The 57671-nt window shown below is 53.4% G+C and carries 59 protein-coding genes and 1 riboswitch (1 of these 60 running past the window's edge); of the genes, 2 read left to right on the forward strand and 57 right to left on the reverse strand.

Annotated features, from left to right (window positions below; all coding sequences use genetic code 11):
• Positions 1-239 precede the first annotated feature (239 nt).
• The 36 genes from lysS to pth form a co-directional block, all read right to left on the reverse strand.
• Positions 240-1760, reverse strand: coding sequence for a lysine--tRNA ligase (lysS, locus tag EH198_RS21960; RefSeq protein ID WP_124697664.1), 1521 nt, complete (start codon positions 1758-1760; stop codon positions 240-242).
• A 192-nt stretch (positions 1761-1952) separates the two neighbouring features.
• A complete protein-coding gene (greA, locus tag EH198_RS21965) occupies positions 1953-2432 on the reverse strand; it encodes a transcription elongation factor GreA (protein WP_124697665.1) in 480 nt (159 codons plus the stop codon).
• A gap of 199 nt (positions 2433-2631) precedes the next feature.
• Positions 2632-3654: a tRNA dihydrouridine synthase DusB gene (dusB, locus tag EH198_RS21970; protein ID WP_124697666.1), complete on the reverse strand. Its 1023-nt coding sequence runs from the start codon at positions 3652-3654 to the stop codon at positions 2632-2634.
• Between the two features lie 14 nt (positions 3655-3668).
• Entirely contained in the window at positions 3669-3881 is a 213-nt protein-coding gene (locus EH198_RS21975) for a helix-turn-helix domain-containing protein (protein WP_025332621.1), read from the reverse strand.
• Positions 3833-4381 (reverse strand): 2-amino-4-hydroxy-6-hydroxymethyldihydropteridine diphosphokinase, encoded by a 549-nt coding sequence (gene folK, locus EH198_RS21980; RefSeq protein WP_124697667.1) that lies wholly within the window; start codon positions 4379-4381, stop codon positions 3833-3835. The genes EH198_RS21975 and folK overlap by 49 nt, the downstream gene beginning before the upstream one ends.
• A 10-nt stretch (positions 4382-4391) precedes the next feature.
• Positions 4392-4754, reverse strand: a complete 363-nt coding sequence (gene folB / locus EH198_RS21985) for a dihydroneopterin aldolase (protein ID WP_124697668.1) — start codon at positions 4752-4754, stop codon at positions 4392-4394.
• 23 nt (positions 4755-4777) lie between these two features.
• Positions 4778-5620 carry a dihydropteroate synthase gene (gene folP / locus EH198_RS21990; RefSeq protein WP_124697669.1) on the reverse strand — a complete coding sequence of 281 codons (843 nt, stop codon included), beginning with the start codon at positions 5618-5620 and terminating at the stop codon, positions 4778-4780.
• Positions 5620-6498, reverse strand: coding sequence for an aminotransferase class IV (locus EH198_RS21995; RefSeq protein ID WP_124697670.1), 879 nt, complete (start codon positions 6496-6498; stop codon positions 5620-5622). Before EH198_RS21995 ends, folP begins: the two co-directional genes overlap by 1 nt.
• Positions 6495-7076, reverse strand: coding sequence for an aminodeoxychorismate/anthranilate synthase component II (pabA, locus tag EH198_RS22000; protein WP_124697671.1), 582 nt, complete (start codon positions 7074-7076; stop codon positions 6495-6497). Before pabA ends, EH198_RS21995 begins: the two co-directional genes overlap by 4 nt.
• Positions 7073-8767 (reverse strand): anthranilate synthase component I family protein, encoded by a 1695-nt coding sequence (locus tag EH198_RS22005; protein ID WP_246014501.1) that lies wholly within the window; start codon positions 8765-8767, stop codon positions 7073-7075. Before EH198_RS22005 ends, pabA begins: the two co-directional genes overlap by 4 nt.
• A gap of 290 nt (positions 8768-9057) precedes the next feature.
• Positions 9058-9996, reverse strand: a complete 939-nt coding sequence (gene cysK / locus EH198_RS22010; RefSeq protein WP_124697673.1) for a cysteine synthase A — start codon at positions 9994-9996, stop codon at positions 9058-9060.
• 240 nt (positions 9997-10236) lie between these two features.
• A complete protein-coding gene (locus EH198_RS22015) occupies positions 10237-11172 on the reverse strand; it encodes a peptidyl-prolyl cis-trans isomerase (protein ID WP_124697674.1) in 936 nt (311 codons plus the stop codon).
• A 12-nt stretch (positions 11173-11184) separates the two neighbouring features.
• The gene (hslO, locus tag EH198_RS22020) at positions 11185-12066 is read right to left on the reverse strand and encodes an Hsp33 family molecular chaperone HslO (protein WP_124697675.1); all 882 of its coding nucleotides are present in this window, start codon (positions 12064-12066) and stop codon (positions 11185-11187) included.
• Positions 12067-12101: 35 nt separating this feature from the next.
• Positions 12102-12869, reverse strand: coding sequence for a type III pantothenate kinase (locus EH198_RS22025; RefSeq protein WP_124697676.1), 768 nt, complete (start codon positions 12867-12869; stop codon positions 12102-12104).
• Positions 12866-13741: a carboxylating nicotinate-nucleotide diphosphorylase gene (gene nadC, locus EH198_RS22030; RefSeq protein WP_124697677.1), complete on the reverse strand. Its 876-nt coding sequence runs from the start codon at positions 13739-13741 to the stop codon at positions 12866-12868. Before nadC ends, EH198_RS22025 begins: the two co-directional genes overlap by 4 nt.
• Complete coding sequence (nadB, locus tag EH198_RS22035; RefSeq protein ID WP_124697678.1) at positions 13731-15347, reverse strand: L-aspartate oxidase; 1617 nt, start codon at positions 15345-15347, stop codon at positions 13731-13733. The genes nadC and nadB overlap by 11 nt, the downstream gene beginning before the upstream one ends.
• A gap of 40 nt (positions 15348-15387) precedes the next feature.
• Positions 15388-16326 carry a quinolinate synthase NadA gene (nadA, locus tag EH198_RS22040; RefSeq protein WP_124697679.1) on the reverse strand — a complete coding sequence of 313 codons (939 nt, stop codon included), beginning with the start codon at positions 16324-16326 and terminating at the stop codon, positions 15388-15390.
• A 317-nt stretch (positions 16327-16643) separates the two neighbouring features.
• The gene (ftsH, locus tag EH198_RS22045; protein ID WP_124697680.1) at positions 16644-18689 is read right to left on the reverse strand and encodes an ATP-dependent zinc metalloprotease FtsH; all 2046 of its coding nucleotides are present in this window, start codon (positions 18687-18689) and stop codon (positions 16644-16646) included.
• A gap of 109 nt (positions 18690-18798) precedes the next feature.
• Positions 18799-19338, reverse strand: coding sequence for a hypoxanthine phosphoribosyltransferase (gene hpt, locus EH198_RS22050; RefSeq protein WP_124697681.1), 540 nt, complete (start codon positions 19336-19338; stop codon positions 18799-18801).
• Positions 19339-19396: 58 nt separating this feature from the next.
• Positions 19397-20821, reverse strand: a complete 1425-nt coding sequence (tilS, locus tag EH198_RS22055; protein ID WP_124697682.1) for a tRNA lysidine(34) synthetase TilS — start codon at positions 20819-20821, stop codon at positions 19397-19399.
• 89 nt (positions 20822-20910) lie between these two features.
• Positions 20911-21846 (reverse strand): protein kinase domain-containing protein, encoded by a 936-nt coding sequence (locus EH198_RS22060; protein ID WP_185703018.1) that lies wholly within the window; start codon positions 21844-21846, stop codon positions 20911-20913.
• Positions 21836-22576, reverse strand: a complete 741-nt coding sequence (locus tag EH198_RS22065) for a vWA domain-containing protein (RefSeq protein WP_124697684.1) — start codon at positions 22574-22576, stop codon at positions 21836-21838. The genes EH198_RS22060 and EH198_RS22065 overlap by 11 nt, the downstream gene beginning before the upstream one ends.
• Before the next feature lie 115 nt (positions 22577-22691).
• Positions 22692-25199 carry a stage II sporulation protein E gene (gene spoIIE / locus EH198_RS22070; protein WP_124697685.1) on the reverse strand — a complete coding sequence of 836 codons (2508 nt, stop codon included), beginning with the start codon at positions 25197-25199 and terminating at the stop codon, positions 22692-22694.
• Between the two features lie 569 nt (positions 25200-25768).
• Complete coding sequence (locus tag EH198_RS22075; protein WP_124697686.1) at positions 25769-26263, reverse strand: S1 domain-containing RNA-binding protein; 495 nt, start codon at positions 26261-26263, stop codon at positions 25769-25771.
• Positions 26264-26394: 131 nt separating this feature from the next.
• Entirely contained in the window at positions 26395-26724 is a 330-nt protein-coding gene (locus EH198_RS22080) for an FtsB family cell division protein (RefSeq protein WP_124697687.1), read from the reverse strand.
• A 24-nt stretch (positions 26725-26748) separates the two neighbouring features.
• Positions 26749-27312, reverse strand: a complete 564-nt coding sequence (gene yabQ, locus EH198_RS22085) for a spore cortex biosynthesis protein YabQ (RefSeq protein ID WP_124697688.1) — start codon at positions 27310-27312, stop codon at positions 26749-26751.
• A complete protein-coding gene (gene yabP, locus EH198_RS22090) occupies positions 27309-27593 on the reverse strand; it encodes a sporulation protein YabP (protein WP_124697689.1) in 285 nt (94 codons plus the stop codon). The genes yabQ and yabP overlap by 4 nt, the downstream gene beginning before the upstream one ends.
• Positions 27594-27793: 200 nt before the next feature.
• Positions 27794-28072 (reverse strand): RNA-binding S4 domain-containing protein, encoded by a 279-nt coding sequence (locus EH198_RS22095; RefSeq protein WP_025693281.1) that lies wholly within the window; start codon positions 28070-28072, stop codon positions 27794-27796.
• Positions 28072-28344 carry an HU family DNA-binding protein gene (locus EH198_RS22100; RefSeq protein WP_124697690.1) on the reverse strand — a complete coding sequence of 91 codons (273 nt, stop codon included), beginning with the start codon at positions 28342-28344 and terminating at the stop codon, positions 28072-28074. Before EH198_RS22100 ends, EH198_RS22095 begins: the two co-directional genes overlap by 1 nt.
• A gap of 165 nt (positions 28345-28509) precedes the next feature.
• Positions 28510-30012, reverse strand: coding sequence for a bifunctional methyltransferase/pyrophosphohydrolase YabN (gene yabN / locus EH198_RS22105; protein ID WP_124697691.1), 1503 nt, complete (start codon positions 30010-30012; stop codon positions 28510-28512).
• A 120-nt stretch (positions 30013-30132) separates the two neighbouring features.
• A complete protein-coding gene (locus EH198_RS22110; protein WP_124697692.1) occupies positions 30133-31812 on the reverse strand; it encodes a putative polysaccharide biosynthesis protein in 1680 nt (559 codons plus the stop codon).
• Positions 31813-31946: 134 nt separating this feature from the next.
• Entirely contained in the window at positions 31947-32489 is a 543-nt protein-coding gene (spoVT, locus tag EH198_RS22115) for a stage V sporulation protein T (protein WP_124697693.1), read from the reverse strand.
• Between the two features lie 256 nt (positions 32490-32745).
• Positions 32746-33777: a peptidylprolyl isomerase gene (locus EH198_RS22120; protein ID WP_124697694.1), complete on the reverse strand. Its 1032-nt coding sequence runs from the start codon at positions 33775-33777 to the stop codon at positions 32746-32748.
• On the reverse strand, positions 33764-37288 hold the full coding sequence (gene mfd, locus EH198_RS22125) for a transcription-repair coupling factor (protein WP_124697695.1): 3525 nt from the start codon (positions 37286-37288) through the stop codon (positions 33764-33766). The genes EH198_RS22120 and mfd overlap by 14 nt, the downstream gene beginning before the upstream one ends.
• Positions 37289-37537: 249 nt before the next feature.
• The gene (fin, locus tag EH198_RS22130; protein ID WP_124697696.1) at positions 37538-37768 is read right to left on the reverse strand and encodes an anti-sigma-F factor Fin; all 231 of its coding nucleotides are present in this window, start codon (positions 37766-37768) and stop codon (positions 37538-37540) included.
• Between the two features lie 132 nt (positions 37769-37900).
• On the reverse strand, positions 37901-38461 hold the full coding sequence (pth, locus tag EH198_RS22135; RefSeq protein ID WP_124697697.1) for an aminoacyl-tRNA hydrolase: 561 nt from the start codon (positions 38459-38461) through the stop codon (positions 37901-37903).
• A gap of 84 nt (positions 38462-38545) precedes the next feature.
• Between pth and EH198_RS22140 the strand changes: the two genes are divergently transcribed.
• Positions 38546-38746 (forward strand): hypothetical protein, encoded by a 201-nt coding sequence (locus EH198_RS22140; RefSeq protein ID WP_124697698.1) that lies wholly within the window; start codon positions 38546-38548, stop codon positions 38744-38746.
• 80 nt (positions 38747-38826) lie between these two features.
• Here the strand turns inward: EH198_RS22140 and EH198_RS22145 are convergent, their stop codons facing one another.
• The 13 genes from EH198_RS22145 to EH198_RS22205 all read right to left on the reverse strand — a co-directional run bounded on the left by EH198_RS22145 (position 38827) and on the right by EH198_RS22205 (position 51182).
• Entirely contained in the window at positions 38827-39780 is a 954-nt protein-coding gene (locus EH198_RS22145) for a ribose-phosphate diphosphokinase (protein ID WP_124697699.1), read from the reverse strand.
• A 90-nt stretch (positions 39781-39870) separates the two neighbouring features.
• The gene (gene glmU, locus EH198_RS22150; protein ID WP_124697700.1) at positions 39871-41271 is read right to left on the reverse strand and encodes a bifunctional UDP-N-acetylglucosamine diphosphorylase/glucosamine-1-phosphate N-acetyltransferase GlmU; all 1401 of its coding nucleotides are present in this window, start codon (positions 41269-41271) and stop codon (positions 39871-39873) included.
• Between the two features lie 169 nt (positions 41272-41440).
• Positions 41441-41725, reverse strand: a complete 285-nt coding sequence (gene spoVG / locus EH198_RS22155) for a septation regulator SpoVG (RefSeq protein ID WP_025332586.1) — start codon at positions 41723-41725, stop codon at positions 41441-41443.
• Between the two features lie 187 nt (positions 41726-41912).
• Positions 41913-42740 carry a pur operon repressor gene (purR, locus tag EH198_RS22160; protein WP_124697701.1) on the reverse strand — a complete coding sequence of 276 codons (828 nt, stop codon included), beginning with the start codon at positions 42738-42740 and terminating at the stop codon, positions 41913-41915.
• Between the two features lie 94 nt (positions 42741-42834).
• Complete coding sequence (gene ispE, locus EH198_RS22165; protein ID WP_124697702.1) at positions 42835-43689, reverse strand: 4-(cytidine 5'-diphospho)-2-C-methyl-D-erythritol kinase; 855 nt, start codon at positions 43687-43689, stop codon at positions 42835-42837.
• 182 nt (positions 43690-43871) lie between these two features.
• A complete protein-coding gene (locus EH198_RS22170; RefSeq protein WP_124697703.1) occupies positions 43872-44048 on the reverse strand; it encodes a small, acid-soluble spore protein, alpha/beta type in 177 nt (58 codons plus the stop codon).
• Between the two features lie 168 nt (positions 44049-44216).
• On the reverse strand, positions 44217-44492 hold the full coding sequence (gene veg, locus EH198_RS22175; RefSeq protein ID WP_124697704.1) for a biofilm formation stimulator Veg: 276 nt from the start codon (positions 44490-44492) through the stop codon (positions 44217-44219).
• A 151-nt stretch (positions 44493-44643) separates the two neighbouring features.
• Positions 44644-45543 carry a sporulation peptidase YabG gene (gene yabG / locus EH198_RS22180; RefSeq protein ID WP_124697705.1) on the reverse strand — a complete coding sequence of 300 codons (900 nt, stop codon included), beginning with the start codon at positions 45541-45543 and terminating at the stop codon, positions 44644-44646.
• Between the two features lie 93 nt (positions 45544-45636).
• The gene (gene rsmA, locus EH198_RS22185; protein WP_124697706.1) at positions 45637-46521 is read right to left on the reverse strand and encodes a 16S rRNA (adenine(1518)-N(6)/adenine(1519)-N(6))-dimethyltransferase RsmA; all 885 of its coding nucleotides are present in this window, start codon (positions 46519-46521) and stop codon (positions 45637-45639) included.
• On the reverse strand, positions 46518-47069 hold the full coding sequence (rnmV, locus tag EH198_RS22190; protein ID WP_124697707.1) for a ribonuclease M5: 552 nt from the start codon (positions 47067-47069) through the stop codon (positions 46518-46520). The genes rsmA and rnmV overlap by 4 nt, the downstream gene beginning before the upstream one ends.
• Before the next feature lie 158 nt (positions 47070-47227).
• Positions 47228-48385 carry a resuscitation-promoting factor gene (locus EH198_RS22195; protein ID WP_124697708.1) on the reverse strand — a complete coding sequence of 386 codons (1158 nt, stop codon included), beginning with the start codon at positions 48383-48385 and terminating at the stop codon, positions 47228-47230.
• 278 nt (positions 48386-48663) lie between these two features.
• Positions 48664-48899: riboswitch (cyclic di-AMP (ydaO/yuaA leader) on the reverse strand.
• Positions 48900-49100: 201 nt separating this feature from the next.
• Entirely contained in the window at positions 49101-49868 is a 768-nt protein-coding gene (locus tag EH198_RS22200) for a TatD family hydrolase (RefSeq protein WP_124697709.1), read from the reverse strand.
• Between the two features lie 27 nt (positions 49869-49895).
• Complete coding sequence (locus tag EH198_RS22205; protein ID WP_124697710.1) at positions 49896-51182, reverse strand: HD domain-containing protein; 1287 nt, start codon at positions 51180-51182, stop codon at positions 49896-49898.
• Between the two features lie 310 nt (positions 51183-51492).
• On the opposite strand from EH198_RS22205, the gene EH198_RS22210 reads away from it, so the two are divergent.
• Positions 51493-51747 carry an AbrB/MazE/SpoVT family DNA-binding domain-containing protein gene (locus EH198_RS22210; RefSeq protein ID WP_124697711.1) on the forward strand — a complete coding sequence of 85 codons (255 nt, stop codon included), beginning with the start codon at positions 51493-51495 and terminating at the stop codon, positions 51745-51747.
• 426 nt (positions 51748-52173) lie between these two features.
• On the opposite strand, the gene rsmI is transcribed toward EH198_RS22210, so the two are convergent.
• The 8 genes from rsmI to tmk form a co-directional block, all read right to left on the reverse strand.
• Positions 52174-53073, reverse strand: coding sequence for a 16S rRNA (cytidine(1402)-2'-O)-methyltransferase (gene rsmI, locus EH198_RS22215; protein ID WP_124697712.1), 900 nt, complete (start codon positions 53071-53073; stop codon positions 52174-52176).
• Positions 53070-53837, reverse strand: a complete 768-nt coding sequence (locus EH198_RS22220) for a tRNA1(Val) (adenine(37)-N6)-methyltransferase (RefSeq protein ID WP_124697713.1) — start codon at positions 53835-53837, stop codon at positions 53070-53072. Before EH198_RS22220 ends, rsmI begins: the two co-directional genes overlap by 4 nt.
• A 101-nt stretch (positions 53838-53938) precedes the next feature.
• Positions 53939-54307, reverse strand: a complete 369-nt coding sequence (gene yabA, locus EH198_RS22225; RefSeq protein WP_124697714.1) for a DNA replication initiation control protein YabA — start codon at positions 54305-54307, stop codon at positions 53939-53941.
• A gap of 29 nt (positions 54308-54336) precedes the next feature.
• On the reverse strand, positions 54337-55137 hold the full coding sequence (locus EH198_RS22230; protein ID WP_124697723.1) for a PSP1 domain-containing protein: 801 nt from the start codon (positions 55135-55137) through the stop codon (positions 54337-54339).
• A gap of 235 nt (positions 55138-55372) precedes the next feature.
• Positions 55373-56347 (reverse strand): DNA polymerase III subunit delta', encoded by a 975-nt coding sequence (gene holB, locus EH198_RS22235; protein ID WP_124697715.1) that lies wholly within the window; start codon positions 56345-56347, stop codon positions 55373-55375.
• 17 nt (positions 56348-56364) lie between these two features.
• Entirely contained in the window at positions 56365-56808 is a 444-nt protein-coding gene (locus tag EH198_RS22240; RefSeq protein WP_124697716.1) for a YaaR family protein, read from the reverse strand.
• Between the two features lie 103 nt (positions 56809-56911).
• Positions 56912-57241, reverse strand: a complete 330-nt coding sequence (locus EH198_RS22245; RefSeq protein ID WP_124697717.1) for a cyclic-di-AMP receptor — start codon at positions 57239-57241, stop codon at positions 56912-56914.
• A gap of 153 nt (positions 57242-57394) precedes the next feature.
• On the reverse strand, positions 57395-57671 hold the end of the coding sequence (gene tmk, locus EH198_RS22250) for a dTMP kinase (protein WP_124697718.1). The gene runs 365 nt beyond the window's last position; only the last 277 of its 642 coding nucleotides appear in the window; the start codon falls outside the window, past its right edge; it ends in the stop codon at positions 57395-57397.

Here is a 57671-nt window from a genome sequence, read left to right on the forward strand (position 1 = left end):
CGCCTCTCAACTTCTCGTCAGCAGCAACTTTTATAATATATCATATCGGTCCGTTTAATGCAAGCTCTTTTTTTATTTCTTTTTGAAGCAGAACTCGTATTTCTTGGCCGGAATTAGAATATACCATATCTATTTAGAGATTGCAATAGTTTTATAGAATAAAATCAATAACCCAGGAAAGCCGGACACTTCGCCGCTTCCCTGGGTTATTAGTCTTCTATATAGATAGAACTCGTTCCTTATTCTCCTGCACGGTTGCGCATATGCGGGAACAGCAGCACATCACGAATGGATGCCGAGTCGGTCAGCAGCATAACGAGACGGTCGACGCCGATCCCAAGGCCGCCTGTCGGAGGCATGCCATATTCAAGCGCACGAATAAAGTCGTCATCCATCTCATGCGCTTCATCGTTGCCCTGCTCCTTCTCCTGAAGCTGAGCTTCAAACCGCTGGCGCTGGTCAATCGGGTCGTTCAGTTCGCTAAATGCATTAGCATGCTCGCGCGCTACGATGAACAGCTCGAAACGGTCGGTAAACCGCGGATCATGATCATTCTTTTTGGCGAGCGGCGAAATTTCGACAGGATGACCCGTTACAAACGTAGGCTGAATCAGCGTTTCTTCGACAAATTGCTCAAAGAAAGCATTAAGAATATGGCCGAAGGTCATATGCTTTTCTACCGGTACGCGATGCTCCTTGGCAAGCCGATGGGCTTCTTCGTCGGTCATATGCACACCAAAATCCACACCGGTTACTTCCTTAACTGCATCCACCATCGATACGCGGCGCCATTCAGGGGTCAAGTCGACCTCATGACCTTGGTAGTTGATTTTTTGCGTGCCCAGCACTTCCTGGGCGATATGCGCGATCAAACTCTCGGTCAGGCGCATGATATCCGTGTAATCTGCATAAGCCTCATAGAGCTCGATCATGGTGAACTCTGGATTGTGGCGGGTGGAAATGCCCTCGTTGCGATAGACGCGGCCGATTTCATATACCTTTTCCAGACCGCCGACGATGAGCCGCTTCAAATGCAGCTCGATAGCGATCCGCATGTACAGCTCCATTTCCAGCGTATTGTGGAAAGTAATGAATGGACGGGCGGCCGCGCCGCCTGCAATGGCATGAAGGGTAGGCGTCTCCACCTCCAGATAACCGAGCGAATCCAGGTAACGGCGCATGGACTGAATAATCCGTGAACGGGCGATAAAGGTCTGCTGAACCTCAGGGTTGATGATCAAATCGACATAACGCTGGCGGTAGCGCAGCTCGACGTCTTTGAGGCCGTTGTATTTATCCGGAAGCGGAAGCAGTGATTTAGTCAGCACTTCAAGCTCGCTCACCTTGATTGTGGTCTCTCCGGTCTTTGTCTTAAAGACGGTGCCGGTCACGCCGATAATATCTCCGAGATCAAGCACGCCAAATGCCGCATATTGGACTTCCGGCACGCTGTCCTGACGGACGTAAATTTGAATTTTACCGCTAAGATCCTGAATGTGGGCAAAGCTGGCTTTACCCATTGTCCGTTTGGCCATAATCCGACCTGCGACGCTTACATGAACGGCCTGCTCGTCCAGCTCTTCATGGGTCATTCCATCATATTTGGCTACAATATTTCCGGCATTATGCGAACGCTGGTACTTTTTGCCGAACGGATCGATCCCAAGTCCCCGAAGCTCGTCCAATTTGGCACGGCGAATCTGCAGCAGTTCGCTTAGCTCGCTCTCCGTACCCGCCTGGTTGCTGATTTCTTCACTCATTGCGTGTCATCCCTTCAAAAACAGATTTGAACCTTGTGTCGACCGTTCCTTTAGAACCCTAATCTTTCTTATATCCTGAAAAAAGCTTCCCTAAGGAAGCTTATCCAAACGGTTTCCCGTCTGCGTCAGTCCGGTATAATCAACCATCGCCGGCTGCGCAGTCGAGTGCGATCGGACGTTTAGGTCCGAAATTTATTTCATCTTAATATCAATGATTTTATATTGAATAACGCCTGCGGGCACGTTGACATCGACGACAGCGCCCTTTTTCTTCCCAATAATGGCTTTGCCAACCGGACTTTCATTGGAAATTTTGTTGTTAAGCGGATCGGATTCGGCAGAGCCGACGATCGTGTACTCCATGACATCCCCGAATTCCATGTCCTCTACGGAAACCGTTACTCCAACGCTGACGACCTCGGTGTTGATATCATCGCTGTTGATGATGCGGGCGTTGCGAAGCATTTTCTCCAAGGTAATGATGCGGCCTTCGATAAAAGCCTGTTCGTTCTTGGCATCTTCATACTCCGAGTTTTCGCTTATATCTCCATATCCGATAGCTACTTTAATCCGCTCGGCTACTTCGCGGCGCTTAACGGATTTGAGGTTCTCCAATTCCTCTTCCAGACGCTTGAGTCCGTCCGGGGTAAGGATGACTTCTTTATCGCTCATCTTAACCGATTCTCCTGTCGTATACATTTATTGAAAACACCATAACTATATGCGAATCCGAAGGGATGAGAACCCTCCGCTGCCTTGCACTATTTGAAACGGCGAATTTATACTGTGAAATTATATGGGAACCGTTACAAAATGTCAATGACAGCCTTCGTATCGTCCGGCGCATCCAAATAAAGCACGACAGCAGGCGTTATACCGCAGAAACGGACGCTTCAGCGCCTTCTACATCGCCCGATTCTTCTTCCGAAACCTTGTCGACAAAATCGCTTAAAATCCGCGCCATTTCGTCCCGTTTCGTTTCTTCCATAATAACATCCTTTACGCGGGCCGCGCCCTTCAGACCTTTCAAATACCAGGCCAGATGCTTGCGCATTTCGCGCACAGCCACCGCTTCGCCTTTCAGCGCGACCAGCCGGTCCATATGCAAAATGGCGACCTCGATCTTCTCTTTCGGGGATGGATCGGGCAGCAGCTCTCCGGTGCTTAGATACTGGACCGTGCGGTACAGCATCCACGGATTGCCGAGCGCGCCTCGACCGATCATCACTCCGTCGCAGCCGGTCTGATCCAGCATGGCTTTGGCATCCTGCGGCGTCTGCACATCGCCGTTGCCGATTACCGGAATAGACACAGCTTCCTTGGCCTGACGGATATAGCTCCAATCCGCATGTCCGGTGTACAGCTGCTCGCGCGTCCGTCCGTGCACGCTGATCGCCTGGCCTCCCGCCCGTTCCACCGCGCGCGCGTTGTCCACGACGTAAATATGCTCGCTGTCCCAGCCGATCCGCATTTTGACGGTCACCGGCTTATCGACAGCATCGACAACCGCGGAGACCATTTCATAAATCTTGTTCGGCTCAAGGAGCCAACGGGCGCCAGCATCGCATTTTGTTACCTTCGGCACGGGGCAGCCCATATTGATATCGATAATATCGGCGTTCGTTTCTTTATCGACTACCTTTGCCGCTTCTACAAGCGACTCGCGGTCCCCGCCAAAAATCTGCAAGCTCAGCGGTTTCTCGCGTTCGTCGACAAACAGCATTTCGCGTGTCCGCTTGTTGCCGTGCACAATCGCCTTGTCGCTGACCATTTCCGCGCAGACCAGGCCGGTTCCGAACTCTTTGGCGATCAGCCGGAAAGCCGGATTGCAGACGCCGGCCATAGGCGCGAGCACAACCTGGTTTTTCATTTCGATGTTGCCGATTTTAAGCATGCTATTCACTTCCTTTATATTGAGGATGAGTCGGTCAATTCCTTGACCCCGACCTCCAAAACTATCGCAATTTTATCTAAAATTTGATCTTCCAAACGTCGGTTTCCCCGCTCTACCGCTCCAAGCACAGCGAGCGAAATGCCGGCGCGGTCCGCCAGCTCCTGTTGAGTATAGCCCTTTAGCTTGCGGAATGCCCGAATCCGCCTTCCCACCCGCTTGTTGTCCACAACTTGATTCCTTCCCTTCCGTCTAACTTGCCCAGCGCGTCCGTTACTTTTTCCAAGAGCCCGGACGGTTCATCCTGCGGCACGATATCGCGGAGCGGAAAAAGCACGAATGCGCGTTCCAGCATACGGGGGTGCGGCAGAGTCAAATGCGGAGTATTCATAGTCTGTCCATCCATCCACAGCAAATCCAAATCCGCCGTCCGCGGACCGTTCTGTATCTCCCTCACCCGGCCCAGTTGATTCTCAATCTCCAGCATCACATCCAGCAGTATTTCAGGCATCAGCGACGTGCGAACGGCTGCCGCCATATTCAAAAAATTCGGCTGATCCAAATAACCGACAGGCTCGGTCTCGTATACGCCGGAACAGCGCATAACCTGAATATCTGCATGGGCATTAAGGAGGGTAAGCGCCTCTTTTAGACTTTTTTCGCGGTCTCCCAAATTGGCCCCTAAAGCAATATAAGCCTCTGACTGCTCAGAGGGGGAATGATTACTCATGAATCGGTTCTCACTTTCTCGTTCTGTACAGTTCCACGGTCACTCCCTGGAAATGAACGTCGAACGGCGGATGCGGCTTGGTCACCTTGACCGTTACCGCGTTGATAATAGTATAAGTGTCAAGTAAGGCAGATGCAATACGTTCTCCCAAAGCTTCAATTAACTTATAGGACTCCATTTCGACAATATTTTTAACCAAAGCATGCGCTTCAGCGTAGTTTACCGTCTGCTGGAGGTCATCGCTCAGTCCCGCTCCGCTTAAGTCCATTTCAAACTCCAAATCAATATAATAGCGCTGGCCCAGCTTGCGCTCCTCTTCAAAAACGCCATGGTAGCCATAATATTCCATGCGGTGAAGCTTCATTTTGTCCATTTTTCGGTGCCGCCTTTCGTTATTTATTGACCGGAGTAAGCAATGGCGTCGCACATCGTTACGGTCCGTTTGATCAGCCGCACATCGTGAACGCGTACAATTTGACAGCCCTGCGCGATGCCAAAAGCCACGGTTGCCGCAGTACCTTCGACCACATCGTCTACCGGCAGGTCAAGCGCCGTACGGATAAACCGTTTGCGCGACGTGGCAAGCAGCACGGGATAGCCGAGCTCGGCCAAAGAGTCAAGCGACATCATCGCCCGTAAATTTTCATGATAATCCTTGGCAAAGCCGATGCCGGGATCGAGGATGATTTTCTCCGCCTGGACTCCCGCCTGTAAAGCCAAATCGATGCTTTCACGCAGGTCTGCAATCATGTCGGCCTGTAAATCGGTATAATTCCGGTCGTGACGGTTATGCATCAAAATGATCGGACAGCCGGCTTCGGCGGCGACCTGTGCCATGAGAGGGTCGGCTTTGCCCCCCCAGATGTCGTTGATGATATGCGCTCCAGCGGCAATCGCCTGCTTCGCCACCTCCGCTTTATAGGTGTCGATCGATAGCGGAATTTGCGGCGCAGCGCGGTGAATTGCCTCAATAACGGGAAGGATTCGCGACAGCTCCTCGTCAGCGCTCACCGGTTCATGTCCGGGACGCGTCGATTCGCCGCCGATGTCGATAATGTCAGCGCCTTCCTCCGCCATCTGAAGCGCATGGCGGACGGCCGTTTCGGGCTTGTCCCAAAGTCCGCCGTCCGAAAAAGAATCCGGCGTGACATTCAGGATTCCCATGACCAAAGTCCGCGTTCCCAAAGCAAGTTCCGTCGGGCCGCAATTATATTTTCGCGAATAAAGTGTAGGCTTCATTACTCTCCGCCCGCTTTCTGTCGATATTTCTTGAGAAGCAAGGAAGTGATAGGACCAGCAGTCCCGCTTCCGACTGCCCTCCGTTCACTCTCTTTCCAAATAATGGTTACCGGTACGATCTCTTGAATCGAATTGGTCAAAAAAACTTCGTCCGCCGTACTCAGCATTTCCCATGGATACAATCCGGTTTCAACCTCTAGGCCTTCGCTCCGCGCAAGCGCCATCACCATTTCCCGGGTAATTCCCGGGAGTATGCCCGTAGACTCATCCGGTGTGAACAAACGGCCCTCTTTCACAAAAAACACATTGCTGACGATGCCCTCCGCCACTTCTCCGCGCTCGGTTAACATTAGGCCTTCGGCGCCGCGGGCCGCGGACGTGTAGAGTGACAGCTCTCTTTTGGCTAAAATATTATTCATATAATGCAGCGACTTGAAGCGCACCTTGCCTTCCGGCGTATTCCGGCGCAGCTTGAGCAGCTGCAGCTCTTTGCCGTTCGTATCCAGCTCGGCGGGGCGCTGCGGCAGCGCCTTGGCGAACAGCACCTGATTCGGATGCATATAGTCTCCCATAGGAAGACCCAAAGCATCCTCGCCGGCAGTTATAGTAAAACGGACATAAGCTTCTTGCAGCCCGTTCCGTTTCATGAGCTTCCTGGCCCAGTCCGTCAGGGCGGCAGTGTCGGGCTCATAAGGAATGCCGAGCTGGCGGCAGCCTTCCGCCATACGTTGCAGGTGCCGCTCCAGCAAAAAAGGTCTACCGCCGTATGTCCGAAACGTCTCGAACAGGCCGATGCCGTACAAAAAGCCGTGATCCCTGACGGAAACCACGGCATCCGCGGCGTCGACGACGCCGCCATTAACTCCTATATAGTTCATACCGTCTTTCCGGCTTTTCGCTTCAGGAAATTGCGCAGCATCGTATGGCCGTGATCGGTAATAATCGACTCCGGATGGAACTGCACGCCCTCAATCGGATACTCCTTATGGCGAAGTCCCATAATCTCGCCTTCCGCTGTTTCGGCCGTAATTTCCAAACAGTCGGGAAGGCTCTCGCGCTCCACAAGCAGAGAATGATACCGGGTCGCGGTAAACGGCGATTCCAATCCCTCGAAGACAGAGCCTCCTTTATGATGGATCGGCGAGGTTTTGCCATGCATCAGACGCTCCGCGCGAATGACATTGCCGCCGAATGCCTGTCCGATCGCCTGATGGCCGAGGCAAACGCCGAAGATCGGGATTACTCCTTTAAAATGGTCAATCAGTTCGAGACTGATGCCCGCCTCATTCGGTGTACACGGTCCCGGAGAGATCAGAATATGATCCGGGGCCATCTTTTCAATCTCTTCGATGCTGATTTCATCGTTGCGGCGCACCTCGACCTTCTCGCCCAGCTCTCCCAAATACTGCACGAGATTATACGTAAAAGAGTCATAGTTGTCGATAACCAGTATCATCTTTCTTTCGCTCCCTCCGCGCCGCCGCCCATCCGCTTCTCCCATGCCGCCTCGCTGCACAGGACCGCCTTGACGATGGCTTTGGCTTTATTGTGGCATTCCCGGTATTCGCGGTAAGGATCGGAATCGATCACAATGCCCGCGCCCGTCTGAATATAACCTGTTCCGTCCTTTACGACAAGCGTTCGTATAATAATATTTAATTCCATATTGCCGCCGTAGTCAATCCAGCCTATTGAACCCGTATATGGACCGCGCCGGACCGGCTCCAGTTCCTCGATAATCTCCATCGTCCTTACCTTCGGCGCTCCCGTAATCGTTCCGCCCGGAAACATCGCCGCGATGGTATCGTAAGCGTCCTTGCCTTCAGCGATCCTCCCATTGACCTGGGAGACCAAATGCATGACATGCGAGTATCGCTCCACGGTCATCAGCTCAGGTACGTGAACCGAGCCATACGCAGAGACGCGGCCGATGTCGTTGCGCTCCAGATCGACGAGCATAATATGCTCGGCCGTCTCTTTGACGCTCCCGCGCAGCTCCGCCTCCATGGCGGCGTCCTCCGCGGGAGTCAGGCCCCTGCGCCGGGTGCCGGCGATTGGCCGCGCGCTCACCTTGTCCCCGTGCAGCTTGACGAGCAGCTCCGGCGAAGCGCTGGACAGCGCGAAGCCGGGCGAGCGCAGCAGCCCCATGTACGGGGACGGGTTGAGCCTGCGCAGCCACTCGTACACCTCCTCCGGCGAGGAGTTCAGCTTCGCTTCCTGCCGAAGCGAAAGGTTCACCTGGAATACATCGCCCTGGCGGATGTATTCCTGGATATCCAGCACAGCCTGCTGGAACTTCTCCCTGGTGAAGGCCGAGGACATCCCCGGCCATTCGCCGGATTCGGCCTCTGCGGGGATATCCGGAACATGCGGATTTTCCACATCGGCTTCTCGAGCAGCCTCAGCCGCGTCGCATATTTCCCGCCACTGCCTTAGCATTCCCTCTGCTTTGTCCAGCGACTCTTCGTAAAGCGCCTTGAGTCCTTCAACGGACACGGCTCCCGAGGGAGGATTCGCGGAAGGAGTCTCCCCCTCATAAGCCTCGTTCCATGGAGTTTCTTGTCCAATGCGATCCTCTGAAGGGATTAAGGTGTGTACCGCGCAGTACAACTGATCCTCCTCATGGTCGTAAATCCATATCTCATCCAGCCGCATCCAGAGATAATCGGAAAATCCAGGGTTATCCTCCGAAGCGGCAGGCAGACGCTCCAGCGAGCGGACCACATCATACGACAGAAAGCCGACGCAGCCCCCCGCAAATGGCGGAAGGATGGAATTATCCGGACGGGGAGCGGTAAAAGGCGCCATCCATCGGCGCAGCACCTCTAGCGGCGCACCCTCAAGCACCCCGGTTTCTACTTCGGGCGAGCTGCCCGCTCCCGAATCACAGCCGCCAGTGATCCGCAGCACCTCGGCGCGCTCCCCTTTGCCTGTCAGCACAGACGAAGGGCGCAATCCGAGATACGTATAGCGTCCTCCCTTTCCGCTTTCCAATACTACGGAATAAGGCGTTGCGATTTCCCATGCTTTTTTCCAAGAGCGGGGCAGTCCGCCCGGTCCATGCTGCGATCGTATGATCAGAGGCAGGGTATTCCAGCCTTCGCCGGACCACTGCTCCCATTCCTTCCATCCCGCAACGATCTCCAAGTTCATCCTCCTAAACGCTCAATAGCTATTTGCCTGTCAGTATACTGTATTTTCGCCAATTTTGAAAAGCCTAACCGCAAGGGCCGCTTATTTTTGCCGGGTAAGAATGGCTGTAGAGTTCATAATACGGAATAAGCTAGAACCGATAGGCCCAATACCAAACGGCAAGCCCAGAGCTAAAGCGCGAAGCTTATGCTTTTCCAAAATAAAGAAGAACCTTCAACGACCGCTCACAGGCGGAAGTCAAAGGCTCTTTGCGCATTACTTTAAATTATCGATAAAAAAATCAATTAAGCTTCGTAGTTGTACAGCGGCGTGCTGAGGTAACGTTCGCCGTTACTAGGAACAATCGCAACGACGCGTTTGCCGGCGCCCAGTTCTTTGGCGATTTTGATCGCTGCGAAAATGGCGGCTCCCGAAGAGATACCGGACAGAATGCCCTCTTCCTTCGCTACACGGCGCGCCGTTTCAAAAGCTTCATCATTTTCTACATGAATGATTTCATCGTAAACATTTTGGTTCAGAATTTCAGGAATAAAGTTGGCTCCGATACCCTGAATTTTATGAGGACCCGGTTTGCCGCCCGCAAGAATTGGCGAAGCCGCAGGCTCTACCGCATAGATCTTAATGTCCTGATATTTCTCCTTCAGCACTTCGCCGGCGCCGGTGATCGTTCCGCCTGTACCGATACCCGCAATAAAGGCGTCCAGAGATCCGCCGATCGAATCGATCGCTTCTACGATTTCCGGTCCCGTCGTTTCGCGGTGAATCTTCACGTTGGCCGGATTCTTGAACTGCTCGGCAACAAAGTAGCTAGGATTCTCGGCCAGAATGGCTTCGGCTTTCTTGACCGCGCCGTTCATGCCTTCCGATCCCGGAGTCAGAACCAATTCCGCGCCATAAGCGCGAAGCAGGTTGCGACGCTCCAAGCTCATCGTCTCAGGCATAACGATAATAGCTTTGTATCCTTTAGCCGCAGCTACCATTGCCAGACCGATACCCGTATTGCCGCTGGTCGCTTCCAAAATCGTATCTCCCGGTTTCAGGCGGCCTTCCTTTTCGGCTTCTTCCACAATGCTGACTGCAATCCGGTCCTTAACGCTGGAACCCGGATTCTGGTATTCGAGCTTCACATAAACTTCCGCTGCGCCTTCCGGCACAATCCGGTTCAAGCGTACAAGCGGAGTTCCTCCAATAAGCTCGGTTACATTGTTGACCACTTTAGACATGAGCAAAAACCTCCTAAGAATGATTAATAAGATAAAAGAATGCGTAACTTGTGACATAAGTCTTCAGCATTTGCCCCTTGGGTCATCAACGGCCGCCCTTCGTTTAACATTGGTCATGCCGGGTCTGCCCCCGAAAGTATAGAAAACGCCGCGCGCCAAGCCCCACGCTGTACGGCGGATGATGTAGGTCCGCCGTCCTAATCCGACTAAATCAGTAGGTTTTACGTTAATCTCATCTTATCAATCTTGAAGTCCCTTGTCAACATCTATTGCTACTCCATATTTGGCGCGCAAATCATCCTCGACCTGCTGCAGCGGCGGAGCCTTCTCCAAGGCAAGCTCCTTGCGGACCTGATCCCTGATTTCCCGGTCGTCCGGCATCTGCGGAACGGTTACTTTGTCCGTTTGGATCACGGCATAACCGCCCTCAATCTGAAACGGACCGGCAACATCTCCGGGATTTAGCCCTGCCGCTGTCTTGAGCAGTTCCTGCGGCCAAAAAGGATCGTCTTCCTCCACCATGCCGACCCGGCCTCCGTGAAGTCTGCTGTCCTCGTCAATAGAAATCTCTTTTGCCAAATCCGCAAAATCTTCCCCGGCTTCCAACCGGTCCAAGGCCCGCTCCGCTTCAATATAGGAACTAACCTTGATGATCGACAGCCCGATCTCCTTGACGGGCCGGAACCGGTCCGGATTCTGCTGCAAATACTCATCGATTTCCCCGTCGCTAATTACAATTCCGGCCGTTGCCACCGCCTGCAGCCTGAGTCTGTATGCGGTTTCTTCCCGGACTTCCTCCTTGGACATGCCAAGCTCCGATTCCATCTGCGCATAATACTGCTCCTCCGAACCGTATCCGGAAGCCGCCGACTTCAGTTCCCGGTCGACTTCCTGATCGGAGATGGATATCCCGAGCTTCTTGGCCTCGGCCCCCACCGCAATCCGGTTAAGCATCGCGAGCAGCACTTCGTCGCCATGTCTCTTTTGAAGCTCATCTTGCCACTGCCGCTGCGTAACGGATTGGCCCGCCACCTTCGCTATTCTTTTTCCGCCTTCATCGTCCCCGTCCGTTCCTTGTTCCTTCCGCCATTCCCATATGAGAAGGACGGCAAGAAGTAGGATGAACCCGGCCAGAACGAGAACGGCCTTGCGCAGAGCGCATTCCTGTCTCGTCATCCCCACACGATCCTATTTCGCTTGATTGAGAATTTCCTGCAGTTCGGTCTTGTTGAAAGAGTAGGCTTCATTACAGAAGTGGCATACCACTTCGGCCTTGCCGTCATCCTCGATGATCTGCTCCAGTTCATATCTGCCCAGGCTTACCAGGGTCTGCTCCACCCGCTCGCGGGAGCAATGACATTTAAACGTGATCGCCATTTCGTCCAGCACTTCCGTATCGGGCAAAATTTGGCGCAGCATTTCCTCCGGTTCCATTCCCTGATCCAGCAGTGCCGTGACCGAAGGGGTCGAACTTAATTTTTTTTCGATTTCCGTAATCTCCTCATCGCTCAAGCCCGGCAGAAGCTGAATAATAAAACCGCCCGCCACCTTGACGCTGTTGTCCGCTTCGACCAGCACGCCGAGCCCGACCGCGGAATTCGTCTGCTCCGACACGGCAAAGTAATACGTGAAATCGTCGCCAAGCTCGCCGGAAACAATCGGCACACTGCCGCGGTAAGGCTCTTTCAGGCCGAGATCCTTAATCACATGGATAAAGCCCTCGGTTCCAACTGCTCCCGCCACGTCCAGCTTGCCAAGACTGTTGCTTGGCAGATGAACATGAGGATTCTGGACATATCCGCGAACTTCCCCTTCCGCATTTGCCTCTGCGACAATTTGCCCGATCGGACCGTTTCCTTTGACCTGTATATTGATCATTTCCCTGCCCTTGAGCATGGCTCCCATCATGGCGGCTGCGGTAACCGTGCGTCCGAGTGCTGCCGTTGCCGTCGGATACGTATCATGTCTGCGCTGCAGCTCTGCTGTAAGTTCTGTCGTACGAACCGCAAAAGCCCGTACCCTGCCCTCCAGTGCCGTTCCCCGAACCAACCGGTCCTTTTTATTCTGCATGGGTGCCTAGCCCTCCTGTTCTCAATTCAATCGAGTTATTGATTGCGAGCGTAAATGATGCGCAGTCCTTCCAGCGTAAGCATCGAATTGACCTCGTCAATGCACTCCGTCTCGCCCGCAATCAGCGGCGCCAGTCCGCCTGTCGCGATAACCTTCAGTTCGGGAGCGTTCATCTCGGACTTGATTCGCCTTACAATCCCTTCAACCTGTCCGGCATAGCCGAAAATAATACCGGCCTGCATCGCATGCACGGTATTCCGGCCGATGACTTTCTTGGGCTTCTCCAACTCGATTCTGGGGAGCTTGGATGCTCTCTGATATAACGCCTCGGTAGATATACCGATGCCCGGCACGATGGCACCTCCAAGATAATTGGCGCTGCCGTCGATACAGTCGAACGTCGTGGCGGTTCCGAAGTCGACAACGACGAGCGGACATTGATAGCGCTCAATGGCGGCCACGGCGTTCACAATCCGGTCCGCGCCGACTTCCCGGGGGTTCTCATAACGCAGATTGAGCCCGGTCTTGATTCCGGGCCCCACTACCAGCGGCTCTTTGCCGATATATTTCACGCACATCTCCACGATCACGTGCACCAGCGGAGGAACGACGGAAGAAATGATCACACCTTCCACATTTTTCACAGAAAGACCCGACATGTTAAACAAGTTGTAAATCAAAATCCCGTATTCATCCGCGGTCGATTGACGCGCCGTGCTGAGCCGGAAATGGTGCAGGAGTTCCCGCTGCCGGTAAACCCCAAGCACAATATTCGTATTGCCGATATCCACGGCCAGCATCATGATAAAGCGCCCTCCTTCTTCGCATTTAGATCCAGACTGATATCCAAACTGGAAAAAGAATAGGTGAGCCGTCCGACGGAAATCACATCAACGCCTGTTTCGGCGATACCGCGAACCGTTTCCAGCGACACATTGCCCGAGGCTTCCGTCTTCACATGCGGCGCCTTCGTCTTAATTCTGCGCACGGCCTCTGTCATTAATGCAAGGGACATATTATCCAGCATAATAATATCCGCGCCTGCGGCCAGCGCTTCCTCTACCTGTTCCAGGCTTTCGGCCTCAACTTCAATTGTCATCGTATGCGGAATATTAGCACGGGCTCTGCTGACGGCCTTCTGAATGCCGCCGGCCCCCTTGATATGGTTATCTTTAATCATTACGGCATCGTATAAGCCGAACCGGTGATTGGCGCCGCCGCCGATGCGTACGGCGTATTTCTCCAGAATCCGGTGTCCCGGCGTTGTCTTGCGCGTGTCGACCAGCCTCGCCGGCAGCCCTTCGAGCGCCTGCACAAACGAAGCCGTCCGCGTAGCCACACCCGAGAGCCGCTGCATCAAATTCAGAGCAAGCCGCTCTCCGGTCAAAATCGCATGAGTGCTGCCCTCGACCTCCGCGAGCACGGTTCCTTTTGCCACCCGTTCTCCTTCCTTCACCAGTGCAGTGAAGGACAGGTTTGGGTCAACAACCTCGAATACCAGCTCCGCGACTGGAATGCCGCATACCACGCCTTCTTCTTTTGCATGAATAATACCCTTGGACTGATGTCCGGGCGCAATCGTCGTCAGCGTCGTCACATCTCCGGAGCCAACATCTTCTTTTAGCCAATTCTTGATCGATTGCACCAGTTGTTCATTGTAACCGTTAAACATCATCGCTTGTCTCCTCCACTATGCCCAGTTCGCGAATCTGGAGCAAATGCTTACGCCAATACTCATCATCCCGCTGCGGAAAATCTTCCCGGTAATGAGCCCCCCTGCTTTCCTCGCGCGCCAGCGCCGATTCCGTAACAAGCAGGCTGCAGATCAGCATGTTGGCGAATTCATAATCTTCACGTTTGGTCAGCGCTCCTCCAAAAATCGGCAGCTGACGGTTCAACTCTTCAAGTCCTTTGTGCAGCATCTCTTCATTCCGCCGCAGTCCGACATAGCGTACCATGATCTTCTGCAGCTTCAGGCGGCGCTCCACCATGGCCTGTGTCGGATGCTCCTGACGGCCCAAATCACAACCCGCGGATATATGCGTCTTGTTCAGCTTCGGCAGGCAGCGGACCCGCTCGATAATGCGCCGCCCGAAGACGATCGCCTCCGAAAGAGAGTTACTGGCCAGCCGGTTTGCGCCGTGCACGCCCGTGGACGATACCTCGCCGCAGGCAAAAAGCCGCGGAATGCTGCTCTCCCCGTTCAAATCGGTCTTGATGCCCCCCATCATATAATGCGCAGCCGGAGCGACCGGAATCCAGTCGCTTGTGATGTCCAAACCGTAGCCGATGCAAGTCTTATATATCGTCGGGAATCGATGCTTCACCATATCCGCGGATTCATGGGTAATATCCAAATAGACAAAGGTCGATTTCGTTTCTTCCATCTCGCTGACAATCGCCCGGGCAACAACGTCGCGGGGCGCCAGCTCAAGCAGATCATGGTATTTCTCCATGAAGCGCTCACCCTTGATATTGCGCAGCACAGCCCCTTCGCCCCGAACCGCCTCCGATATCAAAAACCGGGGAGCGCCGGGATAACTGAGCGCCGTCGGGTGGAATTGAATAAATTCCATATCCCGGATATGTGCCCCCGCCCGGTATGCGATTGCTACTCCGTCGCCCGTCGCAATCTCGGGATTGGTTGTATAGCGGTACAATTGACCCGCTCCGCCGGAGCAGAGGACTGTCGCATCGCCCTTCAAAAAAAGGCGTTCTCCGTTCGGCTTTTGTACAAGCGCTCCAACGCACTCACCGTCATCGGTTATCAGATCGATCACGAAATGGTCGTCCCATACCTCAATATTGTGGTGTTCCAATACCTGCTGCACCAACGCGCGCACAATTTCATAGCCGGTTGCGTCTCCATTCGCATGCAGAATCCGCCGGTGGCTATGCGCCCCTTCCTGCGTCAGCGCCAAAACGCCGTCCTCCTTGTCAAACAGCGTTCCAAGCCGTATCAGTTCGCGTACGCCTTCCGGGCCTTCATTCACGAGCGCATCTACGGATGCCGAGGAGCACAGCCCGGCGCCGGCCATTAAAGTGTCCTGCCGATGGTATAGCGGCGAATCGTCCTCCGCGATTACGGCGGCGATCCCTCCTTGAGCATAACGCGTGTTGCTCTCCATCAGCGACTTCTTCGTAATCATAATGACCCGCCGATCCTCACTGGCCTTGATAGCTGTGAACAGTCCAGCGATGCCGGAGCCGATGACGATGCAATCTGTTTCTACGGTTGGAAGCTCCCGCAGGTCGAAATCAACCAAATATTGTGGAATCATGACCGCTTATTCACCTGTTTCAATGAAAGAGTAGCGCATGCTACCGGACTTGTAGCATGCGCTCTAGGGAATTTCTGGCTTTGTCTGCGACAGCGGGCGGCACATAAATCTGCGGCTTCATCGTCTCCAGGCATTTTACCAATTTTTTGAGATTGTTGACTTTCATATTAGGGCAGACCAGGAACTTGGAGGCAAAATGGAAGTGTTTATCGGGACTGTCCTTGCGCAGCTGATAGCCTGTGCCGTCCTCGGTCCCCACGATAAATTCCTGAACGTCCGATTTCTTGCAGTAATCGATAATGGCGGTAGTGCTGCCGACAAAGTCGCCCATAGCCACGACTTCCGGCCGGCACTCGGGGTGAACGACAAACTCGGCATTCGGATACTTGGCCTTCATTTCCACAACATCCTTGACCGTAAGCATATCATGGGTATTGCAGTAGCCTTCCCAAATGATCAGCTTCTTGCCGGTTTTCTCCTGAACGTAGTGGCCCAGATTCTTATCCGGAACCCAGATGATTTCTTCCGCATCCAGCGACTCGATAACCCGAACGGCATTGGCGGAAGTACAGCATATATCCGTCTCCGCTTTGATTTCGGCAGAGGAGTTGATATAGGTGACCACTTTGGCGTTCGGATGCTTCGCTTTCAGCTTGCGAAGACCGTCCACGTTGACCATGTCGGCCATAGGGCAGCCGGCGCGTTCATCGGGAATAAGGACCGTCTTGTCAGGCGCCAAAATTTTGGCGCTTTCACCCATAAAGTGAACGCCGCAGAACACAATGACTTCCGCATCCGTCGCCGCGGCCTTTTGAGCCAGTAAAAAAGAGTCCCCCCGGAAATCGGCAACTTCCTGAATTTCATCGCGCTGGTAATAATGAGCCAAGATGATAGCATTCCGTTCCTTCTTCAGCTGTTCAAGACGTTCACGCAGTTCACGGTTCTGTTCTTGCTTGCGCTCCAGCGCCAGAGCTTCCACGGTACAATTTCCCCCTTATGTTGACGGCCCTCTCGCCGGCATATTAAATCTGCATAACCAAAATGTTAAAAGTAATTCTGCGTTTTGTAAACGATATATAGTTCGTAATATTTATCACTAATGTACACAACGTTCTACGCCCTGTCAATCCAATGGATACACTCTACAAAAGAGGCGAATTCCGGGAGCTTGCTTCATTGCCGGGCCTTAAAGCCGATTATTGCAGCGCAGCTTAACCTTCACATATTCCAAAAAAATCCGGAGAACGACTTCGTTCTCCGGATCAGATTGTTGTTTGACTTGCAACAAAATTTCGATTAGCTCAGGCTTGCTCCGCCGCCCTTGCCGTCGTCATTTCCGTCCTCTCCGCCTTGCTGCGGATTGTTCGGAATGTCTTTTGGCGAGTCGCCCAGCGTAGCATGAGGCTCCTCGGATTTGCCTTGAATGCGCACTCTTACGTCGCCGATTGAATCGATAACCGGCTCTGCGCTTTCATTCGCTACACTATCCACCGGCTTACCGTCTTCCGTCAGATAGCCCTGTTCGATCAGCTCTTTGATCTGATCAAGCTCCAGCGTCTCTTTCTCGAGCAGTGTACCGGCGATCAGGTGCATTTCCTTCGCGTGCTCTTTCAACAGCGCTTTGCATCGGTCATAGCAATCCGTGATAAACCGCTGCATTTCCTGGTCGATTTCGTAAGCGATCGAGTCGCTGTAATTCTGCTCGTGTCCGATATCCCGGCCCAAGAATACTTGGCCTTGGGAAGTGCCGAACTGCATCGGACCGAGCTTCTCGCTCATGCCGTATTCCATAATCATGCTGCGCACGATGCGCGTTGCCTGCTGGAAGTCGCTGTATGCGCCTGTGCCGATCTCGCCGATGAACATTTCCTCGGCTACCCGGCCGCCGAGCAATCCGGTTACCTTATCAAGCAGCTCCTGCTTCGTAACCAGCATGCGGTCTTCCTTCGGAAGCATAATGACATATCCGCCGGCGCGTCCGCGCGGGATGATCGTCACCTTGTGAACCATATCGGCGTGTTCCAGGAAGTATCCGGCGATCGTATGCCCGGCTTCGTGGTAAGCAACGATCCGTTTTTCGCGGTCGCTGATTACGCGGCTGCGCTTCTCGGTGCCGACGATGACGCGGTCGATGGCCTCATCCACTTCCTTCATGGAGATATCCTTGCGGTTGCGGCGGGCGGCGAGCAGCGCCGCTTCATTCAGCAGATTCTCCAAATCCGCCCCGGTGAAACCGGTTGTGCGCTTGGCGATGACGTCAAGCTTCACATCCTTGGTCAGCGGCTTGTTGCGGGAATGGACCTTAAGTACGGCCTCGCGGCCTTTCACGTCAGGGCGGTCAACCGTAATCTGACGGTCAAAGCGTCCCGGACGAAGCAGCGCGGGATCGAGGATGTCGGCGCGGTTGGTAGCCGCGACGATGATAATGCCTTCATTGCCGCCGAATCCGTCCATCTCGACGAGCAGCTGGTTGAGCGTCTGTTCGCGCTCGTCATGCCCGCCGCCAAGTCCGGCGCCGCGCTGGCGGCCGACGGCGTCGATTTCATCGATAAAAATGATACAAGGCGCGTTCTTCTTCGCGTTCTCGAACAGGTCGCGTACCCGCGAAGCGCCGACGCCGACGAACATTTCCACAAAGTCGGAACCGGAGATGCTGAAGAACGGAACGCCCGCTTCCCCCGCTACAGCGCGGGCAAGCAATGTTTTACCGGTACCCGGAGGACCTACAAGCAGCACCCCTTTAGGAATGCGCGCGCCAACGGCGGCGAATTTACGGGGATCTTTCAGGAATTCGACGACTTCGACAAGCTCTTGCTTCTCTTCGTCGGCTCCGGCTACATCTTCAAAGGTGACCCGCTTCTTCTCTTCATTGTAAAGACGTGCTTTGCTCTTGCCGAAATTCATCACCTTGCCGCCGCCGCCCTGCGCCTGATTGAACAGGAAGAAGAACAGGATAAACATAATGACAAGCGGTATGATCGAGGAAAGGAAGGTCAGCCAGATGCTGTCGCCCTCCATTTTCTTCTGGGTGAACGGAATGTTGTTAGCCTGACTGGCGTCAGCCAATTCATTAATGGCCGCGTCCGTAGGAGGAATGTATGTGGAGAAGCTTTCCGATTTAGCCCATCCCGGCTTCTGTTTATAAGCGCCGGTTACATTAAAGGCATTGCCTTCGAACTGAACCGTCAAATCCTTCACATTATTACTCTTAAGCTCCTGCCGTAGCTGGTCATATCTAGGGAAATCGGCGGCTTCATTTCCATTGCTGACGAATTGGACAATGCCCACCACGACTAGAAATAAAATCAAATAAAAACCAGAATTTCGGATGAACCGATTCATCCCCTACCTCCTCTCGCAACACTTAAGTTATTGTACCATAGCCTATCGGAGCACCTCAAATAGAGGCGACTTTAGGTAAATGATCCGGAAGACCAAGGCTATCAATGGGTTATTTAGAGTAAATCTCCGGCTTCAATACCCCGATATAAGGGAGATTCCGATACTTCTCGGCATAGTCCAGTCCGTATCCCACAATAAACTCGTCTGGGATGACAAAACCGGTGTAATCCGCCTCAAGGCTTACGGTACGGCCCGCCGGTTTATCGAACAAGGTCACGACGGAAATTGAAGCGGCGTTGCGGTTGCGGAGCAGCTCAATCAGATAGCTCAGCGTAAGTCCGCTGTCGATAATATCCTCGACAATCAGTACATGCCGGCCATCGACCGGAACGTCCAAATCCTTGATGATTTTAACAACACCCGAAGACTTGGTTGTCGCTCCGTAGCTGGATACGGCCATAAAATCCATTTCGACCGGTACTGTTATGACTTTAACCAAATCGGCCATAAAAATAAAAGCGCCTTTCAGCACGCAAATGACCAAAGGGTTGCGGCCCTCGTATACATCGCTCAGCTTGGCGCCAAGCTCTTTGACTCTTTCCTGAATTTCTTCTTCGCTGATCAAAATCTCCTGAATATCGTTCTGCAACCTGCGAACCTCCTAAGTTATACTATGAAAAACTGTCTGCGGCCATTACGGTTATCCTCTACAGGTCTTCAATCGACAGCAGCAGAACCGAATCCGTATGATTCCCGACGGGGGCATGGACCGAGCGTCGAACGCCCGGAATCCAGACAATATTGCCCAATCCGTCGCACACAAGGGGAATGCGTGAACGTTCGGTAGAAGGTATTTTGTCATCAATGTAAATATCTTTTACCTTTTTGCTTCCGTTTAATCCCATGACCTTTATGGTATCTCCAGGCAATCTGGAACGAATCGTCAGCGGGAAGACCAGCTCTTTATAGTCGAACCGGGCCGACAGCTTGCCGCCCTCTCCCCTCTGGACCGCCTCATTCTCTCTCTCTGCCAACGTCATCGTGATCGCCTTGCCGATCTCGCCCAGTTCGATCCGGGGCTGCGGGGAAGACAGGCGATAAACGTAGCTTGCCTGATGATCCAAAGGAGCGGATAAAAAATAAATGGTGTTATACTGCCGCATACAGGTTAGGCTGCGGCCCAAATCGAGACTCCAGGCGGTGGGCATATCTTGCAATATTCCCCGCCTCACGGATTCAACCTTCGGAAAATCGATTTCCGGCGTATCCGCCGACAGATAATTTAATATTAGTTTAATCATACGCCGTTGTAAAGCGGAGGGTATGGCGGCAAAATCCGCTCTGTCCAGGGTGCATTTGCCCTGTTCCTGCCGGACGTTCCCGGCAAAGCATCTGGCGGCCGCCTCTTCCATAAAATCATCCTCGGCGCCGGCGATTTCCGCCAGCTGCGTAAGCGAACGGCCCAGTCTCGGACTGTAGCGAGCCAGAAAAGGAAGCACCTCCAGCCTGACCGCGTTGCGCTTGTACTTCGTCTGTCCATTGCTGGGATCTTCGGCATAGCGGTAACCCCTGCGCCGGCATACCTCCACGATCGCCGCCTTGTTTATACGAAGGAAGGGGCGGATAAGTTCCACGTTTTTTTCGGTTCTTTTAAAGCGCATCCCGGCAAGCCCCGACAGCCCGCTGCCGCGCAGCAGCCGCATCAGAACCGTCTCGGCCTGGTCGTCGGCATGATGAGCCAGAGCAACGGAACGGGCGCCCCAGCTCCGCGCTGTATTAATCAGGAATTGGTAACGCTTCTCCCTTGCCGCTTCCTGCGGACCGAGGCCGCTTTCCTTCATAAAAGAAGGAATATCGAACTCGGCGAGTTCAAAAGGGATTCCGAGCTCTTCAGCCATGCTGCGTACAAGCTCCGCCTCCTGAGCCGACTCTGCGCGGAATCCATGGTTCACATGGGCGCAAATCAGCGTGAGCGGCATCCGGCTCACGGATATTTCATGCAGAACATGCAAAAGAGCCACAGAATCCGGCCCTCCGGACACTGCGACTACAATGGCGTCTCCGGGCTCCCACAGCCCGTGTTCGGCTGCAGCGTCCATCACCGACTCCAACAGTTCATTCCAAATGGCCATAGCCGGCTTCCTTCCCTGCCCGGCCGCAGTTGCCTGCGGCTTGATGACGGCATGAATCGGCATGCCTTCCGTATGTATAATATAGAATATTAAAAACGATAAATCCAGTAAACGGTAAACGCCAGCAGGCACAGCGACAACGCAAAGGCGCCGGTCAGCCAGCGGGGAGTCGCCATGGGCTCAGGCTTGCCTATCCGTGATTTGTAAACATGGCTCCTCCACATCTCCTTGGCTTGCGCCGACGTGGAAAACCCGCCTTTCAGCGCCATCCCTAACCACGAGGCAAGCTTTTTGTCGGGAAGCTGATTCGCAAGCTTAACCAGATCTTCTGCGCTTCTAGTCTGCGGAAGCTGCCGCGCCGCCTGTTTAAGTCCGCTCTCGTCGAGAAGGCGCAGACAGAGCACGGCGAAGGCGAACAGATCGTAGCTTTCATCCCCGATCCGGCTGCCGGCATTCCAGAAGCCGCGGTCATGCCACTCCGTGAACTGCTTCACGCTGCGGCCGATGGGACCCGCTCCTCCGAAATCGATCAACTCGGCTTCGCCGTACTCCGATACCACGACATTTTCCGGCTTCAAATCGCCGAAGATGAACCCGTATTCATGCAATCCGCTTAATCTGTCCAGCAGCTTTAGACCGATCAGGCCAAGCCAGGAGGAACCTTTTTTGGACAGAAAATAATGCAGCGGCATACCGTGAACATAACGCATGACGTAAAAGGGAAATCCCCCCTCCGAAGCGTCGTCCGCTTCCAGAAAATATGCAGCCAGCGGCGCTGCCGCCCTGTCCTGCCAATCCTGCCGCGCGCGGCAGGATTGAAGCGAGGTCATCACGTTGATCTCCGACTGAAGATCGAGAGCGTCATATCCGATTTTGAGCGCGTACTTCTCCCGTCTCCCCTCCCGGTTCACCAGGTATACCGTTCCGTTCGCGCCTTTTCCGAGCAGCCGTTCCACGACATAGCGGTTGCCCCGCCACTTGCCGACAATGACATCCCCGGGAGAACGGGGCGGATTAGACGACATACCCACCAGGCATCCCTTCTCCATCATCAGAGTGTGCCGCAAAGCGGACTTGATGTTCATTTAGTGTACCATACCGGAAATGTTCAAGCACCTTGAAAATCGCCGGACCTGTCGGCGTCGCCCCTTTCATACGGATTCTGCCGAACAGCGCCCGGATATCCGATACATTCGTACTCCAATCCATATCAAGCACGGCCGGTTCGCCCGTAGTGCCCGGAAAATGGAATACGGAGATTTCGCTGACACCCTCCCGGGCCTCAAGGCTGAGCGCCAGATCGCGAATCGCATCTTCCACCGCCGCGAGCTTCGGCTTCATGCTGGCGCTGGCATCGATCAGGAGCGCAAGCCGCAGCGGCGCCGTCTCGCTGAGTTCATCGACTACCGTTACAACCTGGGAGCGTTTGGCCGGAGGCAGATCCTCCAGGGAGCCATCGCCCAGAATTTTTTTCACCTCCTTATTAACCGCCTGCTGAATCGTCTGAACCACCGTCTTCCGGGTCATCATCTGCATCGTCTGCGCCAGTTGGGGTGTGCCGACAATCCGGCTGAGTCCGCCGCCCGCCTTGGCGATATCTTCAATCTCCCGGCTGCCCAGCTCGCCGATCGTCCCATAGTCGACGACTCCGATCACATTCACCGTTATCCCATCCTGAAGAGCATGCGCCGCCGCCATCACCGGACTTTCCCCTACATTGGAGCATCCGTCGGTTATAAGCAAAATTTGCTTCATGTTATTATTCCTCCCGCCTTATAAATGAAATCTCTCTTCTCTAGTATGCCCGGGGTTGAGAGATTCCAAACGCAGGGAAATGCGGGAGGAACAAGCGGCTAAAGCAGATTCCCGTTCAGCTCACTGTACGCGGCCGCTCCATCCGGGAGAGTCCCGGCATATGCAGGGTAGACCATTCCGGCTGGAAATGATCAACGCGGCTGACCACAATCGTCATATCGTCATGAATTTCACTGCCTTGGTAGCGGATCACCTTCTCAAGCAGACTGTCGGCAATTTCCTGAGGGTCGCTGCTCTCCAGCTCCTGGATCATCCGCTTCATCCACACCTCCTTATTGACGGCGTAGCCTGGGGCATCGTAAATGCCGTCCGTCATCATAATCAGAATATCGCCCGCACGCAGCTGCATCGTCACGAAATCGACCTCAATATCCTGAATGATGCCGATCGGAAGATTGCTTGCCGTAATCGGTATAACTTCGCTCCCCCGTTTAATAAAGCTCGGCGCCGAGGCAATCTTCATAAAGGTGGTCTGCGCCGAATACTGGTCGATCAGCGCCATGTCCACGGTGGCGTAAAATTCCTCCGGCGAGCGCAGCAGCAAAACCGAATTCACGGACTTCACCGCCAGCTTTTCGTCCATGCCGGACTGCAGCAGCTTCTCCAGCATGCCGAGCGCCGCGCTGCTCTCCATCCGCGCCCGCTCCCCATTGCCCATCCCGTCGCTGATCGAAACCGCGAACGTCCCGTTACCCAGCTCTACGGTGCTGAAGCTGTCTCCCGACAGCATGTCCCCGCCCTTGGCCGCACCGGCTACGCCCGTACTGACTTCGAACGCTTTCGCCGAGCCGAAGGTAACGGTCGACAGCCCGTCGCGGCTGTGCATCGCCGTTTCACTCTTCACCGAGATATTTTCCTCCAATATATCGGACAGCAGCGGAGCAATCATTTTGCGGCATTCGTCGAAGCCCCGGTTGTATGCGTGAACGACTTCGATTTCCACGCGCCCGGGATCAAGGCTCACAATATCAATGCCGTGGATGGACAAGCCAAGCTTCTCCAGCGCTTCGCGGATTTGCGCTTCCTGCCGGTAGAGCGCCTGCCCCTCGCGTTTGATTTCCCTTGCAAGATCCTCCATGACCTGCGATACGCCGGAGAGCTGCTCGGCCACAAATTTACGGCTGTCGTATATTTGTCTCTTCCAGCGCATATCATGCTCATAAAGATAATATTGGCTCCGCATCACCTCCAAAACTTCGTCCGTCTTGCCGCAGATCCGCGCCCATTCCGCGGGCAGCCTGGCAGCCGAAATGTCCGGATTCTCTTCGACGGCGGTCATCATATCCGTCATATATTTATACGTCTGATAGAACTTCGAATCCCAGCAGTGGGAGCGGCGGATGCAGTTCGAGCAGGTTTCCTCCGTGACCGCATTCATAAAGTGCTCCATCTCCCGGCTCGATTTGCCCGCTTCGCCGGCGGATGGAATCTGCCCGAAACTGGTGGAGAGCTGCCGGAACACCTGGGAGAACTGAGTAACCCGGTCCGCGGTAATATCACGCACCCGCCGCGCATATTCATGTTGAGAGCGGCTGTGATCGCTCGTGCCGGGCACATATTTGGCAATGGCCGCAATGATGCCTCGGGGGGTCGCAAGGAACAGCAGTATCGCCGCACAGGTCTCCCAGGTGGAGTTCATCATATCGCCCGGTCCGCTGAAATAGACGGACAAAATGCTGGAGCCGAGCAGCATCCCCAAGGCGACCGCGCCCTTACGGCCGCCCTGCAGCATGCCAGCCAGCATGCCGGAGAACGCGAGCAGGCTCATCTGATAGATCGCCCCGATATCGGCCAGGCTGAGGATCAGGCCCGTCACGACGCCGACCGCCGCTCCGAGCGGAGCCCCTCCCGCCATGGCGAACAGCAGAATCAGATAGCGCGACAGAATATGCTCCAGCGATAATCCGCTGATTTTCCAGCCCACCAGGCCGGTCATAATGGAGGCCAGCATAATAATCAGGCATAATATTTCCTCATTTCGCAGCACGCGACTTTTTTGTCTATAAGTAAGTACGGGGAGCGCTTGCAGAAAGACAAGGGTCAGCACAAAAGCGAGCAGAGCGTTCAGCGTCGTCATCATCAGCGGATACCAGGAGAGCGATGGGCCGATAATCGTCTGGAATAGCCCGACCATAAAGGAAGAGACAAACACCATCACCGGCGCATAGGCCAGGTCGATTCGCTGGAAGGCCTCCATCCCCTTATAGAGGAGAATGAAGACGATAAGCTCGGCTGAAATGATCAATATGCCTGGAAACGGAGTAAACAAGCTGCCTGCAAGAATCGCGGCTCCGGCCGGAAGAGTGCAATCTTTGCGCATAAAAACAATGATGGCGAAAAAGGCGGCGGCAAACGGCGACAGCTCGTCCAGGATCATGGCTCTTCCAAGCAGAAATCCCATGAAGCTGAGCAGCAGCATCCATTTTCTTGTGTCTAGCATACGAAGAATGCGCTGACGCTTGCCCCATGCTCTGAACCGCTCTCCCCATGCCGCCTTCTCTTCCTCAGTGCCGCCTTCCACTCTTGTCCACTCCTGGAAATTCACCACATTGCTTTTGCCCATATTGTTTAAACACCACCCGTTTGAATTTAAAGTATAAGACCCGGTAAGCTGCGCATTCTTATCGTCAGTCTTATCCTTTTACGAGAACCGCATGCTTTCACCCGATACATAAGTGCCGCTGCTTCGGAAGAAAGCTAAGCCGTCTCTTCTTGTGGTACTCATTATAAGCGCGGCCAACTAGGAAAGTTTGTCAGAACAAGACGGTCGTCCACAAGAAATTTCCGACAAAATCAGGCGGTGTCCCGAGCGGCCGGAAAACCGCTTTTTCCCTTGCGGGACAGTCCGTACACCCGTCACTCCCCCAAATTTTTACATAATTAGGAAACTTCGATTCGTCAGCAAATGCTCCAAGCTTTAGCGGAAATCTCAAGGATGCTGTCGCAAATTTCTAGACGACCGACAAAATAATAGGCATATCGGGATAAATAGAGAACGCTTTCAAAAAAATCGGGAAAAACCTCAATTGGGAAGAAGCAGAGGCGGGGAAAGGGCCGGCTTCTGACCGGGCTGACACAGAAAAAAACCGCAAAAGGCCTGGGCCCTGCGGTTGTTTGAATTGTAGTATGACGTTATACGCGTTTGGCTCCACGGCCGCCGCGCTTGCCTTCCGTGTTCTTCTTGAGAGAAGACATACGTTCTTCACTGTCTTTAAGGAAGCGTGACATTTTATCCTCAAATGAAGGTTTACCGGCAGCAGGCTTGAATGGACGCCCTCCCCGTTCACGATTGTAGCTTCCGCCCCCGCCTCCGCCTCCGCCGCCGAAACGGTCTCCACCGCTTGGACGATCAGGTCTTGGCGCTCTTGGCGGACGAACTTCCGATGCCGGCTTGTCAACAGCCTGCTTGATGGAAAGTCCGATCTTGCCGTCCTTGTCGACATTGATCACCTTAACCGTTACCACATCATTAATCTTCAGATGATCGTTGACATCCTTGACGTAATTATCGGCGATTTCCGAGATGTGAACGAGACCTGTGACACCTCCTGACAGATCCACAAACGCTCCGAAATGCGTGATGCCTGTCACCTTGCCCTCTAACTTGGTGCCCACTTCAATTGCCATAGAATAAAATGATCCTCCCTTAAAAATATACAGACAAAGATATCAAGATCCAGTCTGCGGTGATTTGATTATACAGTAAAGAGCAAAGCAAGGCAACAGAGCGAAACGCCCCTTTTTTGCCAGCTTATTGCTCAGGGTTGCTCTGTCCGGATAGGAACTTCGCCTTGGGGATACATATTAAACCACTTGCGCGCAAGTTGGCCGATATACTCGTTGTCGTTCAGACGGGATACCTCGTATTTCAGCTGGCCCAGCGATTCGTTAACCTGCTTGCTGCTCTCCTGCTTCTGTGCGAGTTCCTGCTTCTTGTCCGAAATCAGGGCGCTCTGAGCGAAGAAAATATATCCCGCCCAGCCGAAAAATATCGCCATCAGAACGACCCAGATCAACCTGCGTCTCTTGGCTCCCGCGGCGGCTGCGCTTTCGCCAGCCTGTTTCATTTCCGGAGAAAATCTGTTCATGCAAGCGTTCCTCCCGTTTCAAGGTCAGCGTTTTCTTTTTGCGGCAATAAATTCCGTTAATTTGGTGATCGGAGCGCTGCTTAGAAGCCTGCGATATACCGGGGACAACCATCTGACGGGAAAAATCCAGAGCGGCTTGGTCAGCCAAAGCAGCAGCTTCAGTATAAAGACTAAGATACGGCCAAGCAGCCGCACAATTCCCAGCGCCAGCTTCAATAGCCACAGCAGAGGCATTCCGATCAGGATTCCCAGCAGCTTTACCAGCAGCTTCCATATCCATCCCACCGTTTGAATTAACATTACCACAAATTTCTGCACCGTGACACTGAAGAATAAAAAATAAGCCCACACACCCAGAAATAATCCGACAAAAGCATAGAAGCGCAGCTGCCCCTGATTACCCGCGTACAGCAAACGGAACACAATGAGAGCCGATGCCAGCCAGTAGAGAAGATCGAGCGCCGCGTTCAGCCATCCGGGAAACCGCAGCCTAAGCGACACTACCCGGTAACCGTCGAAGGCCAAACCCATCGACGCCCCGGCGGCGATCATATACAGCAGCGTTATCCACTGGACGGCCGGATTCATTTGAACAGTTTGCCGAGCAGCCCTTTATTTTTACCCTTCGCTCCCGGATCAAGGTAAATCAAAGAATGTACATTTCCTTCCAGCGACAGCAGCCCGTTCTCCAGACTGAGGTTCTTGATATGTAAATGGCTGCCGCGAATGCTCAGCGTCCCAAGCTCCGTCTGAAGCAGAAACTCGCCGCTGTCAAAGCTCTCCACATTTTGCACGCCTGTTAAATCCACTGCCTTGCGGCTGCGCATATGCAAATCATGCTGCTTGACGGTTCTTCCAGGTTCGATCATGGCATGTACCCCCTCTCCTTCTAGTCCTAATTTATGGCGGGGAGAGCGGCTTTAGAACAACCCGGAGCAAAGGCGGATTCACAGTCAAGACCGAACAAGAAACTCAACGGAAGGCAGATGAGCAGTTTGCCGGAAATAAAAAAGCGCTCCCCTGCACAACCGCAGGGAAACGCTTCGATTAACAGAGGGTAATGCGCCGCTTACCAGTCGAGACCGTTGCTCTTGGCAATCGGCTCTTCGCGCAGCAGCGTATACATGCCGGCCGCCTCGTCTTTGCGGGTCGTTTCGACCAGCTTCTCCACGCGGACCGTTACCAGCTTTTGACCGAATTGAACCGTAATCTCGTCGCCGATTTTCACACTGCTACTCGGCTTCGACTCTTTCCCGTTAATCAGCACCCGGCCTTGTTCGGACACATCCTTGGCCACCGTACGGCGCTTGATCAGGCGGGACACTTTCAAAAATTTGTCCAGACGCATTAGTTGACGGCTTCTTTAAGCTTGTTGCCGGCCTTGAACGCCGGAACTGTCGATTCAGGAATGTCGATCGTTGTGCCCGTTTGCGGATTGCGGCCGGTACGTCCGGAGCGCTTGCGCGTTTCAAAGGTGCCGAAGCCGATCAGCTGTACTTTGTCGCCACTTGCCAGAGCCTCGGTAATTTCGCCAAGGAGTCCGCTCAGCACAAGCTCCACGTCCTTTTTGGCCAATCCGTTTTTCTCGGAGATGTTGTTGATCAGATCTGTTTTGTTCATGTTTTAGTGTTCCTCCCGGGAATATGAAAAATAATGAAAAAGCGTTCCAGCGGATGGCATATACCGCAAAAACCGCCGTTTCATCTTAATGCTATTCTGGATGCGTTGTCAAATCCCTGCCGTGCTGTCGCTTTTTATATAAAAACGTCTGGCGTTTCCATCGTTTTACCGCTTCGCTCGTTCTTCGGTCTTGGCCTCCTGCCATAAGGCTTCCATTTCCTCCAGACTGCTGTCCTTTGGAGCAGTTCCTTTGTCCTTCAAACGGCGTTCGATGTAATGGAACCGTTCGACAAATTTGCGGTTGGTGCGGGTCAGCGCTTCTTCCGGATCGGCACCGATAAACCGGGCGGCGTTGGTCGCCGCGAACAGAAGGTCGCCGAGCTCCGCCATCTGCTCCTCCGCCGGGGCGCCGCCATCGATCGCTTCCGTCAGCTCGTCCAGCTCTTCGCCGATCTTGGCGAGCACATCCCGGATGTTGTCCCAGTCGAAGCCGACCTTGGACGCTTTTTTCTGCAGCTTGTACGCCTTCATGAGCGCTGGCAGATCAAGGGGAACGCCGCTTAGCGCGGACTCCGACTCCGGCTTGATCCCTTTGCGCCGCTTCTCCTCGGCCTTCATGCCTTCCCAGTTCTGCAGCGCGGCCTCGGCATCCTGAGCGTCCTTGTCGCCAAAGACATGGGGATGGCGGAAAATAAGCTTGCCGGTCAGCCCTTCAATGACATCAAACATATCGAATGTGCCAAGCTCTTCCTCCATCTGGGAATGCAGCATAATCTGCAACAGCAGATCGCCCAGCTCTTCCTTCATATGCTCGGGATCGTCCTCATCAATCGTTTCGAGCACCTCGTAGGTTTCCTCGATCAGATTTTTGCGGAGCGACTCATGGGTCTGTTCGCGGTCCCAGGGACAACCCTCCGGGCTGCGCAAAATGCCGACAATTTCATGCAGCCGGGCAAAGGTGCGGTTCCGCAAACTTTCGGAGCGGTCCGCCGGAATATAGATCAGCGACAGATTGCCGTAACCCTCCTGGCGGTCCAATTCGTACAGCGGGACTCTAACGATCCGCTCTTCGCCTTCCACGCCGAGCGCATGGCCGACCACCACCTCGTATTCCGGCGGGTACAGCTCCATCAAGCACAGCTTCGCCTCTGAGGCGGTAAAGGTGTCATACACCTGTCCGATCAGCGTATGCAGTTCAGGCCGAAGCTGGGAGCGCGAGATGCCGGAAGCATCCAGCAGCTGAAAGCCCTCGATCGGGTCAAAGCCAAGACGCACAAACGCCTCGTCAAGGAAGCTCTCGCCTCCAAGAATGTTTAAGTCGATCCCCTCTTCCGCGCAGCGAAGGCGAAGCTTTGAAACGGCGGATTCCGCAACCATCGGATGTCCGGGAACGGCGTAGACGATTTCCTCGGCATTATCGCCCGAGCGCGCTTCCTCGATCAGCTTCAAGGTAATCGCTTCATAGACTTCGGGAAAAGACGAAAAGGATTCGTACAGCTCATCGAAGGATTGAGATCCCACGCCCAGTTCCTCCAACGCCTTCATCGCCGGATGTTCCTTGGTGCGGACGTAGACTTTGGAAGCCCCACGCAGCTTGTTCACTATGCCCAGCGTCAGCCGGTCCGGATTGCCGGAGCCAAGTCCGACCACCGTTAATCTTGCGCTCATGCCATTCCTCTCCTTACGCCGCCGCCCTCTGCTTGCGCTTTCGCAGCAGCTCAAGCGGCGGCTGTATAATCTTCAAACCTGCAGAACCAGGTTCAGGTTAATGTTTCAAGCCCGAAAGCCTTACGGGAACAGGCCCAGCTTCCGGATCGCCCGGGCGAGCTTCGGGCCAAGCCCGGGCAGCTGGCGCAGCTCGCCCTCGTCCAGCAGCCGCAGCCGCACGGCGAGCACGGCAAAGACGAGGCAGCCTGCGGCCACGCCGAGCAGGCTCTGCGCCAGCGCCGCGATGCGGCCGTCCATTCCGGCCGCGTCCAGCAGGGCGCCGCAGCCCCAGCTTGCGGCTGCGGCGGCTGCGGCCAGGCCCGCGAGCAGTGCCGCGGGCCGCGCGAGCCAGTCTGCGGGGCGAAGCCGCAGACCGGCGGCCTTGCAGAGCAGCCGCACGTTCAGCGCGGCTGCGAGCCCTTGCGCGGCGACGGCAGCGATGGCCGCGCCGGCAATGCCCTGCTGCGGGACGAGCAGCAGGTTGAGGGCCGCCTTCAGCGCGGCGGCGGCCAGGAAGTGCAGCGCCGGGGCGCGCACGAAGCCCAGGCCCTGGAGCAGCGCGGCGGAGATGATGCCGACCGTGCCGCCGGCGGCGGTGAAGGCGAGCCAGCGGATCGTGCCGCTGCCGGACGCGTCGCCGTACAAGGCGATGTTGACCGGCACAGCGAGCACGGCAAGCCCTGCCGCGGCGGCGAGGCCGAGCAGCCAGAACCAGCGCAGCGACAGGCGGCAGCGGCTCTGGACCTCGCTTAAGTTCCCGCGAAACTTGGACTCGGCCAAGGCGGGAATGAACAGGACGGAGAGCGAGGTCGCCAGCATCGTCACGAGCTGGACGAGCGGAACGCCGCGGCCATAAATGCCGAATTGCACCATAGCCTGCGCCTCGCCGCCGGCGGAAGCCAGCAGGCGGGGCATGGTGAATACATCCACCAGGCTGATCAGCGGCCCCGCCAGCGTCCCCAGCATCACCGGCACGCCGTAAGCCAGCAGCTTACGTATGCTGCTCCCGTCCGTCCTGAGTATTACGGACGAAGGCCCATGAAACGGCGATTCGGGGTTCAGCGGCGCGGCTTCCGCCGCCGCCGAGATTTCCGCCGCAGCGTCCGCCTTAGCCTTCCTGTGGCGCCGCCAGTACAGCAGCATGACAACGAGACCTGCTATGCCTCCGCCGGCCGACCCCAGCAGCGCTCCCGCCGCGATCATCTCCGCATTTGCCCCCCGGCTGCTCAGAAAGAGCAGCAGCGCTATCATCACGGCTACCCGGGCCGACTGTTCGAATATTTGCGACACCGCGGTCGGCATCATGTTGTGCAGCCCCTGAAAATACCCGCGGAACGCGGCCATTACCGGCACGACGGCAAGTCCCCAGGCCGCCGTCCGCAGCGCTGAGACGACATGGCCGCTGCCGATGAAGCCGGCGATCAGCGGCGCGCCCGCATACGTCCCGGCGGCCAGAAGGAGCCCCGCCGCTCCGCTGACAAGCGCCGCCCGCAGCAGCACCGTCCGGCCCTCGCCCGGGCTTCCCCCGGCCTCCGTCTCCGCCACAAACTTGGATACCGCGGACGGCAGCCCCAGCATCGCTACGGTAACGAGCAGCGTGTAGATCGGATAGACCGTATTATAAATACCGAATACGGCATCCCCGCCCAGGTTTTGCAGCGGGATTTTTTGCAGCGTTCCAATCAGCTTCGACAGCAGGGCGGCGGCGCTTAAAATAAACGCGCCCTGCAGCAGCTTCGAACCCGTCGTATGTGATTTCATGAGATACCTGCTTCATAAAGTATGGATAGAATGAATTTCTATATTATACCTCAACATGGCTCTGCACAACAAAATCCCGCTCTCGGCTCCGCCCTACGGCGAAATGGAAAGCGGGAATGGAGGAGGAGAGAATATTACGTCTCCATCTGTTTGCCCAAAAAACCTGCGGCCGTTTCGGCCATTTTGATTTCCATCTGCGACATTTTTACCGATTCGTCCTTGTTCATCAGCACAACGGCACCAATGGGATCTCCCCCGGAAATAATGGGCGAAGCTACATAGGATGAAAGCGCATCCTGATGATCCTTCGATATTTCGTAGTTGCCGCTGTTGGTTTCGAGTATCGTTTTGCGGCCATCCATGCATTTTTCCAGCAGAGCGCCGACCTGTTTGTCCAAATAATCCTTTTTGGAGCCTCCGGCCAAAGCGATAAAGGTATCGCGGTCGGAAATGAGGGTAATATGGCCCGTGCTTTCATACAGCGACTCCGCATACTCTTTTGCAAAGTCGCCCAGTTCGCCGATCGGTGAATACTTCTTCAGAATGACCTCTCCGTCCCGGTCCACGAAAATTTCCAGCGGATCTCCCTCGCGAATGCGCAGTGTCCGTCTGATTTCTTTAGGAATGACGACCCGTCCCAGGTCATCAATACGTCTTACAATGCCAGTAGCTTTCATTTCACATGTTGCCCCGCTTTCTTATGAAGTATTTTGCCAACTACTGCTTTTGAAGGGATTGAATAACCCCAGCGATTTATCGTGATTGTCTGACCATAGTATTCATCCGTTCCCAGTTCCTTATACATGATGCGCTCCGGCATCCGCTTGATTTGCTCACTTTCTGTTTCTTGCCGGCAAAAAAAAGATACTGCCCTGAAAGGACAGTATCTTAAATCCGGTATCCCGTCATTGCCGGGACGCCGAGCCTATTGGTTTACTTGGCGCTTTGCGATGCCGCCGGAGCGGATGCGCTTGGCGAAGTCCCCGCGCTCGCGGCCGGAGAGGCGCTGCTCTTCGGCAGATTGATTTTTTCAATAATGCCGTCCAGATCCTTCTCCATAAACTGCTGCAGCTTGTCCGAAGCGATCGTGCTCTTAAGCGTCTCTTTCTGCTCGTCGGTCAATTGGTCGAAGGTCTTCTCCGTCCGCGACTCCACCTTCATGATGTGGTAGCCGTAGGTCGTTTCGACCGGATCGCTGATGGTGTTCAGCGGCAGCGTCTGAGCGGCTTTCTTGAACTCCTCCACATACGTTCCGATCGCAGTGTCCGCATACAGTCCGCCCTTGTCCTTCGAACCGGTATCGTCAGAGTACTCCTTGGCTACCGCCGCAAAATCCGCTCCGCCGTCCAGCTTCGCCTTTACTTCCTTGGCAAGCTTCAGCGCGTCTTCTTTACTGCGTTCCTTCTTGCTCGCATCAGTGAAGCCAATAAGAACATGGCGCAGCGAAGCCACGGTGAAGTCGCCCTTCGTCGCTTCGAACTGCTTCTTCACTTCGTCATCCGTCACTTTAAGCAGCATATCCTGATACACGGTCAGCACACGCACCATATAGCTGCGGATTTCATCCTCCGTCAAGCCCTGCTCTTTCAGCGAGCTGGCATACGTATCGCCAAGCCCCTGCTTATAGGTGGCCAGCTGCGTGTCCGCCTGCTTCTCCGCTTCTTTCTTCGCTTTGTCCGCAGCTTGTCCAGCCAAATACTCAAAAGCGGCTTCCTGCTTCACAATCGTTTCTTTGAAAGCATCCAGCTCCAGGTACTGCGCCTGCTCCGGCGACAGGAATTTCATCACCTTCACATCGGTATCAAATTCCTTCTGCGTTATCGCGCCGCCTTTGTAAGTCACAATAGCGGTGCTGTTGTCTTCTTTATCTTTCTTATTACCACTGCTGCATGCCGAGAGCATGGAGAACGAAAGGGCGGCCGCCAGCGAGACGAGCAGCACCTTCCATGATTTACTTGATCGCATTGTGCAGTTCTCCCTTCAATTTAAAAGACGGCTTGACTTCCTCCAAAAATCTCTCAAGCAGGTCAAGGAGTCCCTTGTCGTCAAGGCCTTTGGTCTTTATGCGAATGGCCGCTTTGGCATCCTTTTCGAATTGTACACGTCTTTCAAAGCCATTGCCAATCTTGGCGAGCTTGCCTGTATCGATTAATGCGGCACGGTCCTCGTAAAAATTCAGCAGCACTTCATCGCCGCGCCGGTTCATGGAGTCGATGCCGTACCATTTACCGTAAATTTTAAGCCGCGCCACGGATAAAAGATTGACGACCGCCTCCGGAAGCTCGCCGAACCGGTCGAGCAGCTCGTCTTCCAGCTCCGCCGCATCCTCGAAGGTCGAGACCGCTGCCACTTTTTTATAAATTTCAATCTTTTGCACACTGTCGTAGATATACTCAGAAGGCAGATAGGCGTCAATTGCCAAGTCGATGACGGTGTTCCCTTCCTTGAGAGAATGGTCTTCCTCTCCGAGGACACTGACCTTGCGTTTGCGGATCTCCTCCGCCAGCATTTGCGAGTACAGGTCAAAGCCCACGGAAGCGATGAAGCCATGCTGTTCTGCGCCCAGCAGATTGCCGGCGCCGCGGATCGACAAGTCGCGCATGGCGATTTTGAAGCCGGAACCAAGCTCCGTGAATTCCTTGATCGACTGCAGCCGCTTCTCGGCTACCTCGGTCAGCACTTTGTCGCGCTGGTAAGTGAAATAGGCGTATGCGATCCGGTTGGACCGTCCGACCCGCCCGCGCAGCTGATACAGCTGGGACAGGCCCATTTTGTCCGCGTCATGCACAATGAGCGTATTGACGTTCGGAATATCCACGCCGGTCTCGATAATGCTCGTGCTTACCAGCACGTCGTATTCGCCATCAAGGAAATCGAGAATCGTCTTCTCCAGCTCCGATTCCGACATCTGGCCGTGTCCGATGCCGACCCGGGCTTCGGGAACGAGCATCTGAATCTGCGACGCCATTTCCTGAATGCCCTGTACGCGGTTGTACAGGTAATAGACCTGTCCGCCGCGTCCGAGCTCGCGCTCCACCGCTTCACGGACAAGCGTCTGGCTGTATTCCACCACATACGTCTGCACGGGAAAACGGTTCTCCGGCGGCGTCTCGATAACCGACAGATCGCGGACGCCCAGCATCGACATATGCAAGGTACGGGGAATCGGCGTTGCCGTCAAGGTAAGCACATCGACATTCGTCTTCAGCTTCTTCAGCTTCTCCTTATGGGTGACGCCGAAACGCTGCTCCTCATCGACAATTAGCAGACCCAAATCCTTGAACACCAGGTCCTGGGACAGCAGCCGGTGTGTACCGATCACAATGTCTACCGTCCCCTGCCGGACACCCTTGATCGTCTCGTTCTGCTCTTTGCGGCTGCGGAAACGGCTGAGCACCTGGATGTTGATCGGATATGAGGAAAACCGTTCCCTGAACGTCTCGTAATGCTGCTGGGCGAGAATGGTTGTCGGCACCAAGACCGCCACCTGTTTGCCCTCGATCGCCGACTTGAAGGCGGCCCGGATCGCTACTTCGGTCTTCCCGTAGCCGACATCGCCGCACAGCAGACGGTCCATGGGGCGGTTCTGCTCCATGTCCTTCTTGATTTCCCCGATGGCCCGCATCTGATCCCTCGTTTCATCGTAAGGGAACATCTCTTCGAACTCCTGCTGCTCCGGCGTGTCCTTCTCGAAGCCGTAGCCCGGAGCGCTCTGGCGCTCCGCATACAGCTTGATAAGGTCGTCCGCGATATCCTGCACAGAGGAACGGACTTTATTCGTGACACGGGTCCATTCATTGCCGCCAAGCTTGTATACCTTCGGTTCCTTGTCCTCGGAACCCACATACTTCTGAATGAGGTCGATCTGCTCGATCGGCACCGAGAGCTTGTCTCCGCCGGCATACAAGATGTGCATGTAATCCCGGTGGATGCCGCTGACCTCCAGCGTGCCGATGCCCATATATTTGCCGATCCCGTGATTTTGATGAACGACGTAATCGCCGATCTTCAGTTCGGTATAGCTCTTGATCCGCTCCGCGTTATCTATATTCTTGGATACTTTGCGCGCTTTACGCTGCTTCTGGGAAAACAGCTCTCCTTCGGTGATGACGGCCAGATGGATCGAGGGAAGCTCAAAGCCCGATCCCAGGTTCCCTTGGATAATGGTCGGCTCTTGAATCCCGTAATCGAGCAGCACCCGGCGAATTCGGTCCATGCGTTCCTCGCCGCCGGCGAGCATAACCACCTGAACGCCCGACTTGTGCCAGCGTTCCATTTCCGATTTCAGAACATTCATCTGCCCATGGAAATCCTGCATGCCGCGGCTGATAAAGCCGAGAATATTCTGAGGCTGGACATGCGGAACCTGGCGCAGAAAGATTGACATGAATAGGCTTTGAAACGGACGGCGGTATATCACCGTATCGCTGTCGACGGATAAATGCAGGTCAGGCAGCGTTTTTCCGTTCTGCAGCAGATGCAGGTTCCATTCCGATTCGTCTCGTTCCAACTGCTTGGACGTTTCCAATAGACGGGCCGGCTCGTCGAGAACCAGCAGGGTGTCCCGCTCCATGTAGTCGTACAAATGCGATTGTTCCGGATAAAGCAGCGAAATATATTTATAAATTTCCGAAAAATAAGTCCCTTCGCGCAAATGCTCAAGCTCGCGGCCGATTTCCTCACGCAGGCGTATTTTGGCTTGGCGATCGGCCGTTTTCTCCAGCTGGCGCTCCAACATGACGGACGCCTTGTCCGCCGCCGCCTCCAGCTGCGCTCTGCTTGCGATAATTTCTTTGGCGGGCGTGATCGTCACACTCCGGACTTTGTCGATGGAGCGCTGATCGGCCGGATCAAACGTCCGGATGGAATCGACATCTTCGTCGAACAATTCCACACGGTAAGCCAGCTCGGTATTCATCGGATAAAAATCAAGGATGCCGCCGCGAACACTCAGCTCCCCGCGGTTCTCCACCCGTTCCACCCGCTCGTAGCCCATTTCGATCATCGTGCCGAGGAAGCTCTCAAGCTGGACGCTCCCGTCCTGGGAGATCGTAATCTGCGCGGACGCCATCGCCTGCGGGTCAGGCAGCAGCCGGCGAACGCCCGAATAAGGCGCGACCACAATGCCTCGGAAGCCCCGCGAGCATTTGTTCAGCACCTCGATACGCTGAGCGACCGTCTCCGGACTGGATACCGCCGTTTCGGCGGCGACCAGTTCATTGGCCGGGTACAGCAGCACCCGGTCAGGGGAAAGCGCTTCCTGTAAATCATCGGCAATTTTTTGCGCCGAAAACATGTTATGCGTGATAATTAATAACGGCCTGGACGTCTCCTGATGAAGCGCGGCCAGCATAATCTGTCTGGCTGAACCGGATAACCCCGATATCAGTTGCTCTTTCATTCCGGCGGCGACGCCTCGGGTTACCGACTGGAAATCGGAATCTTTGGAAAAAGCCTCAATAAGACCTTCTAACAAAAGGCGCACCTCACTTACTGAATCGCTTTTAAGCGGAATTTCCTATAAGACTGACGGTAATCGCACAGCTTATAATGTCTTATATTTCAAGAAGAAACGGCTTCGCCGTCCTTTTAGGGACGGTCCGTTTCTCGTAGAAATATAAGTCAAAATGATAAGCGCTCAGCTTATAAATTCTTATATTTTAAAATAAGCCTCAGCTTTTGAGGCCAAGGCTTGCGGAAGACGATAGAGGCAGCACCGCTTCGCCTATTGAAGCGGACTGGCCAGAAGGCTGAGCTCCGGATTGTTATCCAAGGCCTGCTTGCAGTAATCGCAAGTAACCTTAACGGTAATCTCGCCGTCTGAATCATACGCTATTATATCTCTGCGCTCCGCGGGGGTCAAGGAATTAAGGCCGAGCTGCGTCTCGGTAGCTTCACTTTTGCGAATCGTTCCGAGATACGTCCTGCAGTGTCTGCAAACATAGTGTATTGCCATTGATATGCCTCCTGAAGATAGAATATACCTTCAGTATGCCCCGCTTACGCTCTCGTTAGCCCCGGAACAGTCATTGATCTTCCCCGGGCAAGTCTTCGGCGGCGGCGAATCTATATCATCTATCGCGCCTTGTTATCCGTTGAATTTGGCCATCGTCTGCTCGAACGTATGGTCCAGACTGAACTCAAGCGCGTCGCAGGCGCTGCCCACCATCGATGCCAGCCCGTCGCCTTCTTTCTTCGGAAACGCGCCCAGCACATAATCGACAATCGCGTAACCGGGCTCGGGACGCGAAATTCCCATCCTTACCCTGTTGAAGGTTTGGGTTCCCGTATGCTGTATAATCGACTTGATGCCGTTATGGCCACCGGCGCTTCCCTGATAACGAAGCCGGATTTTGCCGACCTCGGTATCCAGATCGTCATATACGACAATCATATCGTCCAGGGATACTTTATAGTAGTCCATATAGGCGCGGACCGCTTCACCTGACAAATTCATGTACGTCATCGGTTTAATCAGCACGGTCTTGATTCCGCCGATGACGCCTTCGCCGATCACAGATTTGCACTTGTTCTGATTAAAGACAATTCCATGTCTGCGCGCCAGTTCGTCCAAAGCCATAAAACCGACATTATGCCTTGTCTTGGCGTACTGCGGCCCGGGGTTGCCCAAACCGACAATCCATTTCATTTGTAAACCTTCCCTTTCTTGGTACAATAGAAGCATAAGCGTTCCCGAAACGTCTATCCCATTTCAAAGACAGGTGATGTTATTATGCTGCAGCAGGGCGAGCCTCTAACGCTCCACCGCCATTTCCAGTATCATCTGCAATATGCCATACCTGTCGAGGTTTACCGCGGCGATGTGCATGTTGATATCGGCTTGCTTACCGCCGTGGACGCAAACTTTGCGGAACTGCAAGGTACACTCTACAACCGCAGTCTGTTCACCTTCGTCTCAAGGCCGGGCTTTTGAAAGCCTAGTGCCTCCGGCTGTCCAAGCCGACAAGGGTTACATCTCCCAATAGCGGGAGGTGTAACCCTTTCGTTTAGGGGCTATTCGATCTCGAATAATTTACTGATGGACAGTTCCTCATGCACCCGGATGATCGCTTCGCCAAGCAAAGGAGCCACGGAGAGCACCTTCAGCTTGGAAGTAGGACTCTCGCTGCGGATAGGAATCGAATCGGTGACGACAACCTCTTTAATCGGAGAATTCTCCAGCCGTTCATGCGCCGGACCCGAGAGTACCGGATGCGTACAGCAGGCGTATACCTCTCTGGCGCCGCCTTCCATCAGAGCGTTGGCGCCCAGGACGATCGTGCCGGCCGTATCGATGATATCGTCGATCACGATCGCCGTCTTCCCTTCGATGTTCCCGATAATATTCATAACCTCGCTGACGTTTGGCTCCGGACGGCGCTTGTCGATAATGGCCAGCGGGGCGTTCAGGAAATCGGCAAGCTTTCTCGCGCGAACCACACCGCCATGGTCTGGAGATACGACGACCGGGTTCTGGATCTGCTTGGAACGGAAGTAGTGGGCCAGAATCGGTACACCGAGCATATGATCGACCGGAATGTTGAAGAAGCCCTGAATCTGCATCGCGTGCAGGTCCATGGTAATAACGCGGTGGGCACCCGCGCGTTCGATCAGGTCGGCCACCAGCTTTGCCGTGATCGGATCGCGTGAGCGGGCCTTGCGGTCCTGGCGGGCATACCCGTAATACGGAATAACCACATTAATACTCTTGGCCGAGGCGCGCTTCAGCGCGTCGATCATAACCAGCATTTCCATCAGATTATCGTTGACCGGTCCACAGGTGGACTGAACGATATAGACGTGGCAGCCGCGCACGCTCTCCGACAGCTTAACCTGAATTTCTCCATCGCTGAAGCTTGTCGTATGCGATTCGCCCATCGGAATACCGATGTAATCGGCAATTTGGTGAGCAAGCTTGGGATTGGAGTTACAGGTGAAAATTTTCAACTTGGAATCAAGATAAGCCATAAAAGTTAAACCCTCCGTGATGGTTCAATTGAATTTAGCTGCCCGAACGCCCGGGCGAAATAGCATCCGGCCGGGCGTGAATTTACGCACTTACGATGGATGGGACTGGCCTTTTTTCGCCTTTGCGCGGGACTTGATTTTTTCCGCATAGCCTGGCTTGTTCTCCTGGCGTTGTCTGGCTATGGCCAGATCCCCCTCGGAGACGGACCGGGTAATGGTAGAGCCGGCCACAACATAAGCGCCTTTGCCGACCTGAACGGGAGCGATCAGGTTGACGTTGCTGCCGATAAAGGCGTCATCGCCGATTTCTGTTATGGATTTATTAAATCCGTCATAGTTGACCGTAATCGCTCCGCAGCCCACATTTACATTTTTGCCAACAGAAGCGTCTCCGATATAACTTAAATGCGATACTTTCGAGCCGTCGCCGATGGTGGCCTTTTTGATTTCCACAAAATCGCCGACCTTGACGTCTTCGCCAAGCACACTGCCGGGGCGCAAATAGGCAAAAGGCCCAACGGAAGTCCGTGCGCCGACCTCAGCGCCGTTAAGCACGGAATACTTCACCTTCGCTCCGTCCATAATTCGGCTGTCTTCAATTTCACTGGAGGGGCCGATTACGCAATTTTCCCCGATTACGGTATTGCCCTTCAAGAGCGTTCCGGGGTAAATTACCGTATCCGCTCCGATGGTGACTTCGGCTCCTATATAGGTTGATGCGGGATCTATAATCGTTACACCGTCCAGCATATGACGCCGGGCGATGCGCTGACGCATAACGTTCTCGGCTTCGGACAGCGCAAGGCGGTCGTTCACGCCGATCGATTCCGCGGCATCTTCCGTCTGAAAGGCGAGCACAAGCTCCCCCTGCTGGCGCAGAATCTCGATAACATCGGTCAAATAATATTCCTGCTGGGCATTATGGTTCGTCACCTTGTCCAAGGCGGCGAACATCTTGGCATTATCGAAGCAATAAATTCCGGTATTGATTTCGCGAATGGCATCCTCGGCGGGCGAACAGTCCTTCTGCTCCACAATCTTCAGCAGTTCCCCTTCTTCGGTACGGATAATCCGACCAAGTCCCGCAGGGTTGTCCATAACAGCCGTCAGAACGGTAGCCGCCGCTTTGCGCTCTTCGTGCAGCGTCATCAGTTTGATCAGCGTTTCCGGTGTAATCAATGGCGTGTCGCCGTATGCGACAATCAAAGTGCCTTCTTCCCCGCCAAGCAAATCCTTGGCCTGCTTCACGGCGTGGCCCGTACCGAGCTGGGTTTCCTGAAGCACATATTCCGACGAATCGCCCAAATAAGCTTTAACCGCTTCCGCGCCATGTCCGACAACGACAATGCTGCGCTGGCAGCCGGTCGCTTTTACTGTATTAAGCACGTGCCCAACCATCGGCTTTCCGCAAACGGGATGCAGCACCTTGTATAACTTGGATTTCATGCGCTTGCCCTGGCCTGCAGCTAGAACAACAGCCATTCTCTTCAAGAATGCCAACCTCCTACTCCTAAACTCATTACTGAATATATCTCATTCCGGGCAAAAAGAAAAGAGAACCATACAAAGGATGGTTCCCTTTTCTTCGAACCCCAATTCGAATTGCTTACCCGAAACCTCTGCCAAAAAGCGAGAGCCATCAAACCAAAGAGCGCGTTCTTTATGCTCCTTCTTCGATCACTTCTTCTTCCGTTGCCGCGCGATCGTATTCAGCCAGTACCGCGGTTTGGATCTTCTCACGCGTTCCGGAAGAAATCGGATGCGCGATGTCACGGAATTCCCCATCCGGCGTACGTTTGCTGGGCATTGCAACGAACATTCCATTGTTGCCATCAATGACGCGAATGTCATGAACAACAAACTCGTTATCGATGGTAATGGATGCGATTGCTTTCATTCTCCCCTCAGAATTGACGCGGCGGAGTCTGACATCCGTAATTTGCATGTGTGTGTTCACCACCTTTTTCCATCAGAGACTTGGGTGTATAATTCCACACAGTAAAGCAAATTCCTTCTTTTCCGCCCCATAAAATCCCTTACATACTAGAATAATTTTGACAAAACGGTGTTTTCGACACTTTTCCACCGTTTTCCCCTGATTTCCTCACGAAATCGACATATTCTCTGGTTCCTTAAACGGAGAAGAAGTTGCCCGGATACGCCGATATGCGCCGCTCTTTCGAATCCACCTCGCCCAGTCTGACCAACGAGACATAATCATGAAGCAGACGCTCTTCCGATTCCACCGCATCTGATTCCACCAGGACTCCGACGCCCGCCACTTCTGCGTTGAATTCGCCGAGCAGATCAACCATTCCCCCAACCGTTCCGCCGGCCTTCATAAAATCGTCGACAATCAGCACCCGCGACTTCTCCTTAAGCGCGCGTCTGGACAGCGACATCGTATGAATGCTCTTATGGGAGCCCGACACATAGTTAATGCTCACCGCCGAGCCCTCCGTCACTTTATGGTCCCGGCGCACCAGCACCACCGGCAGTCCCAGCTGCGCGGCCGTCGCGTAAGCGAGCGGGATTCCTTTCGTTTCCACGGTCATCACTGTATCGATCGGGACGCCGTAGAATGCGGTGGCGATAATCTTCCCCGCCTGCTCCATAAGAGACGGCTGGCCAAGCAGGTCCGACATATATAAATATCCTCCGGGCAAAATCCGGTCGCTATGCTCCAGTTGGCTGCACAATCCGCGAATAAAAGAAAGCGCCATCTCCTTGGGCATCCGGGGAATGAACTTTACTCCTCCCGCCGCTCCCGCATGAGTCTGAAGCTCGCCCATGCCTTCGCCCTCGAACACTTCTTTGATAATTGCCAGGTCCTCGCTGATCGAGGACTTGGCCGCTCCGTACCGCTCGGCAAAGGTGGACAGCGGCAGAAGATCATGCGGCTTTTCAAGCAAAAATTGGGTCATATCTACTAAACGCTGACTTCTTTTAAGTTTCTTCACGGAAGGCTCCTCGTCAAAACCGAATATTATAGAGAAAATATATCACTTTTGTACGGGTTTATACAAGAGAAGCATTATGTCTATTCTATCGCTGTCAAGTCAGCGAACGCACGGCATAGACTTCCTTGCAGAATCCGCGCAGTCCGTTATAAATTCGGGGCATCTTGGACTGCTTGGAAACGAGGCCGAATACAGTCGGGCCGCTGCCGGACATCAGCACGCCGTCTGCGCCGAGCCGAATCATCGCTTCTTTCAGCTGCTGAACTTCGGGATGCAGCTTCAATGTGACCTCTTCCAGCACGTTGCCCAGCCGGGCGCACACCGCATGGAAATCGCCGGCTTCAACCGCCTCGCGCATAAGCCGCGAGGAAGGATGAGCGGTTATCCCGCTTGCCCGCAGTTTACCGTACACCTCGGCCGTCGACACATTAATCGGCGGCTTCGCGAGAACCACCCAGCACTGTGGCATGCTGGCGATCGGCGTAAGCTTCTCGCCTCTGCCCGTTGCCAGCGCGGTCCCGCCGGTGACGCAGAAGGGCACGTCCGAACCGAGCTCGGCGCCAAGCTCCTGCAGCTCTTCGCTTGACAGGCCAAGCCGCCAGAGCCGGTTCAGGCCGCGCAGCGCAGCCGCCGCGTCGCTGCTTCCGCCGGCCAATCCGGCGGCGACTGGTATTTTTTTGTCCAGATGGATATGTACGCCCCGCTCCACGCCGCAGCGTTCTTTCAGCAGTTTCGCCGCCTGAAAGGCCAGATTCTTCTCATCCAGCGGAATATAACCCGCCTGACTTGATATAATAATGGTGTCCCGCCGCAACTCGGACAACTCCAGCCGGTCCGCAAGATCGACCATGGTCATAATCATTTCCACCTCGTGAAATCCATCCGGCCGTTTGTGCAGCACATCCAGCATCAGATTGATTTTGGCCGGCGCTTTTTCATACACTTTCAAGGCGTTCACCCTACCCTCATTTTTCCCCTAAAAACAACTTAACATATTATATGAGAATCTTGGAATGAAGTCCATTCCCAGTTCCTGACCATGAAGAAAGCGCTATACGTAAAATCAAAACGGGAACGCCCGCTGTCAAGGACGCTCCCGTCTTTTTTGCCGCTTTCCGGTTGTCTTGCTGCCTAAGATTTGCGCGCAGCCTGCTCGGCAAGCTGAATCGCTCGCTTCACCATATTCCCGGCATCCTTCGCCCGGATTCCTCCCCAGCCTTCGCGCTCCACGGTTTCATAGAAGCCGAGCTCTTTGGCCAGCTCCGTCTTCAGCTCATCGGACATCATGCTGCGTCTTCTGCGGCTCATGCGGCATCCTCCTTCTGGGTTAACAATGATGAGTTATTGCCCTCTTAGTATGGATTCCCGCACCCCTTAGCATACGCGCCGCTCTTTTACAGGCAACTGCAAGCAAAACCGTCCTTCGAAGCGCAAAACAGCCCTTCCTCCATGAGGAAAGGCTGCTTAAATAAAAAGTTACACTTTGGCATGCATGAGCGGCAATTGCACATCGTCTTCACATACCGTAATCTCCACGGATTCGGTAAGAATATCTGCATAGCTGTAGGAGACGCGCTTGAACGATTGCTGCTCCTGATCCAGTTTGACAATAAATACAGAAGGGTACGTTTCTTCCAGGACACCGGTACGCTCGACCGTTTTGCGGCGGCCACCGTTTGCTCGCAACGTAATCTTAGAACCGACATGAGCTTCGAGACTGCGTTTAATTTCCAATAGCGCGTTATTAGCCATTGCCTGACGACCACCTCTTTCCTTGTCCATTATAACTCGTGTATTACAATATGTCAAATCAAACAAATAATTATAGTAGATGCCAATTATGTTTGTCAACGATATTTTTTAGAACGGATGGACAAGCAAAGAGATCTTAAGGTCCGGCCCTTTAGATGGCGGAAGGCGTCACTTTCAGCGTGGATAAATCTTGGAGCCGCGGCATGCCGATCCGCAGGCTTCCGCGCGTTTCAATGCCGCCTAGACCTTGGCTGCCGCTGATCGTATTATGCAGCACGTCGCCTAAGTTGATCGTTTCCCTGATGGAGGTAAGAGCGGCCTTAGCCGCGATATACACCGGGTCCAGGGCATGGATCAGGATGCGTCCCGGCGAGCTTGCAAAGTTCGCCCCGGCCCCAAGCAGCGCTTCAAAATGCGACTGGCATGCCCCGGCGACAACCGTCAGCGCGTCATAGTTGCGTTCGTAGTCCCTGGCCACACGAATCGCTGCAACGAAATTTTGCGAATTTTTATAGCTGTTTAAATTGTTCAGATCATAAGATTGCAGCGACTTCAGCACGCCGTCATGACCGGTAACCACCACGACATTGGGACGGACTCTGGGCAGCAGGCGGTATAAGGCAGACGCCATCTCCGCTTCCCGTACATGGTGTCCTTCGGCAGGAATACGCAGTTGCTCATACAGGCTGAGGCTTTTATTCAAATAACCCGGATCGCCGTCAAGATGCAGGACTTTTCCGGGAAGCTCAAAGTAAGAAGCCTCCTTCGGCGTCTGCTCCCAAATCCCCATCGTATTCCCAACGCCAAATCTGCTGTGCTCCTGCCGGTCCTTTCTCAGCTCCGTCAGCGACTCTGCGGCTTTAATACGCGCTCGCTCCCCCAGTTCCGTCATGGCCGTAGCAGGCACCTGAACCAGATCGTTCAGCGGAGAGTCCGCCAGCAGCCGAAATTCGGTTCCTTTGATGATGGCCTGATTTCGCGTTATATACTCTACCCGAAAAGTCACATCACCGCCATAAGATCTCCGAACGACCAAGTCTCCTAAATTCATCAGAACATCACCTCTACCCCCATCGTATGGGCAAAGATAACGGATGGTTCATCATTTAGCCGCTTTGCCTGCATTAACTTCTATCAGCAAGCCCTATACGTGGCCGGCCTCAAGCAGGACGTCGCTCAGACGCGCATACTCCGCCAGACTCAGCGTCTCGCCGCGGCGTGAAGGTTCAATCCCTGCCTCAGCCAGCAGCGCTTCCAGCCGCTCTCTCCCCTCTTTGGGAAAGAAGCGGGCCTTTAAATTGTTCGATATGGTTTTGCGACGCTGTGTAAAGGAGGCCCGCACCACTTCAAAAAAATGCTTCTCGTCCTTTACCTCGACCGGCGGACGCTCCCTGACCTTCAGTCGGATGACCGCTGACTCCACATTCGGCTGGGGAATAAACACCGTATGCGGCACCGTACAGATCAGCTCCGGCTCGCTGTAATACTGCACGGCGATGCTCAGGCTGCCGTAGTCCTTGCCTCCCGGCGATGCCGCCATCCGCTCGGCGACCTCTTTTTGAATCATCACGACAATGTTGGCAAGCGGCAGCTTCTCTTCCAGCAGCTTCATCAGAATCGGGGTCGTCACATAGTAAGGCAGATTGGCGACCACACTGACCTTGCTCACTTCCCCGAAATCTTCGCTGAACAGTTCGTGCAGATCCACTTTAAGCACATCGGCATGCCGTATCTTGACATGGGGATACGGAGACAGCACCTTCTGCAGTATCGGAATCAGACGCTGGTCGATCTCTACAGCCGTAACAGCACCCGCCGTCTGCGCCAGACGCTCGGTCAGCGCGCCGATGCCGGGGCCGATCTCAAGAGCACCCGTGCTTTCATCCAGAGCAGCCGCATCTACAATTTTATTTAATATATTTTGGTCAATCAGAAAGTTCTGACCCAGGCTCTTCTTGAACGAAAATCCGTGAGCCGCGATAATTTCTTTTGTCCTTTTGGGGGATGAAATTTCTTCCCTGCCGCTCATAAGGATAGACCTCCCTGCTCGATTTGCATCACCGCGTTTGCGAACTCTTCGGGCGTAATGCCGAACATCGACAGCCGCTTATACAATTGCTTGCCGTTGCAGTAACCGATGCCCAGCAGGTTGCCCAGCTCCATTCTCCGCTGCGCGGCATTAGGGTGTACAATCATCCCCGCAGCCAGAAGATCGTCCATTCCGATCAGCACCGGCGCTCCCTCGAAGGAAGTATGCACATGCTCCAGCGCATGGCGAATCGCCTCGGGCGATGCGTTCTCGACGCCGATATCGCCTTTCAAGGTCGCATCCTGCTCCGGAATAAAAGCATGCTTGCAGCCAGGCACCTTCGACGAAACAATCTTGCGTATCCGTTCTCCCGCATGATCCGGGTCGGTCAAAATAATAACGCCGCGGCGCTCCATCGCAAGCTTGATCTTGGCGATTACCCGGCTGTCCACCGCCGAACCGCCCGTTTCGATCGTGTCGGCATCGACCGCTCTTTTGACGGCGACGGTATCGCTTTTGCCTTCCACGACAATTAATTCTTTAATCATTGTTTATCTTTTCCTCCCGCAGCGGCCCTATCCCCCGCCTTTACCACAAAAAATAAAAGCAAAAAGAAGAGGATTCGCTCCTCTTCTTTTTGGCTAAGAATTATATAAGTGACGAGCTTACATCACTATAGCGTATTGCCGCCAAATTTGCAAAATCATTAATCCAGCTCCGGTTTAACCGGACCGATCACGTAAACGGCACGCGATTTGCGGCCGAAACTGCGGGCATGGCTCAGCGAATCGTAATAAACGTCAATCTTATTGCCTTTAATGGCTCCGCCGGTATCCTCAGCGCGGCGGAATCCGAGTCCCTCGATATACACCCACCAGCCAATAGGAATCACATTAGGATCCACTGCAATGGTCCGCCCTTCCGTTACGCGCGTTCCGGAAGCGGTACGTGTGCCGATTCCCGGTTCTTCCGAAGAATATGCCGTCATCGAAACATTCTTAATCATTCTTTTGAACTCGAAGTCCACGCCGGCTTTGCTGGCGACATTGCTGCTTCTGACGTTGGTCTTTTTGGAAGTGGTGCTGCTAACGGAAGAAACTTTCGCGACTGCGGCTTTAGGCAAGGCTTTCGTACCAATGGCGATCACTTTATCCTTGGTCACCGTCTGCACTTCTTTACCGACCATGCGCATCGAGACAAGCTTTCCGTCCTGGTAAGTCTTCTCGATATGCTGGATAATGGCGCCGGGCTTGCCGGCCTGTGCTACTCGTACTGTCCCTACGGTTAGGGAGGGGTCCGCCGTCTTGATAACCCGGAAAGGCAAGCTTTGGGTCCGCTGTACAACCTGCTTGTTGATGCGGATGACCTTAACTTCCGTTTTGGCGGAGATTGCGGTGTCTAGCGAAGGAAAAACCTTATCGTGGGCATTCAGCGTAATGCCCAGACTGTTCATGGCCCGACCGATCGTATCCTCAGTCGTATAGAGCGTTTTTGTCTGTCCATTTTCAGTCAGAGTGAGCTCATGTGCACGGTCAATGACGATCCGGTCGCCGTCTTTGATCTCGTCGCCAAGACCCGCAGATAATTTGTCGTACGGTTTCAACGAGATTGTTTCTTTGGCCAGAGCTTCGCCCAGAAGCGCTTCGCGCGTTTCCAGAGCACGAACCTGCCCGTCTATCACTAAAACAATTTGTTTGCTGCTTTGAGAGTGTACGTATAGCAGAATAAGCAGCGCGATAGCTACCCCGATTACGCCCGCAAATGCCCAGGTGCGTAAATTCACCTGTTGAAGCCGTAACCGTAATGCATAAGACCTGCTGGATGATTGCGAATCATGGGATACTTCGGGTTGGAATACGCCCATCTTCTACATCCTCCTTACATAGCCCGCCCAAACCGTAAACCGTACTGCTGGTTCCAGCGAAACTACAAGAGATTGTCACAGGACACGATACTATTCGCGGCTTCTCGCATCCTGCTCATAAATCGCCTGCCCGGCATGGCATCTTCCGCCTGTTATATAACAGTTCACAGGCGAATACGTTTAATTCAAACAAAAAGAAGCCTAAACAAAGAGTCTTGATTAGAGGACTCTTTCGTGGCTTCTTGGGATGCCCGAATAAACGGCCAAACGCACGAGGTTTCCTCTCTTACTTGCGCTTACGGGGTTAGCTGTCGGGTTCGGACGAAAGAGAGACGCCCTATCTCAGGTCAACCGCTCATGGCGATTGCCTTCAAATTCACCCCAAAGACCACGTGAAGAAATCAAATACAGCCTGCAACGCCAACCTGATGTACTCTTATGTACGGCTTTAGGCATACAGCAAAGCGATATTGGTTCCCCCGTTCTCCATACAGAGACTCAGCGAGACGATTTATGAATCAGCGGCTGTCACAGTAACAACAGCTCACTGCACTGACAAGATAATATCCTGTTTCGATGCATGTTGTAAAGCACACTTCAACCAGATAAGCGCAAGAAAATGGTTAAATTAATGTAATAAACACCCGTTTTTTTGTTAAAAAACTTTAATCTTTCGTTCATTCTCATTATTTTAGCCGGTTTTCTCCCGTTTTCACTAAATACCAAATAACCCCAGTGCATTTTTGTACGTAATTTCAGCCATTTTATTCAATTTAATTCCTTTTATTTCCGCTGCTGCCTCTGCTACCAATCTAACATGAGCGCTCTCGTTACGCTTGCCCCGATAGGGGTGGGGGGTCAGATATGGGGAGTCCGTTTCGATCAGCAGACGGTCCAGCGGAACCTGCGCCAGCACCTCCTTAGGCACCCGGGCGTTCTTGAACGTAATTGGTCCTCCGAAGGAGAGGTAAAAGCCGAGATCGAGGCACATTTTGGCTGTCTCCCAGCTACCCGAGAAGGAATGCATGATCCCCCCAATTTCCGAAGCCTTCTCTTCGCGGAGAATACGGACCACATCTTCGTGGGCGTCCCGGTTATGAATGACAATCGGCATATTCAGCTCCCGTGCCAGCCCGATCTGCCGCCGGAATACGGTATGCTGAACTTCTTTTGGTGAAGTATCCCAGTAGTAATCGAGCCCAATTTCCCCGATAGCCACGACTTTTTCATGACTGCACAGCGAGGCGATCCAATCAAGGTCCCCGTCCTTCATATCAATGGCATCCTGCGGGTGCCAACCCACTGCCGCATAAATAAACTCGTACGATTCGGCCAGCTTCATCGTGGTTGGAATCGTTTCCCGGTTGAAGCCGACATTGACCATTTTGCTTACTCCCGCCTCTACAGCCCGTGCAATCGTTTCCTCACGGTCGCCGTCGAATTGCGGAGCATCCAGATGGGTATGGGTGTCGAAAAGCTGCATAACCACTTCCCCTTTCTTTGCTATTTCTCAACGTACATCAAACAAATCCTTTATCGAATTCGGCAGCATCGGAAGCGCTTTTTCAAGCTTGTCCTGCGGATAATATAAATGATAGCGCCCCCGGTGAATCCCGCTGATAGAGCGGACGATGTCCGACACCTCGGAGATTTCGCGAAGCCGTTCCTGACGATCCAGCAGAAGAATCTGCTTACCGTGAAAGCCCTCTCCCGGACGGAATACATCATAGGGTAAATCTGTCGGAAAATCAATTTCCAAGTCGTATTCCGGGTGCAGTCCGGCCGAGGCGAAGCTGCGGCGAATTTCGTCAATTGTTTCCATGTCCAGGCTTTCCATCTCTACATATTTATACAGTTTACGATGAATAAAGCGGCTGCACAAGTCGCTCAGCAGTTCGTCCTGTTCCGAGGTCCACTGCATAAATGTCGCCTGCACAAGCGCCTCATCCAGCTGCAAATACTGCTGCACATTTACCTTACCGCGAAATAAATCGGTCAGCGGCTCCACCATAAAACGGAAGGAATAGCCTTCTTGAAACAGCTGCTTGGCCCGGCGGAACACCTGGCGCAAAATAATTTCCGAGCTGCGCGTAACCGGATGAAAATAAACCTGCCAATACATTTGGTAACGGGACATTAAGTAGTCCTCAATTGCATGCATCCCCGATTCCTTGACCACTACCCGCCCGTGATATGGACGAAGCACCCGCAAAATACGATCGATATCGATCGTGCCGTAGTTAACCCCGGTGTAATAAGCGTCGCGCAGCAGATAATCCATCCGGTCGGCATCCAGCGGACTCGACACCAAATTGACCACAATGTCATGCTCATATTTTTTACAGATAACCGAGGCTACCTTCTGCGGAAAATCTTCCTCCACTTCCTGCAAAATTTCAGTAATACCAGTGTTCTCCAGTATGATCCGGCATGTCCAGTCTTCATGATTCATTTGAAAAGCTTCTTCTATAGAATGGGAGAACGGTCCGTGCCCCAAATCATGCAAAAGCGCCGCGCACAGCGTAAGCAGCCTTTCCTCGGGAAACCAGTCTTTATAACCGCTGCGCTCAAATTGGGAAATAATGCGCCGCGTAATTTCATATACCCCAAGCGAATGGGAGAACCGGCTGTGTTCGGCGCCGTGAAAGGTCAAGTAGGTGGTTCCGAGCTGGCGAATCCGGCGCAGACGCTGAAATTCCTTTGTATTAATGAGGCGCCAAATCACCGTATCCTGTACATGGATGTAATTGTGAACCGGATCTTTAAATACTTTTTCTTCCGTAAGCGGCTGCTGCATGAAGTCAGCTCCTTTATCTTTAACATCGACTTTTTCTGATTTATTCTAATAAAAAAGAAGATTTCGTCACTTTTTGTCGAAAAAAGTTGATAATTTAGTTTCCATTTCGACATTTTACTTGTGCCTCTTAGATAGTTATTATATATATTGAAGTGCAGCCATTCCAGAAACCTTGTCATATCAGAAAATAATTCATCCTCTAAAAAGAGGTTGACTGTTTTGGGAATGGTTGGTATTATATGTACCATAAAACAGAGAAGATTGTCGAATAGTGACACTTTTTGATTATTTGAGAGGAGCAACGATTGTTATGATGAAATCAACAGGCATTGTAAGAAAAGTAGACGAACTGGGACGGGTTGTCATTCCGATCGAGCTGCGCCGTACGCTGGGTATTGGAGAAAAAGATGCGCTTGAGATTTATGTGGACGGTGAGCGGATCATGCTGAAAAAATACGAGCCTGCCTGTATTTTTTGCGGTAATGCCGAGAACGTGACTTACTTTAAAGGAAAAATTGTTTGCAATGAATGCATTTCTGCTATCCCTGCCCCTGTGACAAATTAAATTAAATCGGTTATAATGGAACTAATCAAATTGTTAATTCTAACCTTTTTTATATCTCCTTAGCCTCCCGCGAATGCGGGGGGTATTTTTTTATGTGGGGGCGGCCCCTCCCAAACCCTCCCCAATGGGAAGGGCCCCAAGGGCTGCGCCCTCTGGACACCCGCAATTGTTGGATAGGTGCGGAAGGTTGGCGAGATCTGGCGGCTTGGGGTGGTGGAGCGGCCCTTCTCGGGCGATTCCTGACGGAATCGGCCTCGGGGCCTTCCATGCGTGCTTGGGGCGCTCCGAGTTAAGGAAGGCGGAGACATGCGCTCTCCCTTCGGGAATCGCTTTACTTTTGTGCTTTCTTCGACTGGCTCGTGCTGCTACTCCGCCGTTCTCCCGCGCTCTCCCTTCGGGAATCGCTTACTTCTGTGCTTGGTGCGGCTATTCCTCCAGCAGCGCGTTATAAATATCGCGCTTGGCGACGCCGCGGTCGGACGCGGCTTTTTTCATGGCGTCCTTGCGGGTGGAGCCGGCGGCCTCGTAATGAGCGACATGCCCCTCGATACTGAGCGCGCGCCACCAGGCGGAATCTGCCTCATAAGCTTCCTCTAAGCTTTCTCCCTCAACGACGATGACATATTCGCCAAGCGGCGGGTGTTCTTCAAGCCACTCGGCGCATTCATCAATGGTCCCTCGCAGGAATTCTTCGTATCGTTTCGTCAGCTCGCGTGCCATAACGATTCGCCGGTTGCCGAGAGTCTCCCGCAAGTGGACCAACGTCTTCGCTACCCGGTGCGGCGACTCGTAGAAGAGCAAAGTACCCTGGGCGGCACGCAGCGGTGCAAGCACCGCTTGGATGCTTTTACGCTCCCGGGGCAGAAACCCGACGAAAGTAAAAGTGTTCGTCGGGAGACCTGAAGCGATCAACGCGGACAGCGCTGCATTTGCTCCGGGTACAGGAACGACCGGAATTCCTTCGCTGACAGCGAGCGCGACCAGGTCGGCGCCCGGATCGGAAATGGCCGGCAGACCGGCGTCGCTGACCAATGCCAGATTTTTACCTTCTATTATATAGCGTATTAGTTCAGGACCGCTGGCGGCCTTGTTATGCTCATGATAGCTGAACAGCTGGCCGGGAGAAATGTCGAAATGGCTGAGCAGCTTGCGCGTCTGCCGGGTATCCTCAGCGGCGATAATGTCGCATTCCTTCAGCGTCCGGACAGCCCGGAACGTCATATCCTCCAGGTTGCCGATCGGTGTCGCTACCAGAAATAAGGTGCCTGTCTTCTGCTGAACATCCGCCTCTTTTTGCTGAAAGCTGCTTTGGCATTGAATAGTCATGATTTTACCTCTTTTGAACCGTAGTAGATATCCAGAATTTCCGGACAATATTCATTGTCTTCAGTATATACAATCAGCGGCGGCTGTACCCGTACCTCCGGCTTTCCATCCCGCGCAGCCTCGATCAATACCATATTGGCCTCCAGATTCGCACGCGGATGCACAAAACGGATCGTCTTCGGCTCCAGTCTATACTTCCGCATCAAGCTTACGATATCGACCAGCCGCTGCGGCTTGTGCACCATACTGACCTTTCCGCCGGTGCGGACAAGCCGGACACAGGCCTGAATGACCTCCTCCAGTGTGCATCCGATTTCATGCCGGGCCATCGCCTGATGAGTGTTCAGCTTCAGATCACTGCCGTTCAGCGGCATATAGGGCGGATTAACTGTGATGGCATCATATACTCCATATCCCGTCGCAAGATGCAGTGTCCGCAAATCCCCTTCATGAATGGTTATCTTCTCCTGGAGCGCATTCATCGCCACACTGCGGCGGGCCATATCGGCCAAACGGGGCTGAATTTCAATTCCTTCGATAACCGCCGCCGTGCGGGTGGTCAGAAGCAGCGGGATTACTCCGTTGCCTGTACATAAATCCAGCACCCGGCCCCGCGGAGGTACAGAAGCGAATCTGGCCAGCAAAACGGCATCCATGGAGAAGCTGAATACCTCATCGCTCTGAATAATATGCAAATTATGCGTAAGCAGATCATCCACACGCTCCGCAGCAAGCAGCGGGACTTCATTCAAACGGTTGCTCATCACCATTCTCCTATTCCAACATTCCAAGTACAAGCGAATTATTAATCATTTATTATATTCAAAAAAAACCGTAGGCGGCGTCCTCCTACGGCTGTATATTCTTATTTATTAAGGAAAGACAGGCAGAACAGACAATCGCCTTCCGTACGCAGATGGCCAAAATTCACATTGCAGATATGAAAGCCCTCATGATATAACCGTGCCAGATTATCGTAGCCCTCGCCAACAACTTCATCTGAAGTGTTCCCGCTCTGAGCGGAAGGCTTTCCGACAGCCTCTGTCTTCGAAGATGGACCCGGCGGGGCCTCTCTCTTCAAAATTTTGCGCAGCTGCTCATTTTCCAGCGTCAGGCGCTGATTCACTTCCATCAATTCTTTTACGGTTTGCTTCCAATCTCCAAGATTTAGACGCATCGTTTCCATTTGCGCTTCTATCTCCTGGATGTGTGCAAATATATTTTTCTTTTCCAAGTTTCCACCCCGAAAGTAACCTTAATGGTCTACTTGACGACAACATCATCCATTGGAAGTTCCTTTACTTTGCCCACTTCAAACAACTGGACATGAACCGTGCGGTTTCCGGCATGGATGCCAACCACCTTGCCTTCACCAAGCGAAGTGACGACCAGTTTGCCCACTGCAGGCATCTCTTCCTTTACACTTTCGTAGTTATCATGCTCAAATTTCAGGCAACACATTAATCTTCCGCAAAGCCCGGATATTTTGGTCGGATTGAGCGAAAGACTTTGGTCTTTGGCCATCTTGATCGATACCGGCTCGAAATCACCCAGCCAGGAAGAACAGCACAGCACCCGGCCGCATGGACCGAGACCACCGAGCATTTTGGCTTCATCTCGAACGCCAATTTGTCGAAGCTCAATGCGGGTGCGGAAAATGCTGGCCAAATCCTTGACCAATTCCCGGAAATCAACCCGGCCTTCTGCCGTGAAATAAAAAATGATCTTGTTGCGGTCAAACGTAAACTCCACATCCACCAGCTTCATTTTGAGGCCATGATCGCGGATTTTATTTAAACAGGTTGCAAAAGCGTCCTTGGCCGCCTGCTTGTTCTCCTCCACCACGCACGCGTCACTTTCACCGGCGACACGCATGACTTTCTTAAGCGGAAGTACGACATCGGCTTCAGGAACCTCTTTTTTGCCTACTACGACCTTGCCATATTCAATCCCCCGCGCCGTCTCAACAATCACGCATTGATCCTGTTCAATCGGCAAATCCAAAGGATCGAAATAATATATTTTACCCGCCTTTTTGAAGCGGACACCGACTACGCTGTACAACAAAATTACCCTCCTTGTCTGCCGGTGAAGGAACCCCAGCAAGTCCGCTCCATGATGTTTCATGCTTGTTCTTCCTTAACCGTAACACAAGAAGAAACGGCTGTACCCATTTTATAAAAGCATAGGCTTTATAAGCAGCGATACAGAGTATCGCTTTCAGGCGCTAACAGAAATATCAGGCCAAAAGTTGCTTCTTGAAGGCTGCCCCGCAGGAAGCGTAAACAAGCTTTATTCTTCAGCTTTCCAGACGTATCAAAAACTGCTCCAGACATAGCTGGGCATTTACATTGAAACGCAGCTTCTTCTTGCTCTCGGCGGCAAACTCCATATAAGCTACCCACTGGGAAGAAGTACGCGTTCTGGCGCAATTGGAAATAAAGTCCAATTGATCTATGAAAACGATGCTTTCGTGTTTTCGGTACAGGAAGTACAGCATGTCTTTAAACCACAGGTGGAACATACTGAACAAGGTATCCAAATGCTCACCAAGCCCGGTCTTGAACAGCTTCTGACCCGCGGTCGCCACCGCCGAGCCATTCTTGCCCAAAGACTCCTTCGCTAATTGTAACACTAGGTTTCTCATTTCTGCAAACCAATTCTGCTCCAAAAGCTCTTTGCATCCTTCAAGTCCCGATGTCAAAGATACCGCGCAGCGCGCAAGAGGAGCGGAGACTCCTTCATTCGACAAAACCTGCAGCAGCATCTCCGGTGGCAGCGGTGCAAACGGTACGCGCTGGGTCCTCGACTGAATGGTCGGCAGCAGAGATTGACTGTTGTTCGCAATCAGTACGGCAACTGCAGGCACGGGAGGCTCTTCCAAAAATTTAAGCAGACTGTTGCCTGCCTGAACGGTCATTTTTTCCGCTTGGTCTATAATATATACTTTCGGATTGCCGCCCTCGGCTCGATATGAAAAGACCCGCTGCAATTCGCGGATCTGGTCAATTTTGATGCTGTTTCCTTCCGGCGAAAGAATCTTTAAATCCGGATGGTTGCCATGCTGGACCTTTCGGCACTCCAGGCATTCGCCGCAGGCGTCATCCTTGCAAACTGTGCAAAAAATCGCTTGGGCCAACATAAGCGCCGTCTTCATTTGACCGCTGCCCGCCGGACCGCTGAACAAATAAGCGTGGCCCAGCGTATCCGTGCGCAGCGAATTTTGCAAAATCCGTTTGGCGGTTGTCTGTCCCAATATATCGTCAAAAGGCATAATATCCTCCTATAGCGTTAAAAAGCAAGGTTAATCAGCATTCCGCGAATTTCGCCCACCTTGCCCAGCAGATCAATTCGCCCCTGCTCGCTCTCAAGCAGCTCGTCCGCAAGCGTCAGCAAAGCGGCGTCGATTTCCTCCAGCAGCTTATACCTTTTCCCGCGTCCTCTTCGGTCCCAGCCCTTGGTTTCTTTTAGCCTTACACCGCGGCGTGCCGTTTCTTCCAGAAATTTTTTGACCATTACCCGATAAATCGCCAGTTCGCGTATTGTCATCGATTTGGATAGACGTTCACCTTGAACCTGAATCTCCTGGATTTGACGGGTCAACTCATCTCGGGTCGACTGTTCGCCATGCTGCTGAAACACATCGGAGAATGTTTTTTGCTGAACCGGCTTGTTCGCATTTTCATTTAGGGGCAGTTCATTTTTCAAAGGCCTGAAGCCCGGATTAATCTTCATGGGTCGCCCATCGCCCTTCTTTGCCAATTGATATTATGAATGAAATCAAGCGGGAAGCGGCTGCCGCTTACTGATACGCTCAGCCGTTTCTTCCCGCCCATGCTTAATAATGCTCGAACCGGTCGACAGGAAGTACAAATACAGTCGCTCCGCCCACTTGAACCTCGACTGGAAGCGGCAAATAAGAATCCGTCGTTCCACTCATAGGGGTTACCGGAGTAACCAACTGTTCACGCACCTTGCAGTTATTGCGGATAACGCCGAGTACGGATTCAACCTGACTGTCTTCAACCCCAATCATGAAGGTGGTATTTCCCGCCCGCAAAAACCCGCCCGTACTTGCCAGCTTGGTTGCCCGGAAATTGGCTTTGACCAGCTCACTGGACAGACGGTTGCTGTCCTTGTCTTGGATAATCGCAACAATCAGTTTCATCTTTGCATCTCCTCTTTTGCGTTATTTTGTGATAGTCCCACAAAGTAAAGAATGGACTTCTAAGCATACCAGATACTATGCGGGGAACCTGAAAACTGATATATCTTTTCAAGAAGAAATGGACGCTTTATATAATATATTAGACAATGAAGTTTAAAAACCCTTTAACAGCCTGTCTTCAAGTGTATTTATAAGCTCGCGCTCCACCACATGCAGCGGCCGACTGGCATCCAGAGTCACGATTCGCTGCGGATTTGCCTCTGCGATCATGCGATAGCCTTCTCTCACCTTTTGATGAAAGGCAAGACTCTCCAGATCAAGCCGGTTAATTTCCCGCTCTCCGTTAGCTGAAATTCTCGCCAGCCCTACTTCCGGTTCGATATCCAGATAAAAGGTCAGATCGGGCATCCTGCCGCCGGTGGCAAACTGG

Source organism: Paenibacillus rhizophilus (assembly GCF_003854965.1).
Taxonomy (GTDB): domain Bacteria; phylum Bacillota; class Bacilli; order Paenibacillales; family Paenibacillaceae; genus Paenibacillus_AQ; species Paenibacillus_AQ rhizophilus.

Coding starts and splice junctions, on each gene's coding strand:
- folB (WP_124697668.1), bottom strand. CDS start 4,754: ATGGACAAAATGAAGCTTCACCGCATGGAATATTATGGCTACCATGGC.
- EH198_RS22015 (WP_124697674.1), bottom strand. CDS start 11,172: ATGACGAGACAGGAATGCGCTCTGCGCAAGGCCGTTCTCGTTCTGGCC.
- EH198_RS22095 (WP_025693281.1), bottom strand. CDS start 28,072: ATGCGTCTGGACAAATTTTTGAAAGTGTCCCGCCTGATCAAGCGCCGT.
- EH198_RS22140 (WP_124697698.1), top strand. CDS start 38,546: ATGCTGCAGCAGGGCGAGCCTCTAACGCTCCACCGCCATTTCCAGTAT.
- greA (WP_124697665.1), bottom strand. CDS start 2,432: ATGAGCGATAAAGAAGTCATCCTTACCCCGGACGGACTCAAGCGTCTG.
- hslO (WP_124697675.1), bottom strand. CDS start 12,066: ATGCAGAATAAAAAGGACCGGTTGGTTCGGGGAACGGCACTGGAGGGC.
- yabG (WP_124697705.1), bottom strand. CDS start 45,543: ATGAATTTAGGAGACTTGGTCGTTCGGAGATCTTATGGCGGTGATGTG.
- holB (WP_124697715.1), bottom strand. CDS start 56,347: ATGCCTTTTGACGATATATTGGGACAGACAACCGCCAAACGGATTTTG.
- yabP (WP_124697689.1), bottom strand. CDS start 27,593: ATGATCGAACCTGGAAGAACCGTCAAGCAGCATGATTTGCATATGCGC.
- fin (WP_124697696.1), bottom strand. CDS start 37,768: ATGGCAATACACTATGTTTGCAGACACTGCAGGACGTATCTCGGAACG.
- pth (WP_124697697.1), bottom strand. CDS start 38,461: ATGAAATGGATTGTCGGTTTGGGCAACCCCGGGCCGCAGTACGCCAAG.
- lysS (WP_124697664.1), bottom strand. CDS start 1,760: ATGAGTGAAGAAATCAGCAACCAGGCGGGTACGGAGAGCGAGCTAAGC.
- rnmV (WP_124697707.1), bottom strand. CDS start 47,069: ATGATTAAAGAATTAATTGTCGTGGAAGGCAAAAGCGATACCGTCGCC.
- nadC (WP_124697677.1), bottom strand. CDS start 13,741: ATGATGTTTAACGGTTACAATGAACAACTGGTGCAATCGATCAAGAAT.
- dusB (WP_124697666.1), bottom strand. CDS start 3,654: ATGCTTAAAATCGGCAACATCGAAATGAAAAACCAGGTTGTGCTCGCG.
- EH198_RS22195 (WP_124697708.1), bottom strand. CDS start 48,385: ATGGGCGTATTCCAACCCGAAGTATCCCATGATTCGCAATCATCCAGC.
- spoVG (WP_025332586.1), bottom strand. CDS start 41,725: ATGCAAATTACGGATGTCAGACTCCGCCGCGTCAATTCTGAGGGGAGA.
- EH198_RS21995 (WP_124697670.1), bottom strand. CDS start 6,498: ATGAACTATATAGGAGTTAATGGCGGCGTCGTCGACGCCGCGGATGCC.
- EH198_RS22080 (WP_124697687.1), bottom strand. CDS start 26,724: ATGAACAGATTTTCTCCGGAAATGAAACAGGCTGGCGAAAGCGCAGCC.
- EH198_RS22200 (WP_124697709.1), bottom strand. CDS start 49,868: ATGCAGCTTTTCGACACCCATACCCATCTGGATGCTCCGCAATTCGAC.
- EH198_RS22145 (WP_124697699.1), bottom strand. CDS start 39,780: ATGGCTTATCTTGATTCCAAGTTGAAAATTTTCACCTGTAACTCCAAT.
- yabN (WP_124697691.1), bottom strand. CDS start 30,012: ATGAGCGCAAGATTAACGGTGGTCGGACTTGGCTCCGGCAATCCGGAC.
- EH198_RS22205 (WP_124697710.1), bottom strand. CDS start 51,182: ATGCAGCAGCCGCTTACGGAAGAAAAAGTATTTAAAGATCCGGTTCAC.
- EH198_RS22170 (WP_124697703.1), bottom strand. CDS start 44,048: ATGAGCCGCAGAAGACGCAGCATGATGTCCGATGAGCTGAAGACGGAG.
- EH198_RS22025 (WP_124697676.1), bottom strand. CDS start 12,869: ATGATGCTGGCCGTGGATATCGGCAATACGAATATTGTGCTTGGGGTT.
- rsmA (WP_124697706.1), bottom strand. CDS start 46,521: ATGAGCGGCAGGGAAGAAATTTCATCCCCCAAAAGGACAAAAGAAATT.
- EH198_RS22110 (WP_124697692.1), bottom strand. CDS start 31,812: ATGAAATCACATACGACGGGTTCGAAGCTGCTGCAGGGCGCGTTTATT.
- nadB (WP_124697678.1), bottom strand. CDS start 15,347: ATGATTCCACAATATTTGGTTGATTTCGACCTGCGGGAGCTTCCAACC.
- veg (WP_124697704.1), bottom strand. CDS start 44,492: ATGGCTAATAACGCGCTATTGGAAATTAAACGCAGTCTCGAAGCTCAT.
- rsmI (WP_124697712.1), bottom strand. CDS start 53,073: ATGACTATTCAATGCCAAAGCAGCTTTCAGCAAAAAGAGGCGGATGTT.
- EH198_RS22245 (WP_124697717.1), bottom strand. CDS start 57,241: ATGAAACTGATTGTTGCGATTATCCAAGACAAGGACAGCAACCGTCTG.
- EH198_RS22060 (WP_185703018.1), bottom strand. CDS start 21,846: ATGTCGTCTAATCCGCCCCGTTCTCCCGGGGATGTCATTGTCGGCAAG.
- pabA (WP_124697671.1), bottom strand. CDS start 7,076: ATGATACTGGTTATCGACAACTATGACTCTTTTACGTATAATCTCGTG.
- ftsH (WP_124697680.1), bottom strand. CDS start 18,689: ATGAATCGGTTCATCCGAAATTCTGGTTTTTATTTGATTTTATTTCTA.
- EH198_RS22100 (WP_124697690.1), bottom strand. CDS start 28,344: ATGAACAAAACAGATCTGATCAACAACATCTCCGAGAAAAACGGATTG.
- EH198_RS22210 (WP_124697711.1), top strand. CDS start 51,493: ATGATGAAATCAACAGGCATTGTAAGAAAAGTAGACGAACTGGGACGG.
- EH198_RS22065 (WP_124697684.1), bottom strand. CDS start 22,576: ATGAAGCAAATTTTGCTTATAACCGACGGATGCTCCAATGTAGGGGAA.
- EH198_RS22120 (WP_124697694.1), bottom strand. CDS start 33,777: ATGCGATCAAGTAAATCATGGAAGGTGCTGCTCGTCTCGCTGGCGGCC.
- tilS (WP_124697682.1), bottom strand. CDS start 20,821: ATGGCCATTTGGAATGAACTGTTGGAGTCGGTGATGGACGCTGCAGCC.
- cysK (WP_124697673.1), bottom strand. CDS start 9,996: ATGTCTAAAGTGGTCAACAATGTAACCGAGCTTATTGGAGGAACTCCG.
- spoVT (WP_124697693.1), bottom strand. CDS start 32,489: ATGAAAGCTACTGGCATTGTAAGACGTATTGATGACCTGGGACGGGTC.
- spoIIE (WP_124697685.1), bottom strand. CDS start 25,199: ATGGGCAAAAGCAATGTGGTGAATTTCCAGGAGTGGACAAGAGTGGAA.
- EH198_RS22220 (WP_124697713.1), bottom strand. CDS start 53,837: ATGAGCAACCGTTTGAATGAAGTCCCGCTGCTTGCTGCGGAGCGTGTG.
- EH198_RS22075 (WP_124697686.1), bottom strand. CDS start 26,263: ATGGCAATTGAAGTGGGCACCAAGTTAGAGGGCAAGGTGACAGGCATC.
- folP (WP_124697669.1), bottom strand. CDS start 5,620: ATGAAGCCTACACTTTATTCGCGAAAATATAATTGCGGCCCGACGGAA.
- EH198_RS22240 (WP_124697716.1), bottom strand. CDS start 56,808: ATGAAGATTAATCCGGGCTTCAGGCCTTTGAAAAATGAACTGCCCCTA.
- folK (WP_124697667.1), bottom strand. CDS start 4,381: ATGAGTAATCATTCCCCCTCTGAGCAGTCAGAGGCTTATATTGCTTTA.
- yabQ (WP_124697688.1), bottom strand. CDS start 27,312: ATGAATCCGGCCGTCCAGTGGATAACGCTGCTGTATATGATCGCCGCC.